Raw genomic sequence first — 51006 nt, forward strand, 5'->3', positions numbered from 1 at the left:
CGCAGCCCGTCGTTCACCACGCCGGACGGCGCATCGACGGAGGCGGCCGGCAGGTCGAGGTCCAGGATCACGCTGCCCTCGGCGAACTGCGGGGCGCGGGCGATCACTTCGCCGTCCTTGTCGACGACGATCGAGTCGCCGTCGAAGACCAGCTCGTCCTGGCCGCCGATCATCGCGAGGTACGCGGTGGTGCAGCCGGCCTCCTGCGCCCGCTTGCGGACCAGTTCGAGGCGGGTGTCGTCCTTGTCCCGCTCGTAGGGAGAGGCGTTGATCGACAGCAGCAGCCCCGCTCCGGCGGCGCGTGCGGCCGGCACCCGGCCCCCGTCCTGCCAGAGGTCCTCGCAGATCGCGAGCGCCACATCGACGCCGTGCACCCGCACGACGGGCATCGAGTCGCCCGGCACGAAGTACCGGAACTCGTCGAAGACCCCGTAGTTGGGCAGGTGGTGCTTGGCGAAGTTCAGCGCGATCTGCCCGCGGTGCAGCACCGCGGCGGCGTTCCGGGGGGACCCGGCGGGCTGGCCGTAGCGGGGCGCGGCGGACTCGGAACGGTCGAGGTAGCCGACGACGACCGGGAGTTCCCCGAAGCCCTCCGCGTCCAGGCGGGCGGCGAGCGCGCGCAGCGCGCCCCGCGACGCTTCGACGAAGGACGACCGCAGGGCCAGGTCCTCGACGGGGTAACCGGTCAGCACCATCTCGGGGAACGCCACCAGGTGGGCGCCCTGTTCGGCGGAGTGCCGGGTCCAGTGGAGGATCGACTCGGCGTTCCCGGCGAGATCGCCGACGGTCGAGTCGATCTGATTCAGTGCGAGGCGTAGTTGAGGCACGCCGCCCAGTGTAATCGTCTGACTGACGCAATGTCCTGGCGGGCCGTGCGGAAAGTGCCGCGGCCCGCCAGGGCGCCGGTCAGCGGCGGTAGCCGAGGACCGTCATCATGCCCGCCTCCGCGTGGTACAGGTTGTGGCAGTGGAGCATCCACAGGCCCGGGTTGTCCGCGTCGAAGTCAACGGTCAGGGTCTGCCGGGGGAGCACGATCGCGGTGTCCTTGCGGGCCCCGGACGCGCCGCCGGCCAGCGCGAAGGTGTGCCCGTGCAGATGGATGGGGTGCCACATCGCGGTCGCGTTCCGGAACTCCATCCGGACCCGCTCCCCGGCCCTCACAGGGTGCCGCTGGTCGGCGGTGTACGGCTTCCCGTCGAAGGCCCAGTCGTACGCCTCCATGGAACCCGTCAGCCGCATCCGCACGGTCCGGTCGGGCTTGCGGCCGGACAGCGCCACGGACGCGTCCGGGGCCAGCCGGCCGGCCGTCACCAGCTCGCCGTCCAGCTCCTTCGGCCGCACGGACGCGCCGGGCGCCGCGCCGCTCCCGGTCCGCAGCAGCGCCATCGCGGAGGCCTTCTTGCCCTCGGCCAGCGCGGTCAGCGGGAACACCCCGTCCCCGGCGGTGACCAGCACGTCGTACCGCTCGCCCATGCCGATCAGCAGGGCGTCCGCGGGGGTGTGCCGGACAGGGAAGCCGTCGGTGTGCGTCACCGTCATCCGGTGGCCGCCGAGCGCGACGCGGAAGGCGGTGTCGCCGCCCGCGTTGATGATCCGCAGCCGGATCCGGTCGCCGGGCCGTGCGGAGAAGGCGGACGGGTCCTCGGGCACACGGCCGTTGACCAGGTAGTACGGATAGCCGACGTCACCGGCGTCGCCGCCCAGCAGCTTGCTGGTGGCGCCCATGAGCATCCGCGAGGGCCCGCCGCCCTCTTCCGCCGCGGGCGTCCCCGGCATCGCGTGTCCGCTGTGGCCGCTGCCCCCGGTGAGTTCCTGGAGCACCGCGTCCGGGGTGGAGCCGTCCACTCCGTCGACCCAGTCGTCCAGGACGACGACCCACTCCTTGTCGTACGACAGGGGCTCCTTCGGGTCCTCCACGATCAGCGGTGCGTACAGCCCGCGGTCGAGCTGGACGCCCGAGTGGGGGTGGAGCCAGTACGTGCCGGGGTCGGGCACCGCGAACCGGTAGGTGAAGTCCGTACCCGCCCCGATGGCCCGCTGGGTCAGCCCGGGTACCCCGTCCATGTCGTTGCGCAGGGCGAGGCCGTGCCAGTGCAGCGAGGTGGCCTGCGGCAGGTGGTTGGCGAGGGTGAGGGCGAGCGTGTCGCCCGCGGTGACCCGGATCTCCTGCCCGGGGAGCCGGTCCCCGTAAGCCCATGAGCTGACGGTGTGCCCGCCGCCCAGGTCGAGCCGGGACGCGGTCGCGGTCAGGGCGGCCTTGCGCTCGGGGCCGGTGCCCCGCCGCTTCTCGGCCGCGGCGACCTCCGGGCCGTCGGGGGAGACGTAGCCGTCCGGGACCGCCGTGCCGGAGGGGGCCCCGTGGTTCATGGCGGAGTGGTCGGAGGCTCCGTCGCCGCCGGAACAGGCGGCGAGAACTCCCGTACCGGCAAGGGCGAGCGAGGCGCCGAGCACGGCGCGTCGGGTGTGCTGAGCGGGCATGACTGAGTGCACCTCAAGGATGTTGTCGGTGTGCTGGAGGACGGACGGGGGCGCGGGGCGCCTATATCCGGAGCACCGACAGTCCGGTGAGGACGGCATTGCGCGGCCGGGGCGGGGGAGGAGGGGGCCGGGGCGTCCTCGGCGACCGGGCCCGGCCCCGTCCCGGCCACCGGCCGGCGTACCGCCGTACCAACGACAGCACGATGAGCAGGGCGAGGCCCCAGGTGGCCGGCACGGCCAGGCAGACGGCCATCGGGTCCATGCCGTGCAGGGGTGAGGGGGATTCGTGCCGGACGGCCGCCGCGGGTCCGGGCGTCATGACGGATCCGGGTGGCGCCACGGCCGCGGCGGACCCGGCCGTCACATGCGGGGCGGCCCGTGTCATGAGTCCGGGGCCGCTGTGTTCCGACGGGTGCCCGACGGTGTGCATGGTGAAGATCCCGAAGAGCAGCGCGGCGAACAGCAGCAGCTGCCCGTATGTCGCACTCCTCGTTCCGGACATGCCGTCACACTACCCCCACCGGGTATATGAACGGCGATGGCCCGCCAGCCCGCGCGCCGCGGGAGGACGGGCCGTTCCGACCGCGCGGGCCGCGCACGGGTCAGCCGCTGGAGTAGACCTTCTCCGCCCAGCCGGCGATCTGGTCGTCGGAGAGGTGCTGGGCCAGATCGGCCTCGCTGATCATGCCGATCAGCTTCTTGTTCTCGATCACCGGCAGCCGGCGGATCCGGTGGTTCTGCATCTCCTCCAGCACCGCCTCGACACCGGCCTCCGCGTCGATCCACCGCGGCGTGCCCCGAGCGAGGTCACCGGCGGTCGTCCTGGACGGATCACGGCCCATGGCCACACAGCCGACCACGATGTCGCGGTCCGTGAGGATGCCGATCATCCGGTCCTGACCGCCGTTCTCGGAGATGGGCAGCGCGCCGACGTCGTGGTCGCGCATCATCTGGGCGGCTCGGTCGAGGGTCTCGTGCGCCGGGATCCAGGTGGCGCCGGTGTGCATGATGTCCTTGGCGGTGGTCATGAGGATTCCTCCTGCGTGCCGACGGGCACTTCCGTACGACCCCGAGCGAACCCATCGTCATGGGTCCGTTCGGAGTACGCGACCGCTATCACCCATTCGGGTGCATCTGCGGCGGAGGGGAACCTCGCGGGCGGGCAGGCCCGGACCGGCCCGGGGCGGGCGTCAGGCCCGCTGCGCTGTGGTGTGGTGCGGTCAGGGCCGGGGCGCGGCACCTCGTTCCGTCAGCATCCCTGCCATGGCTTCCAGCTCGGACTGCTGGCCCTCGACCATGCCCTGGGCCAGCCGCTTCTCCACCTTCACGGTGCACAGGTCCGCGCAGCCGCGGGCCATGTCGATTCCACCCTTGTGGTGGTCGGTCATCAGCTGGAGGTACAGGATCTCGGCCTGCCTGCCACTGGCCCTGCGGAGCTGTGCGAGCTCGGTGCGGGTCGCCATGCCGGGCATGAGGGACCCGTCGTGGGCCTCGTAACCGCCGCCCATGCCCGGCATCCCGGCCATGTCGTGGCCCGCGTGCTGTCCGGCGGCCATCCAGGCCATCGGCTCCTGCCCGGCGGCCGCCTTCGGCAGCTCCCACAGGTCCAGCCAGCCGAGCAGCATGCCTCGCTGGTTGGCCTGCGTGTTGGCGATGTCGTACGCGAAACGGCGCACGTCCTCGTCCCGGGTGCGGTCGCGCACGATGAAGGACATCTCAACGGCCTGCTGGTGGTGGACGGCCATGTCGCGGGCGAACCCGGCGTCCGCGGAACCGGATGCCGGGGCCTTCGCGGCGGGTGCGGCCGCGTGATGCCCGGACCCGTCGTCCCGCGCGGAGGCGACCGTCGCCGCCCCCGCGAACAGCAGCGCGAGCCCGACGGCGGAACCCGCCGCCCACCGGACGCGCCGGGTGCGATCGCGATCGGTCACCGTCACGGAGCCGCCAGTCCGCCGGTGCACGCCGCGCCCGGCTCGGGTGTCTGCGCGCCCTGCACGTACTTGGCGAAGAACTGCGCCACCCGGCGGTCATCGGCACCGTCCACCGTGACCTGCTTGCCCCAGGCGCTCAGCATGATGGCGCCGGCCTGGTCCTTGTACGGGCTCATCAGCGAGTACGGGGTCTTCCCGACCCGCTCGGCGAGCTTGTCCACGTCGGCGGCCGGGGCCTTGTCCGTGTACGTCACCCACACCGAACCGTGCTCCAGCGCGTGCACGGCGTTCATGTCGGGAATCGCCTTTTTGTATACGTCGCCGTCGCAGTTCATCCAGACGGGGCTGTGGTCCCCGCCGACCGGCGGCTTCATCGGGTACGAGACGGTCTTGGTGACGTGGTTGCGGGTCAGCTTCTTCGCGTCCCACGTCTTCTCGCCCTGGATCGGCCCTTCGGCCAGTTCCTTCTTCTCCGCCTCGGACTGCTCGGCGTTCTTGGCGTCCGCGGCCTTCTGGTCGGCCGAGGCCTCGGACTTGTCGAGCAGCGTGTAGGTGCCGAAGGTGACGAGACCAGCGACGACGACGGCGCTGAGGCTTATGACCAGCACGCGGGTGCGGCGGTCTCGCGCGCGGTCGGCCTTGCGCATCTGCTCTATGCGGGTCCTGCGGTCGAAGCTCATGTCGTAGGTCCTTCTGCGAAGGGGCGATGAGATGACGGGAACGGGTCCGGAACCGGTGCGCGCAGGGCAGTTGCGAGGCCGTCGCGCCCCATACACACCATGGCCGACGATCGTAGTGGGTGGCCGCGTGCTCCATCTCACGTCGGGTGCGTAATCTGGGTGAAATCCGGGGTCGTGATACTGGGCTTCCTCCCCTACCCCGGGCGGTGGTGCACGGACCGTCTGAACTGCAAGGATGTGGCTATGGACAAGCAGCAGGAATTCGTCCTCAGGACACTTGAGGAGCGCGACATCCGGTTCGTACGGCTGTGGTTCACCGACGTGCTCGGTTACCTCAAGTCGGTGGCCGTGGCCCCTGCCGAGCTGGAACAGGCGTTTGACGAGGGCATCGGCTTCGACGGCTCGGCCATCGAGGGCTTCGCCCGGGTGTACGAGTCGGACATGATCGCCAAGCCGGACCCGGGCACGTTCCAGATCCTGCCCTGGCGCGCGGAGGCCCCCGGCACGGCCCGGATGTTCTGCGACATCCTGATGCCCGACGGCTCGCCCTCCTTCGCCGACCCGCGCTACGTGCTCAAGCGCATCCTGGCCAAGACCTCGGACCTGGGCTTCACCTTCTACACCCACCCCGAGATCGAGTTCTTCCTGCTGAAGAACAAGCCGGTCGACGGCACCCGCCCCACCCCGGCGGACAGCTCCGGCTACTTCGACCACACCCCGCAGAACGTCGGCATGGACTTCCGCCGCCAGGCGATCACCATGCTCGAATCGATGGGCATCTCGGTCGAGTTCAGCCACCACGAGGGCGCCCCCGGCCAGCAGGAGATCGACCTGCGGTACGCGGACGCGCTGTCCACGGCCGACAACATCATGACGTTCCGCCTGGTCATGAAGCAGGTCGCGCTGGAGCAGGGCGTGCAGGCGACCTTCATGCCGAAGCCGTTCTCGGAGTACCCCGGCTCGGGCATGCACACCCACCTCTCCCTCTTCGAGGGCGACCGCAACGCGTTCTACGAGTCCGGCGCCGAGTACCAGCTCTCCAAGGTCGGCCGCTCCTTCATCGCCGGTCTGCTCAAGCACGCCGCGGAGATCTCCGCCGTGACCAACCAGTGGGTCAACTCCTACAAGCGCATCTGGGGCGGCTCCTCCCGCGCCGCGGGCGCCGGCGGCGAGGCCCCCTCGTACATCTGCTGGGGCCACAACAACCGCTCCGCGCTGATCCGCGTCCCGATGTACAAGCCCGGCAAGACCGGCTCGGCCCGCGTCGAGGTCCGCTCCATCGACTCCGGCGCCAACCCCTACCTGACGTACGCGGTGCTCCTCGCCGCGGGCCTCAAGGGCATCGAGGAGGGCTACGAACTCCCGGCCGGCGCCGACGACGACGTCTGGGCCCTGTCCGACGCGGAGCGCCGCGCGATGGGCATCGAGCCGCTGCCGCAGAACCTGGGCGAGGCGATCGCGCTGATGGAGAAGAGCGAACTGGTCGCCGAGACGCTCGGCGAGCACGTCTTCGACTTCTTCCTGCGCAACAAGAAGCAGGAGTGGGAGGAGTACCGCAGCGAGGTCACGGCCTTCGAGCTGAAGGCACTGCTGCCGGTGCTGTAATCGCAGGTCAGCGCCTTGCGGGTGCTTGTACGTGGCTTCGGGCCGACGGTTTCGTGCCGTCGGCCCGAAGCCGTATCGGGGGCCCGGTCCGCCCGCGTGCCGTCCGGCGCGCCCTCGACGGCGGGGCCGGGACGGCCCGCCCCGGTGCGGGCCCGAGGATCTGGATCGACCGGTACGGCGAAGCGGCATCCGGGTGTGCTCCCCGTCGCAAAACTACTGACTATTCGTCAGATCTCTGCGATGCTCCGCGCCATGGTGGATGGACCGGCAACGGAAGAACCGGCGGGAGAGGCGTCCCGCAGCGCCCCGGATGTGCTGGCGCCGGCCCGGCTCGGGCCGCTGAGGCTGCGTAACCGGGTCATCAAGGCCGCGACCTTCGAGGGCGCCACCCCCGACGCACTGGTCACCCAGGAGCTCATCGACTACCACCTGCGTCCCGCCGCCGGAGGGGTCGCCATGACCACCGTGGCCTACTGCGCCGTGGCGCCGGAGGGCCGTACCGAGCGCCGGCAGCTGTGGATGCGGCCCGAGGCGCTGCCGGGGCTGCGCAGGCTGACCGAGGCGGTGCACGACACCGGTGCCGCCGTCTCCGCCCAGCTGGGCCACGCGGGCCCGGTGGCCGACGGCCGGTCCAACGGTCTGGCCTCCCTCGCCCCGATGGCGGGATTCAACGCGCTGAGCATGCGCCGCAACAAGGCGGCCACCGCCGAGGACATCGACCGCGTCATCAAGGCCCACGCCGAGGCCGCCCTGCTGGCGGCCGAGGCCGGCTTCGACGCCGTGGAGATCCACCTCGGCCACAACTACCTGGCCAGCGCCTTCCTCAGCCCCCGGCTGAACCGCCGCACCGATGCCTTCGGCGGCTCGCTGCGCGCCCGCGCCGCCGTGGCGCTGGGTGTCACGCGTGCGGTACGCGACGCGTTGGGCGACCGGCTAGCCATCACCGCCAAACTGAACATGAAGGACGGTGCGCCGGGCGGGCTCACCGTGGACGACAGCCTCCAGGTTGCGCGCTGGCTGGAGGCGGACGGCAGCGTCGACGCACTCGAACTGACCGCGGGCAGTTCGCTGCTGAACCCGATGTACTTGTTCCGGGGCGGCGCCCCCGTGGCCGAGTTCGCGGCCAACTTCCCGCTCCCTCAGCGGCTTGCGATCCGGGCGGTGGGCCGCGGCGTGTTCCGTACGTATCCCTACCGACCCCTGTACCTGCTCGACTCGGCCCGGCGGTTCCGCGCCGAGCTGGAGCTGCCGTTGATCCTGCTCGGCGGTGTCACCGACCGGCAGGGCATGGACCGTGCCATGGCGGAGGGGTTCGAGTTCGTCGCGATGGCCCGCGCCCTGCTGCGCGAGCCCGACCTGCTGGACCGTATCGGCCGTGACGCCGCCACCCGCTCGCAGTGCATTCACTGCAACCGCTGCATGCCCACCATCTACACGGGGACCCACTGCCCGCTGATCGAGGAACAGCCCCGCTGATCCAAGGACGGGCGCGCTGGTCCGGGAACGGCCCCGCTGGTCCACGAGCGGGCCCGCTGAGCGGTTTCCGGGCGCGGGGGCGCGGAAGGCCGGGCCGGGGGCCGGCCCCCGGAAGGATGCGCCCCGGAGGCGTGGTGCGGCGAGTCGGCCGACGGTGGATCCATGACATCTGCTCCACCGCCGCGTCGCCGTCTCCGTACGGAGTGGATCGCCGCCGCAGTCGCCGTGCTGGCGCTGGTCGTGTCCGTCCTGAGCCTGATGCAGTCGCGTGACGCGAGCGAGAAGGCCCAGCGGCAGGCGGAACGTGAGCAGGCGGTCAAGGTCAGCTTCATCCGGCAGTCCAACGCCGACGGTACGGAGACCCTGAGCATCGCCAACCACGGGCACCTCCCCATCCACGACATCACGCTGACCTTTCCCCAGGGTGACTACATGGATGTGGGATCCATGGACGGGTGCACCGTCTGGTGGGTCACACCCCTGAGTCAGGTGACCACCGCCGGCGAGACGGTCAGTCTCGACGAGCCGAGCCGGCTCTACTTCACCGATGTCGCGAACCCGTCCAAGAGCTGGCTGATCGAGGACAAGGGGCCCAAGGAGCCCGATTCCCGGCAGAATCGGGAGCGGAACGTCAAGCCCACGTTCCTCGCCGGGATGCAGACCTCGCAGATCCAGCACTGCGGCTGAGGTGCCCCCCCGGAAGATCGCCCGAACAGCTGAAGGAGTGGTGTTTCCATGCGTGTCCTCTTGGTCGGAGCGGGAGGCGTCGGCACGGCGATCACGAGGATCGCGGCCCGCCGGCCTTTCTTCGAGCACATGACCGTCGCCGACTACGACCTCGGACGGGCGGAGAGCGCCGTCGCGGCCCTGAGGGAGAAGGGGGACCGGTTCGGCGCCGCCCGGCTGGACGCCTCGGACCGGGCAGCGGTGCGGCAAGCGCTCGGTGAGCACCGCTGCGACGTCCTGCTCAACGCCACGGACCCTCGTTTCGTGCTGCCGCTCTTCGAGTCCGCCCTCGCCCACGGCGCCCACTACCTCGACATGGCCATGTCCTTGTCCCGGCCGCACCCGACCCGTCCGTACGAGGAGTGCGGGGTCAAGCTCGGGGACGAGCAGTTCGAACGGGCCGCGGAGTGGGAGGCCGCAGGGCGACTCGCTCTCGTGGGCATGGGCGTGGAGCCCGGCCTGTCCGATGTGTTCGCCCGGTACGCCTCCGACGAGCTCTTCGACGAGATCGAGGAGATCGGGATCCGTGACGGAGCGAATCTGACGGTGGACGGCTATGACTTCGCGCCGTCGTTCAGCATCTGGACGACCATCGAGGAGTGTCTGAACCCGCCGGTCGTGTACGAGCAGGAGCGGGGCTGGTACACCACGGCCCCCTTCAGCGAGCCGGAGGTCTTCGACTTCCCCGAAGGCATCGGGCCCGTGGAGTGCGTCAACGTGGAGCACGAGGAGGTGCTGCTCGTCCCGCGGTGGCTGAAGGCCCGGAAGGTCACCTTCAAGTACGGGCTCGGCGACGAGTTCATCGGGGTGCTCCGCACCCTCCACATGCTCGGGCTCGACCGGACCGAACCCGTATCCGTGAAGAGCGGCTCGGGGCAGGCCGCGGTATCGCCCCGTGACGTCGTCGCCGCCTGCCTGCCCGACCCCGCCGGGCTCGGTGAGCGGATGCACGGCAAGACGTGCGCGGGAACCTGGGTGAAGGGCGTCAAGGACGGCCGGCCCCGGGAGGTCTACCTCTACCACGTCGTCGACAACCAGTGGTCGATGCGGGAGTACGGCTCCCAGGCGGTCGTCTGGCAGACCGCGATCAATCCCGTGGCCGCGCTCGAACTCCTCGCGGGCGGCGCGTGGGGCGGCAGCGGGGTGCTGGGGCCCGAGGCCCTGCCTCCGCGTCCGTTCCTCGATCTGCTGACCGAGTACGGCGCACCGTGGGGCATGCGCGAGCAGTGACCCGTGGTGCGTACATCCGCTGGACCGTGTGCGCGGCGGATGTGCGCACCCGGAACCGCCTCCATAGCATGAGAAACGGCCCATTCCGCTTCCTTCCGGGGCCCGTGACGTAGCGAGGGCACATGGCGAAGGACCTTGCCGGACCAGCGCGGCCGGCGACTCTGAAGGCCAACGCGATCGGCTTCGTCGACGCGCTCGTCATCGGGCTGAACGCCACCTCACCTGCCTACTCCGTGGCGGCCGTCATCGGGCCGATCGTCGCGCTCGTCGGCATCTACGCACCCGGAGTGCTCTTCGCCTCCTTCGTGCCGATGCTCTTCATCGCGTCGGCCTTCTACTACCTGAACAAGGTCGACCAGGACTGCGGGACGACGTTCTCCTGGGTGACCCGCGCGATGGGGCCGTGGACCGGGTGGCTGGGGGGATGGGCCATCACGATGACCGGTGTGCTCGTCGTGGGTTCCCTGGCCGACGTCGCCGTCAGTTTCGGCCTGCTGGCCGTCGGACTCGACAGCTGGGCCGACAACACCTTCGTGCGCCAACTGCTCACCGTGATCCTGATCCTGGTGATGACCGGCCTGTGCGTCATCGGTACCGAGCTGTCGGCCAAGGTGCAGAACGTGCTGATCCTGGCGCAGGTGGCCTTCCTCATCGTCTTCGTGATCGTCGCGCTGTACCGCGTCTACGCGGGCACGACGTCGTTCGACTCCATCCGTCCCTCGGCCGCGTGGCTCAACCCCTTCGGGGCGGGCGGCGCGGCCCTCACCAGCGGCCTGCTGCTGGGGGTGTTCATCTACTGGGGCTGGGAATCCGCGGTCAACCTCACCGAGGAGGTCGAGGACTCCGCGACCGCTCCCGGCAAGGCGGGTGTGTGGTCGACGATCATCCTGCTGGTGACGTACCTGTCCGTCGGCTTCGCGGTCGTCGCGTTCGCCGGAACGGCGTACCTGGCCGAGAACGCCGACGAGGAGGAGTTCATCTTCGCCCTGCTCGCCCGCGAGGTCATGGGCGGCTGGGACTGGGTCGTGCTGCTCGCCGTCGCGACGTCCGCCCTCGCCTCGACCCAGACCACCATCATTCCCGCCTCCCGCACCGCGCTGTCGATGGCCCGCCGGCATGCGCTGCCGGCGCACTTCGCCCGCATCAACCCGCGGTTCAGGACACCTGACGTGAGCACCTGGTGGGTGGCCGCCATCGCCATCGCCTGGTATCTCGTCGTCAACCAGATCAGCGAGAACGCCCTGTTCGACTCACTGACGGCGCTGTCCCTGCTGATCGCCTTCTACTACGCGCTGACCGGGGTGGCCTGCGCGGTCTACTACCGGCACCATCTGACCGAGAGCGTACGGAGCTTCCTGCTCATCGGCCTCGGTCCGCTGATCGGAGCAGGTCTGCTGACCTGGCTGCTCGTGCGGTCCGTCATCGACATGTCGGACCCGGCGAACTCCTACAGCGGCACCTCGTGGTTCGGTCTCGGTCCGCCGCTCGTCATCGGTATCTGCATCAGCCTGATCGGTGTGGTGCTCATGGTGGTGTGGCGGTTCCGGTCGTCCCTGTTCTGGGACGAGCGCCGCGGTGTGGTCGATCCCGAACTCGTGCACGGCAAGGAGCGCTGACATGTCCGTGGTCCTCGGCTACGACGAGTCACCCGGTGCCGCACGCGCCCTGCGCATCGCCATCGAGGTGGCCACCGCATACGACGAGCCGCTGGTCCTGGTCTACGGGGCGGCGCCGCCCGGCCCCACGGGCGAGGAGTACCGGGCGCACTACGAGGCTGTCCGCCAGGCCGGCCGTTCGGGCCTTGAGCACGCGCTCGCCGCGGCCGAAGAGGCGGGCGTGCCCGCCACCGTCGAGGTGATCGACCGGAGTCCGGCGCAGGCCCTGATCGAGGCCGCCGCACGGCACGAGGCCCGGGTCATCGTGGTGGGCAGCTGGGGCGAGAGCCCGATCCGCGGGGCACTGCTCGGCTCCACCCCGCACAAGCTCCTCCACCTGTCGACCGTGCCGGTGCTCTGCGTACCGACCGAGGTGTGAGCCCGGCGGACGGCGCCGCCCCGGCGGTTGCCCGGTCGCCCCGGTCGCCGGCTCAGCCGAAGCTGCGTCCCATCTCGTCCAGGATCTCGTCCATCACATCGATGGGCTCCCGGGCCAGGTCCTCCTCGATCCACATGCGCATCGCGATCCGCAGCGAGGAGAGGAACGCCGTGGCGAGGACCAGGGGGCGGACCGGCCCGGTCGAGTGGGCGGGCCGGCCGGCCACGGCCTCGGCCAAGTCCCGTTCCAGCGCCGCGTGGTTGGCGAGCTGACGGGCCAGGAGGGAGGGATGGTTCATGGCCAGGCGGGTGCGGACGGCCCATTCGCGTTCCGGAGGTGCGACGCGCTCGGCGAACCGTGCCACGGCCGCCCGCAGAGCCGTCCAGGCGTCCTCCTCGGCGGGGCGCTCGCGCACGGCCCTGACGAGCTCCCCGATCTGCTGCTCCTCGCCGTGGAGAAGGGCGTCCTCCTTGCCGGTGAAGTAGTTGGAGAACGTTCTGCGGGAGATGCCGGCCGCATCCGCCACGGCCTCCACCGTGAGCTGGTCGAAGCCGTGCTCGACGGTCAGCCGCAACGCAGCTTCGTGCACGGCCTGCCGGGTGGCTTCCTTCTTGCGTTCCCGTAGTCCCACAGAGCGCTCCATGGGCGTCATTATCCGTGGCCGCGGTGGGGACCGGATCGGAGCCGGGCTGCGGTAGTGTTTCGCATCCCCGCACGGGGACGTACCGAAGGAGGTGGGACCCATCACCGCTGCATCAGGCTGGGTGCTCGCCTCACATGATCGCGTGGTCGACCGGACGTAACCGGCCGCGGAGCACCCATCGGCGTTTTCCCGAAAGGCTCTCCGCTCCATGCCGGTCCCGCTGTCACCCCTCGCTCTTTCCTCTCTCGTCACCACCCTTCGCTCCGCCGGCTGCGTGTTCGCCGAGGACGAAGCGGATCTGATCGCCGCCACCGCGCCCGGTCCCGCCGAACTCGCCGCCATGGTGGAACGGCGCGTCACCGGTCACCCCCTGGAACACGTCCTCGGCTGGGCCGAGTTCAGCGGTCTGCGCATCGCGGTGGATCCCGGGGTCTTCGTCCCCCGCCGCCGCACCGAGTTCCTGATCCGCCAGGCCGCGGAACTGGCCCCGAACCCGGCCGTCGTGGTCGACCTCTGCTGCGGTTCGGGCGCGCTCGGTGCCGCACTCGCCGCCGTGCTGGACGACGTCGAGCTGCACGCCGCCGACGTCGAACCCGCCGCGGTGCGCTGCGCCCGGCGCAACGTCGGCGGCCTGGGCCGCGTCTACGAGGGCGACCTCTTCGAACCCCTGCCCGGCTCCCTGCGCGGGCGCGTCGACGTGCTCCTCGCCAATGTGCCGTACGTACCGACGGACGATGTCGCCCTGCTGCCCGCCGAGGCGCGTGTCCACGAACCGCTCGTCGCCCTCGACGGAGGCGGCGACGGCCTCGACGTGATGCGACGGGTGGCCGCCGAGGCACCGCAGTGGCTCGCCCCGGGCGGCAGCCTGCTGGTCGAGACCAGCGAACGGCAGGCGGCACGGGCCGAGGAGGCCGTGGGCAGCGCCGGGCTCGTCCCGCGTGTGGTCACCTCCGACGAGTGGTACGCCACCGTCGTCATCGGGACGCGCCCCTTTCCGGGGTGCGGGGTTCCGTCCTCAATCGCCGGACGGGCTTGATTTTGTGCGGGTGCTCCGCGTTGCGGGGTGCGCCCCTGCCCGGTGGGTGGGGGCGGGGGCCCTCCGGGGAGACTCCTCAGAAATGGCGTGTGCACCCGACGACGAACAGGTACCCGGGTCGTCGCCATTTTCTGCGGGGACTCCCCTGCACGCCCCCACCCGCTCTCGCCTGCGTCTGCACACCGGCGAGACGACTGCCGCAGACGCAAGGCGGCCGGGTCCGGGGCCGTGCAGGGGAGTCCCCGCAGGACGACGAACATCGACCCGGGTCCGCTGCGTACCGGCGGAACGTTCGTCGTCCGAGGAGACGCCCCGGAGGGGCCTCGGACCTCCACCCACCGGGTAAGGCGCGCCCCGCGGGGCACCCGCACAAAAGCCTGTCGAGGGGGTCCCCCCATGCCCTTAAGGCTATGGGGGAGATTGAGGACGGAACCCCGCGCCAAGGACCCGGGTCATGAAACGGGCCGGGCACTCCACGAGAACATCAGGGCCCGGCTAGGCTCGGAAGGCTGGAGGCTGATCGGGCGGCGAGCAGGAGCGCGGAATGACGACGTTGCCGGGGCGCAGGAGCAGTACGTTCACCCGACTGCTGCGGCACGGTTTCACCGATCCGTCCGCCGCCGAGCGGCTCCTCGACCTTCCCGACCTGTCCTCCGTACGCTCCGACCCCGTCCTCCTCGAAGCCCTCGGGGCGACCGCCGACCCCGATCTGGCGCTGCGCGGCCTCGTCCGGCTCGTCGAGGCCGAGGAGGCCGACGAGCGGCAGATCCTGCTGGACACCCTCGTCACCGCCAAACCCCTGCGGGACCGGCTTCTCGGGGTGCTCGGGGCGTCCGAGGCCCTCGGCGACCACCTGGCCCGGCACCCGCGCGACTGGCAGGCCCTCGTCACGTACGAGGCGGCCGATCTGCACCCCGGGGTCCCCGAGTTCGAACGTGAGCTGGCCGGGGCCGGCGACCCGGACTCGTTGCGCGCCGCCTACCGCCGGTGCCTCCTGTCGATAGCGGCACGTGACGTGTGCGGTACGACGGACGTCGCCGAGACCGCCGCCGAGCTGGCCGACCTGGCCACCGCGACGCTCCGGGCCGCGCTCGCCATCGCGCGTACGGCCACGCCCGCCGACGCCGCGCAGTGCCGGCTCGCCGTCATCGCGATGGGCAAGTGCGGCGGCCACGAACTGAACTACGTCTCCGACGTCGACGTCATCTTCGTGGCGGAGCCCGCCGACCACGCCGACGGCGCCGGGGAGAGCGCGGCCATGCAGGCCGCCACCCGCCTGGCCGCGCACATGATGCGGATCTGCTCCGACACGACCGTCGAGGGCACCATCTGGCCCGTCGACGCCAACCTCCGGCCCGAAGGCCGCAACGGGCCGCTGGTGCGCACGCTCAGCTCGCACCTCGCCTACTACCAGCGCTGGGCCAAGACCTGGGAGTTCCAGGCGCTTCTCAAGGCCCGGCCGGTGGCCGGTGACCCCGAGCTGGGCGCCGAGTACGTCGAGGCCGTCTCGCCCCTCGTCTGGCAGGCCGCCGACCGCGAGAACTTCGTGCCCGACGTGCAGAAGATGCGTCGCCGCGTCGTCGACACCATCCCCGCCGACCGGGTCGACCGCGAGATCAAGCTCGGCCCCGGCGGTCTGCGGGACGTCGAGTTCGCCGTCCAGCTGCTCCAGCTCGTGCACGGCCGCAGCGACCCCGCCCTGCGCAGCGGATCGACCCTGGAGGCGCTGGGCGCGCTCGCCGAGGGCGGATACGTGGGCCGGGTGGACGCCGCCCAGCTGGACGACGCCTACCGCTTCCTGCGCGCCATGGAGCACCGCATCCAGCTCTACCGGCTGCGCCGCACCCATCTGGTCCCGGTGGACGAGCCGGACCTGCGGCGGCTCGGACGCTCCCTCGGTATGCGCACCGACCCCATCGCCGAGCTGAACCAGGCCTGGAAGCGGCACGCGTCCGTGGTGCGGCGGCTGCACGAGAAGCTGTTCTACCGGCCGCTGCTCGACGCCGTCGCCCAGCTCGCGCCCGGCGAGTCCCGGCTCAGCGCGAAGGCCGCCGCGCACCGCCTCGAAGCCCTCGGATACGAGGACCCGGCGGCCGCCCTGCGGCACCTGGAGGCGTTGTCGTCCGGAGTCTCGCGCAAGGCCGCCATCCAGCGCACCCTGCTGCCGGTGCTGCTCGGCTGGTTCGCCGACTCCGCCGACCCGGACGCCGGACTCCTCGGCTTCCGCAAGGTGTCCGACGCGCTCGGCAAGACCCCGTGGTACCTGCGACTGCTCCGCGACGAGGGCGCCGCGGCGGAGAACCTCGCCCGGGTCCTGTCGGCCGGGCGCCTCGCCCCCGACCTGCTGCTGCGCGCCCCCGAGGCGGTGGCGATCCTCGGCGACCCGCAGGGGCTGAAGCCGCGCAGCCGGGAGGCTCTGGAGCAGGAGGTGCTGGCCGCGGTGGGGCGGGCCGAGGACGCCGAATCGGCGGTGGCGGTGGTGCGCGGGGTGCGCCGGCGCGAACTGTTCCGTACGACGTCCGCCGACCTCATCGGCTCCTACGGCACCGAGGACAGCCCCGCCGAACCCGACCCCGGGGCGCTCGTCGACCGGGTCGGCAGCGCCGTCACCGATCTGAACGCCGTCACGATCGCCGGGGCGCTGCGCGCCGCCGTCCGCGCGGAGTGGGGCGACACCCTGCCCACGCGGTTCGCGGTGATCGGCATGGGCCGCTTCGGCGGCCACGAGCTGGGATACGGCTCCGACGCGGACGTCCTGTTCGTGCACGCGCCCAGGGAGGGCGTCGACGACCAGGAGGCGAGCCGGGCCGCGAACCGGGTCGTCGCCGAGATGCGACGGCTCCTCCAGCTGCCCACCGCCGACCCGCCGCTGCTCATCGACGCGGATCTGCGCCCCGAGGGCAAGAGCGGGCCGCTGGTGCGCACCCTGAAGTCGTACGAGGCCTACTACCGGCGCTGGTCGCTGGTCTGGGAGAGCCAGGCACTGCTGCGCGCCCAGCCGATGGCCGGCGACATCGACCTGGGCCGTGACTTCATCGAGCTCATCGACCCGCTGCGGTATCCGGTGGAGGGACTGGGAGAGGACGCGGTCCGGGAGATCCGGCGGCTGAAGGCCCGGATGGAGTCCGAGCGGCTGCCGCGTGGCGCGGACTCGACCCTGCACACCAAGCTGGGCCGGGGCGGGCTGAGCGACGTGGAGTGGACGGTCCAGCTGATGCAGATGCAGCACGGCTGGGCGGAGCCGGGACTGCGCACCACCCGGACCAGGGAGGCGCTGGCCGCGGCGTGCGCGGCGGAGCTGATCTCCGGCGAGGACGCGCAGACGCTGGACGAGGCGTGGGTGCTGGCGACACGGGTCCGCAACGCGGTGATGCTGGTGCGCGGCCGGCCGGCCGACACGTTCCCGTCCGGGCCGCGGGAGCTGACCGCGGTGGGGCGGTATCTGGGGTACGAGCCCGGGCACGTCGGTGACATGTTGGACGACTACCGGCGGATCACGCGGCGGGCTCGGGCAGTGATGGAGGAGCGGTTCTACGGGGCTGCGTGAGGGGCCCTCGCGGGGCCCCTGCCGGGACGTTGCAGGGCGATGAGGCTGCGGTCGTGAGGGCGCGCGGTGTGCGTGCGTGGACGTGTGCCGGTGCGGGCGAGGTGCGTGTGCGCTGCGTGGGCGGGTGCGTCCGGGGTTCCGGGGCGCTGCCGCGCCCCCGCTCCTCAAGCGCCGAGGGGCTTGAGGAGCCCGGCCCGCTTGATCAGTTGCCGCCCGCCGCCGCCTTCTGGGCATGCGGGCGCTTCGTCACCGCCGCCAGGCGCGGGCGGCGGGTGGGTTTCGGCGGAATCAGCTTCGGCAGGTGGTGCGGCAGCGCTCCGTACCACGCGTACGACACCGCGTAACCGAAGGCCAGACACGCCATGCCGCCCACCGCGTCCAGCCAGAAGTGGTTCGCGGTCGCCACGATCACGATCAGGGTCACCGCCGGGTAGAGCAGGCCCAGGATGCGCGCCCACGGCGCGGAGGCCAGTGCGAAGACGGTCAGGCCGCACCACAGCGACCAGCCGATGTGCATCGACGGCATCGCCGCGTACTGGTTCGACATCTGCTTGAAGTTGCCCGAAGCCATCGAACCCCAGGTCTGGTGGACCATGACCGTGTCGATGAAGTTGCCGCCGTTCATCAGCCGGGGCGGAGCCAGCGGGTACAGGTAGTAGCCGAGCAGAGCCACCGCCGTGGTCGCGAACAGCGCCAGGCGGGCCGGTGCGTAGCGGCCCGGGTGGCGGCGGAACAGCCAGATGAGCACACCGATGGTGACGACGAAGTGCAGCGTCGCGTAGTAGTAGTTCATCGACACGATCAGCCATGTCACCGAGTTGACCGCGTGGTTGACCGACTGCTCCACGGCGATTCCCAGGAACCGCTCGACCGACCACAGCCAGTCGGCGTTGGAGAGGGCCGCCGTCTTCTGTTCCGGGACGGCGTTGCGCACCAGCGAGTACAGCCAGTAACTGACCGCGATCAGCAGGATTTCGAACCAGATGCGTGGTCGCCGTGGCGACCGTGGCGAGCGGAGTCCGGCCAGACCGCGGTCGAGCAGTCTGCTGATCCGGTTCGCTTCGCCGTTCTGCTTCGCATTCGCCTCGGGAGCCGCCTCGTTCACGATGGGTGACGGGGTGGCCTCCGTGCGGCCTTCCTGTGGTTTCACGCTCAATTCACCCATAGGCACAGAGTCTGCCAGATTTGCCCCCTCCGCCTGATGATCCTCCGGTCGGGAGCGGGTTGCACGTCCTGCGGGCTACGGGCGCGCGTGGGATCCTGGGACGGCCGGGGCGGCGGCGGCCGCGTCGGGACCGGGGCCCGCGGCGGTCGAGCCGCGCACGACCAGCTCCGGCATGAAGACGAACTCGCTGTGCGGGGCGGGCGTGCCGCCGATCTCCTCCAGGAGCGTGCGCACCGCGGCCTGTCCCATCGCCGTCACCGGCTGCCGGATCGTGGTCAGCGGCGGATCGGTGAACGCTATGAGCGGAGAGTCGTCGTAGCCGACCACCGAAAGGTCGCGCGGTACGTCCCTGGAGAGCCGGCGGGCGGCGCGGATCGCACCGAGCGCCATCATGTCGCTCGCGCACACCACCGCTGTGCAGCCCCGCTCCATCAGCGCCGAGGCGGCCGCCTGCCCGCCCTCCAGCGTGTACAGGGAGTGCTGGATCAGTTCCTCCACCTCGTCCGCGGTGAGGTTCAACTGTTCCTGCATCGTGGCGTGGAAGCCCTCGATCTTGCGGAGGACGGGCACGAAGCGCTTCGGGCCGACCGCCAGGCCGATCCGGGTGTGGCCCAGCGACACCAGGTGCGTGACCGCGAGTCGCATGGCGGCCCGGTCGTCCGGCGAGATGAACGGCGCCTGCACCTTGGGGGAGAAGCCGTTGACGAGGACGAAGGGGACGCCCTGGGCGCGCAGTTGTTCGTAGCGCTGCATGTCGGCCGAGGTGTCGGCGTGCAGTCCTGAGACGAAGATGATGCCCGAGACGCCCCGGTCGACCAGCATCTCCGTCAGCTCGTCCTCGGTGGAGCCGCCGGGCGTCTGGGTCGCCAGCACCGGGGTGTAACCCTGTCGCGTCAGTGCCTGGCCGATGACCTGGGCGAGCGCCGGGAAGATGGGGTTCTCCAGCTCGGGCGTGATCAGGCCGACGAGTCCCGCGCTGCGCCTGCGCAGACGTACGGGCCGTTCGTAGCCGAGGACGTCGAGCGCGGCAAGGACGGATTCGCGGGTGGCCGCAGCAACACCGGGCTTGCCGTTCAGTACACGGCTGACCGTCGCTTCGCTGACCCCCGCCTGAGTTGCGATATCGGCAAGCCGTGCGGTCATGGGACTGGACTGTACCGGGCGTGGGTCGGATTGCCCACCATGGACAGGAATCGTGCGACAGCTCCCGCGCGGGGGCTCGCGCGCACGGGCAGGAGTGGGCGCCCCCATGGCCCGGCAGCAACGTCTTGCAAGGTCTTGCGGCGCGGGAATGCGGGTCGCGGTCAGGTCGTCGCACTGCGGAATCAGGTGCGGGCACCCGCCACTGCCAGGGGTCAGGCACTCCCGTCAAGAGGCTTGACGGCAACCGTGAGGACACGCGAATGTAACGATCGCCGAAGCTTGCAGAAATCTTCCGCAAACTCTTTCGGCCGTCTTTCATCCTTGTTACGTTCACGTCGACCCGGCGCCGCGACGGAGCGGTACGGCAGTTGAAGGAGTTCAGATGCGACGTGGCATAACGGCCACCGCCCTGGTTGCGGGCCTGGCGCTCGCGGCGACCGCCTGCGGCAGCGATGACGACAGTTCCAACGGCACCTCCAAGAGCTCGGGCGAGCTCTCCGGCACCGTGACGTGGTGGGACACCTCCACCGCGGGCAGCGAGGACAAGGTCTTCAAGAAGATCGCCGAGGGCTTCGAGAAGGAGCACCCGAAGGTCGACGTCAAGTACGTCAACGTTCCCTTCGGTGACGCCCAGAACAAGTTCAAGAACGCGGCCCAGTCCGGCTCCGGCGCCCCCGACGTCATCCGCTCCGAGGTCGCCTGGACCCCCGAGTTCGCGGACCTCGACTACCTCGCCCCGCTGGACGGAACCCCGGCCCTGCAGAAGCCGGAGGACTTCCTGAAGCAGGCCGCGGCGTCCACCAAGTACGACGGCAAGACGTACGCGGTGCCGCAGGTCATCGACTCCATGGGCATCTTCTACAACAAGAAGATCTTCAAGGAGGCCGGCGTCGAGGTCCCGAAGTCGATCGACGAGCTGAAGTCCGTCTCGAAGAAGATCAAGGCCAAGACCGGCAAGACCGGCTTCTACCTGCGCGGCGACGACGCGTACTGGTTCCTGTCCTTCCTGTACGGCGAGGGCGGCGACATGGTCAACGCCGCCGACAAGTCCGTCACCATCGACAACGCGGCCGGCGTCAAGGCCATGAAGGTCGTCAAGGACCTCGTCGACTCCGGCGCCGCGAAGACCGACGCGACGGACGGCTGGGAGAACATGCAGTCGTCCTTCAAGGACGGCGATGTCGCGATGATGATCAACGGCCCGTGGGCCGTCGCCGACACGTACGCCGGCAAGGAGTTCAAGGACAAGGCGAACCTGGGCGTCGCCCCGGTCCCGGCCGGCTCCGCCGCGCAGGGTGCCCCGCAGGGTGGTCACAACCTGGCCGTCTACGCCGGTTCCAAGAACCTCGACGCCTCCTACGCCTTCGTCGACTACATGACCTCCGTCAAGACGCAGGCCCAGGTCACCAAGGAGCTCAACCTCCTGCCGACCCGCACCTCCGCCTACGCCGAGGAAGCCGTCGTCGACAACGAGATCGTCGGCTTCTTCAAGCCGGTCGTCGAGAGCGCCGTCGAGCGCCCCTGGATCCCGGAGACCGGCAGCCTCTTCGCGCCGCTCGTCACCGAGTACACCAAGGTCCTCACCGGCCAGACCTCCCCGGAGAAGGCCGTCAAGACGACCGGCGACTCCTACCGCAAGCTCCTCAAGGGCTGGAAGTAACTCAGGAAGGCAGGCCGACTGATGGCTGTCCACACCAGCCAGTCGGTGGCGAAGGCCGCGGGCGACGACGTCGCCCGCGGCCGGAGCCGCGGTACTGGTAACCCCCCGCCCCCGAGCAAGCTCCGGCGGGCTCTGTCGACGCACTGGTACGCCTGGACCATGGTCGCGCCCGTCGTGATCGTGATCGGCGTGATCATCGGGTATCCGCTGGTCCGCGGCATCTACCTGTCGCTGACCGACGCCAACGAGCGCAACGTCGCGCGGTCCATCGGTGTCAACCACAGCCCCGCCACGTACGAGTTCGTGGGGCTGGACAACTACGCCGACGCGCTCACCGGTGACCAGTTCCTCGGCACGCTCGGGTGGACCCTGGTGTGGACGGTCTCCTGTGTGGCCATCACCTTCGCCCTCGGCATGGCACTCGCGAACATCCTCAACCGCAGGATCGCCGGGCGCTCCGCCTACCGGATGGCGCTCATCCTGCCCTGGGCCATCCCCGGCTTCGTCTCCGTCTTCGCCTGGCGCTTCCTCTACAACGAGGACCGCGGGCTGCTCAACAAGGTCCTCTCCGGCGGCGGCTTCGACGGCATCGCCTGGCTCGACGACCCCACCTGGGCGAAGATCTCCGTCATCGCCGTCAACGTGTGGCTCGGTGTGCCGTTCATGATGGTCGCCCTCCTCGGCGGGCTCCAGTCCATCCCCAGCGAGCACTACGAGGCCGCCGAGATGGACGGCGCCACCGCCTGGCAGCGCTTCCGGCACATAACACTGCCCGGACTGCGGCCCGTCTCCACGACGGTGATCCTGCTCTCCACCATCTGGACCTTCAACATGTTCCCGGTGATCTTCCTGCTCACCCGCGGCGGACCCGGCGAGGCCACCCAGATCCTGGTCACCCAGGCGTACAAGTTCTCCTTCGAGGTCAGCCCGCGCGACTTCGCGCAGTCCTCCACCTGGGGCGTACTGATCCTCGTACTCCTGCTGCTCTTCGCCGCCGTGTACCGGCGAGTCCTCCGCACCCAGGGAGACGACTGGTGACCACCGCAACCACCTCCACCGCGCGGCACTCCGCGCCCAAGGTCCGGCTGCGGGGCGAGCGTTCACCGCTGGCCTCCACCGCACTGCACCTGACGCTGATCGTCGCGTCCGTGATCGCGGTCTTCCCCGTGCTCTGGGTCCTGCTCACCTCGCTGAAGCCCGCCGAATTCGCGACCACCACGGACTTCTTCAAAGAGACGACCTTCGAGAACTACACGAACCTGCTCCAGAACACGAAGTTCCTGACATGGTTCGGCAACTCGGTCGTCGTCGCGGGTCTCACCACACTCCTCGGAGTGATCGTCTCCGCCTCCACCGGCTACGCGGTCAGCCGCTTCCGCTTCCCCGGCAAGCGCGGACTGATGTGGACGCTGCTGATCACGCAGATGTTCCCCGTCGCCGTCCTCATCGTGCCGATCTACAACATCATGGCGGGCATGGGGCTGCTCAATAAGCCGGCCGGTCTGGTCATCACCTACCTCACCATCTCGGTGCCCTTCTGCGCCTGGATGATGAAGGGCTTCTTCGACACCATCCCGCGCGAGATCGACGAGTCGGGCCAGGTCGACGGCCTCACCCCGTTCGGCACGTTCTGGCGGCTCATCCTGCCGCTGGCCAAGCCCGGCCTCGCCGTCACCGCGTTCTACTCCTTCATCACCGCCTGGGGCGAGGTGGCGTACGCCTCCGCCTTCATGGTCGGCGAGGACAACCTCACGCTCGCCGGCGGACTCCAGCTGTTCGTCAACCAGTACGGAGCCCAGTGGGGCCCGATGACGGCCGCGTCCGTGCTGATCGCGATACCCGCGGCCCTGGTCTTCCTGTTCGCGCAGAAGCACCTCGTCACCGGCATGTCCGCCGGAGCCGTCAAGGGCTGACCCGGGAGGGTGCTGACGATCGCGCCGGGCGCCCGGCACGCGACACCGCTCGCCGGTCCGGCCGAGACCGTCAGCACCCTCCCCGCGGCAGCACGGCCGTACGACCCGCACGCACCAAGTCACGGTGGCGCCGGCATCCCGACCCGGTCCCGGCGCCACCCCCCACCCAGACACCCCAGGGACGACATGACCCAGCACCTCGCTGCCCCCTCCACCGGCACGTCCGACGACGCCCCGGGCCACCGCACCGGCTGGTGGCAGGACGCGGTGATCTACCAGGTCTATCCGCGCAGTTTCGCCGACGGCAACGGCGACGGCATGGGCGATCTCGCAGGCGTCACCGCCCGGCTCCCGTACCTCAGGGACCTCGGCGTCGACGCGGTGTGGCTCAGCCCCTTCTACGCCTCCCCGCAGGCCGACGCGGGCTACGACGTCGCCGACTACCGGGCCATCGACCCGATGTTCGGCACGCTGCTGGACGCCGACGCCCTGATCCGGGACGCCCACGACCTGGGCCTGCGGATCATCGTCGACCTGGTGCCCAACCACTCCTCCGACCAGCACGAGTGGTTCAAGCGCGCGCTCGCCGAGGGCCCCGGCTCCGCCCTGCGCGACCGCTACCACTTCCGCGCCGGCAAGGGCGCCGACGGCGAACTCCCGCCCAACGACTGGGAGTCCATCTTCGGTGGACCGGCCTGGACCCGGACCACCGACCCGGACGGCACACCCGGCGACTGGTACCTCCACCTCTTCGCTCCCGAGCAGCCCGACTTCAACTGGGAACACCCGGCCGTCGCCGACGAATTCCGCTCGATCCTGCGCTTCTGGCTCGACATGGGCGTCGACGGCTTCCGGGTCGACGTCGCACACGGCCTCGTCAAGGCCGAGGGACTGCCCGACCTGGGCGCGCACGACCAGCTGAAGCTGCTCGGAAACGATGTCATGCCGTTCTTCGACCAGGACGGTGTGCACGAGATCTACCGCAGCTGGCGCACCATCCTCGACGAGTACCCCGACACCATGGGGTCCGAAGCGCCTTCGCCGGAGGGGCGGCGGCAGGCGACGGGCGGGCGCATCGCGGTGGCCGAGGCCTGGACCCCGACCGTCGAGCGCACCGCCAACTACGTGCGCCCGGACGAGATGCACCAGGCCTTCAACTTCCAGTACCTGGCCACCGCCTGGGACGCGGCCGAGCTGCGCGCCGTCATCGACACCTCGCTGAACGCGATGGGTCCGGTCGGCGCGCCCACCACCTGGGTGCTCTCCAACCACGACGTCACCCGGCACGCGACCCGCTTCGCCAACCCGGCCGGCCTCGGCACCCAGATCCGCACCGCGGGCGACCGCGAGCTGGGCCTGCGCCGGGCCCGTGCGGCCAGCCTGCTGATGCTGGCGCTGCCCGGCTCCGCCTACGTCTACCAGGGCGAGGAGCTCGGCCTGCCCGACGTCACCGACCTGCCCGACGAGGCCCGCCAGGACCCGTCGTTCTTCCGGGCCGAGGGCCAGGACGGCTTCCGCGACGGCTGCCGCGTGCCGATCCCGTGGACCCGTGAGGGCAGCTCGTACGGCTTCGGCGAAGGCGGCAGCTGGCTGCCGCAGCCCGCGGGCTGGGGCGAGCTGAGCATCGAGGCCCAGGCCGGCGTGTCCGGCTCCACCCTGGAGCTGTACCGGGCCGCGATCGCCGCCCGCCGGGTGCACCCGGGGCTCGGCGCCGGAACGGCGGTGGAGTGGCTGGACGGCCCCGAGGGCGTACTGGTCTTCGCCCGCCCCGGCTTCGTCTGCACCGTGAACACGACGGGCACCCCGGTCCGCATCCCCGTGCGCGGCACCGTCCTGCTGTCCAGCACCCCGGTCGCCGCCGACGGCGCCGAGATCGAGCTGCCGGCGGACACCACGGTGTGGTGGACGGTGTGAGTGTTCCCCTGCCGCGAGGCCCCGGCACGGGCGGCGCGCTGAGACTGTCGGACATCGCCGGACAGGCGTCCGTCAGCGAGGCGACCGTCAGCCGGGTGCTCAACGGCAAGCCGGGCGTCGCGGACACCACGCGTCAGCGGGTGCTCGCGGCGCTCGACATCCTGGGCTACGAACGTCCTGTACGGCTGCGGCAGCGCAGCGCCGGCCTGATCGGACTGGTGACGCCCGAGCTCACCAACCCGATCTTCCCGGCGTTCGCGCAGTCCGTGGAGCAGGTCCTGGCGGGGCACGGCTACACGCCGGTGCTCTGCACCCAGCTGCCCGGCGGTGCCACGGAGGACGAGCTCGTCGAGCAGCTCGTCGAACGCGGCGTCGGGGGCATAGTGTTCCTCTCCGGACTGCACGCCGACACCTCGGCCGACCCGGCGCGCTACGCCGCGCTGACCGACCGCGGCGTGCCGTTCGTACTGATCAACGGCTACAACGAGCGGATCAGCGCCCCGTTCGTCTCGCCCGATGACAACGCTGCCGTGCGGATGGCCGTGGGGCATCTCGCCGAGCTCGGCCACCGCCGGGTCGGTCTGGCCATCGGACCGCAGCGCTATGTGCCCTCACGCCGCAAGCGGGACGGGTTCGTGGACGCCGCGGTCTCGTTGCTGGGCCTGGACCGCACCGACGCCGAAACCCTGGTCTGTTCCACGCTGTTCAGCGTCGAGGGCGGTCAGGTGGCGGCCGGTGCCCTGCTGGACCAGGGCTGCACGGGCATCGTCTGCGGCAGTGACCTGATGGCGCTGGGCGTGGTGCGTGCTGCCCGGGACCGAGGGCTCGACGTGCCGCGCGACGTGTCCGTGGTCGGGTTCGACGACTCGCAGCTCATCGCGTTCACCGACCCGCCGCTGACCACGGTGCGCCAGCCGGTACAGGCGATGGCGGCGGCCGCGGTGGGCGCGCTGCTGGAGGAGATAGGCGGAAGTCCCGTACAGCGCACGGAGTACGTGTTCCAGCCGGAGCTGGTGGTACGGGGGTCCACGGCGGCGCTGCGCAGCGCCTGAACGCGGGCGGAATCGGGGCCGGGTCCGGAGGGGGGACCCGGCCCCGACGCGCGTCCTCGGGCCGGCGCCGCGAGCGCGGAGCGCACGCGGGGCGGTGATTCCGGTGGGACGGCGGACGGCGGGCCCGGCGGGATCGGCGGTGACGTCCGCGACTGCCGCATCCCTCAGCCCTCCCCGTCGCCCTCCTTGAAAAGCCGTACCGTGCCGAGGATCTGACGGATCGTGGTGTCGGACACCTCGTCGGGCACCCCGTGCGCCCCGAAGTAGGTCCACGACACGAAGCCGCCCGCCGCGTTCTTGAAGGCGAACGTCATCGCCTTGCCGTCGGTGTCGCACTTGCCCTTCTTCGCCGATCCGGACGACGTGACGGTCACGAGGCTGCCCTCGACGCCCGTCTTCGTCCGGTACGACTCGGGCTCACCGATCGTGAGGCGGGTTCGGTCGGGCTGGGTGTAGGCGCCGTAGACCCAGGTCTTCGCGGTGTCCTCGGCGGCCTCGGCAGCGCTCTTCGAGCCCTTCTCCCCGGTGGTGCCCGTCGAGGCGAGCGGGGTGTCCTCCTCGGTGCCGTTCCTGTCGTCGTCGGACGTGCACCACTTCTCCTTGAGGACCGCCGGGGCCATCATCGCGACCAGCGGCTTCTCCTCGGGGTCGTCGTCCTCCGCGACGTAGCTGACCCAGCTCGCGGACTGCCGGGCCCAGGAGGCGGGCACGTCGAAGGTGATGCCGCGCTTGGCGTTGACCACCGTGTTCCAGCCGGGGACGAGCGGACCCGAGCCGCTCCCGGCCGCGGACCGGTCCGTGCCGTCGGGGCTCGCCGAGCCCGTCGCCGCGGGTTCGGTGCCGGCCTTCGCGTTGCCCTCGCCCCCGTCGTCGCGGAGCACCAGGAAGCCGGTCACGCCGCAGGCCACGACGACCGCCGCGGAAGCGGCCACGACGGCGGTCACGGTCCTGTTCCGGCGGCGGGGCCCGGTTGTACCCATGCCGAGTGTGGGTGCGGCGTGCCAGTCGGGGCCCGGCAGGCCGGACTGCGGGGGAGTCGAACCGGGGTACTCGGCCCGCGGGTCCGGCTGATCACGGGGCGACTGCTGTTCTGGCCACATGGGAGGCGAGTCTAGTGAGGCCTGCCGGGCCTGCCGCGGCGGTGCGGTTCCTGACGGACCGTCACCGTGCGCGAGTGGAACGGGACTGTGGGGTCACGCACAGGAGAGGCCCCGAGACCGGCCCGGATGGGCCGGCGGGGAAGCGGCCTCGGGGCCTTTCCGGTGGTGTGACCGGCCCGGCCGGCCGGGCGCGTGGGGCCCGTGGGTGACGGGACCCCCGGCCGACCGGACCGGAGTCGGGAGAAAGGTAACAGCGCTGCAATGTCTTGCGTAAGACCTTGCAGGAAGAAATCTGCAGTATTTCGCGGATGTGAGCAGGTCGTGTCCAAAGGGTTGACCGGAACCTGACGGACTCGTACGGTCTCCCCGCGGCAAGGTTTGCATTCTTGCAGCAAGAACATTCAGGAGCCTTGAGGGCAGGGCGCGTTGCCGTATGAGGCTGCGAGGCGCGGGTTGCCTCGGACCGGAGAGCGGACGTGGTCTGGTGCGTGCGATTCCAAGGCGGAGGAGGGAGCCGGCGCGGAGCGTCGGCGACCGACCGCAACGCCGGAAGCGTGTGCGCCAGGGCTTGGACGCCCGGTCGGAGGTAACGCGAAAGCCTCTGAACCGTCACCCGCATTTCCCCCACAGCAGGAGGAAAACATGGCCAGCAGACCCCTGTCTGCCGCGCTCGCTCTGATAGCGGGCGCCGCCGCCCTCGTGGTCCCCGCCACGAACGCACAGGCCTCCGCCCCGGGCACCAAGGACGTCACCGCCGTCCTCTTCGAGTGGAAGTTCGACTCCGTGGCCAAGGCGTGCACGGACTCCCTCGGCCCGGCCGGCTACGGCTACGTGCAGGTCTCGCCGCCCCAGGAGCACATCCAGGGCGGGCAGTGGTGGACCTCGTACCAGCCGGTCAGCTACAAGATCGCCGGACGGCTCGGCGACCGCACCTCGTTCGCCAACATGGTCAGCACCTGCCACAGCGCGGGCGTCAAGGTCGTGGCCGACTCGGTCATCAACCACATGTCGGCCGGTTCCGGCACGGGCACGGGCGGGTCCTCGTACAGCAAGTACGACTACCCCGGCCTGTACTCGGTCAACGACATGAACGACTGCCAGTCGCAGATCAACAACTACGGCGACCGGGCCAACGTCCAGAACTGCGAACTCGTCGGCCTGGCCGACCTGGACACCGGTGAGGACTACGTCCGCGGCAAGATCGCCGGATACCTCAACGACCTGCTCTCCCTGGGCGTCGACGGCTTCCGCATCGACGCGGCCAAGCACATCCCCGCCGGTGACCTCGCCAACATCAAGTCCCGGCTGAGCAACTCCGGCGTCTACTGGAAGCAGGAGGCGATCTACGGCGGCGGCGAGGCCGTATCGCCCGACGAGTACGCCGGCACCGGCGACGTCCAGGAGTTCCGCTACGCCCGCAGCCTCAAGCAGACCTTCAACAACGAGAACCTCGCCAACCTGAAGAACTTCGGCGAGGGCTGGGGCTTCATGTCCTCCTCGAAGGCCGCGGTGTTCGTCGACAACCACGACACCGAGCGCAACGGCGAGACGCTGAACTACAAGGACGGTGCGAACTACACCCTCGCCAGCGTGTTCATGCTGGCCTGGCCCTACGGCTCGCCCGACGTCCACTCCGGCTACGAGTGGTCCGACAAGGACGCCGGCCCGCCCAGCGGCGGCACGGTGAACGCCTGCTTCAGCGACGGCTGGAAGTGCCAGCACGCCTGGACCGAGATCTCCTCCATGGTCGGCTTCCGCAACACCGCACGCGGTGAGGCCGTCACCAACTGGTGGGACAACGGCGGCGACCAGATCGCCTTCGGCCGCGGCTCCAAGGCATACGTCGCGATCAACCACGAGGGCTCCTCGCTGACCCGTACGTTCCAGACCTCGCTGGCCGCCGGCGACTACTGCGACGTCCAGTCCGGCAAGGGCGTCACGGTCAACGGCTCCGGCCAGTTCACCGCCACGCTCGGCGCCAACACGGCACTCGCCCTCCAGACGGGTGCCCGCACCTGCACCGGCGGCGGCACCGACCCGACCGACCCGACGGACCCGACCGACCCCGGCACGGGAACGTCCGGTGCCTCCTTCGGCGTCAACGCCACCACCCAGCTCGGCCAGAACATCTACGTCACCGGCAACCAGTCCGCGCTCGGCAGCTGGAACCCCGCCGCCGCGCCGAAGCTGGACCCGGCCACGTACCCCGTCTGGAAACTCGACGTGAGCCTGCCCGCCGGCACGTCGTTCGAGTACAAGTACGTCCGCAAGGACGCGAGCGGCAACGTCACCTGGGAGAGCGGTGCCAACCGCACGGCCACGGTGCCGTCCTCCGGCAAGGTCACGCTGACCGCCGACGTCTGGCGCAGCTGACTCCCTTGCGCCTCACCTGCCGGACGGGCCCCACCGGCCCGTCCGGCCCTGCACCACCCGTACCCGTCGAGGAGAACCCGAGTGATACGTCCGTACCCGCGCGTGTCCGCGCGAAGAGCGGCGCCCGCCGCCGTCGTCGCGGCCGCCCTGTGCGCGGCCCTCGTGCCCGCGCTGCCCGCCGCCGCGGCCAGGCCGCCCGCCGCGCCGTCGGACGCCAGGATGGCGGCCCAGCCCGACCGCCACGACCTGACGCGTGAGCAGTTCTACTTCGTCATGCCCGACCGGTTCGCCAACGGCGACACCGGCAACGACCGGGGCGGGCTGACCGGTTCGCGGCTGGAGACCGGGTACGACCCCACCGACAAGGGCTTCTACCAGGGCGGCGACCTCAAGGGGATGACCAGCCGCCTCGACTACATCAAGGGGCTCGGCACCACCGCCATCTGGCTCGCCCCGATCTTCAAGAACCGCCCCGTCCAGGGCACGGGCAAGGACGCGTCAGCCGGCTACCACGGCTACTGGATCACCGACTTCACCCAGGTCGACCCGCACTTCGGCACCAACGCCGACCTGACGAAGCTGATCGAACAGGCCCACCGCAAGGGCATGAAGGTCTTCTTCGACGTCATCACCAACCACACCGCCGACACCGTCGACTACGCCGAGAAGACCTACGGCTACAAGCCCAAGGGCGCCTACCCCTACCTCGACCGCGACGGCCGGCCCTTCGACGACGCCGCGGGCATGGCCAAGACGGACGCCGACTCCTTCCCGTACAAGCCGGTCACCACCGGCGGCAAGACGCCGTCCTGGCTCAACGACCCCACGATGTACCACAACCGCGGCGACTCGACCTATGCCGGCGAGTCCACCACGTACGGCGACTTCTCCGGGCTCGACGACCTGTGGACCGAGCGGCCCGAGGTCGTCTCCGGCATGGAGAAGATCTACGAGAAGTGGGTCCGCGACTTCGACATCGACGGCTTCCGGATCGACACCGTCAAACACGTCGACCTGGACTTCTGGACCCAGTGGGCGACCGCGCTCGACACCTACGCGGCCAAGCACGGCCGCAAGGACTTCTTCATGTTCGGCGAGGTCTACTCCGCCGACACCGCGATCACGTCCCCCTACGTCACCCAGGGGCGGCTGGACGCGACGCTCGACTTCCCGTTCCAGGAAGCGGCCCGCCAGTACGCCTCGCAGGGCGCCCCGGCCTCGAAGCTCGCCGCCGTCTTCGCCGACGACTACCGGTACACCACCGACAAGGCCAACGCCTACGAGCAGGTGACCTTCCTCGGCAACCACGACATGGGCCGCATCGGCACCTTCCTCAAGCAGGACAACCCGAAGGCCGATGACGCCGAGCTGGTCAAGCGCGCCGAGCTCGCCAACGAGCTGATGTTCCTCAGCCGCGGCAACCCCGTCGTCTACTACGGCGACGAGCAGGGCTTCACGGGCGCCGGCGGCGACAAGGACGCCCGCCAGACGATGTTCGCCTCGAAGACCGCGGACTACCTCGACGACGACGAGCTGGGCACGGACCGTACGCACGCCTCCGACGCGTACGACACCACGCACCCGCTCTACCGGTCCATCGCCGCGCTCTCCGAGCTCACCGCGAAGAACCCGGCGCTGCGCGACGGCGTCCAGACCGAGAGGTACGCGGAGGGCTCCGTCTACGCCTTCTCCCGCACGGACCCCGAGCGCGCCAACGAGTACGTCGTCGCCACCAACAACGGCACCGCGGCGAAGACCGTCGAGTTGTCCACGGAGTCCGCCGGGATGGACTTCCGTACGCTGTACGGCGGTTCCGGCACGGTCCGCAGCGGCGCCGACAAGAAGATCACCGTCACCGTCCCGGCGCTGTCCAGCATCGTGCTCCGCGCCGCGAAGACCCTGAACGCCCCCGCGGCCAAGCCCTCGATCACGCTGAAGGCACCGGCAGCCGGCGCCACCGGCACCGTCGAGCTCACCGCCGACGTCGACGGCGGCTCCCTCAACCGGGTCGTCTTCGCCGCCCAGACCGGCAACGGCAAGTGGACCACCCTCGGCACCGCCGACCACGCCCCGTACAAGGTCACCCAGACCATCGGTGACACGACCGCGGCCGGAACGCCGCTGCGCTACAAGGCCGTTGTGGTCGACCGCAGCGGACGCACCGCGAGCGCGCTCGCCGCGTCGACCGCCGGACAGGCCCCCGTCCCGGCGAAGCCCGTCGCCGTCGAACGCGACTACGCCGTCATCCACTACAAGCGCGCCGACGGCGACTACGACGGCTGGCAGGCCAGGTCGGGCGAGGCCACCGCCGCCTTCGCCGGCCGGGACGCCTACGGCGCCTTCGCCTGGATCAAGGTGCCCGAGGGCGCCTCCGCGGTCCCGTACACCGTCGAGAAGGCCGGCACCGCCGACGGGGCCGAGCGCACCGTCGACCTCGCCAGGACCGGCCAGGTCTGGATCGAGCAGGGCAAGGACGGCCAGACCGACACCGCCCCCGACGGCGCCTACCCCGCACCGGACACCACCAAGGCGGTCCTGCACTACTACCGGGCCGACGGCGACTACGACGGCTGGGGACTGCACACCTGGACCGGCGCCAAGGAGCCCACCGACTGGTCCAAGCCGCTCCAGCCCGTGAAGAAGGACGCCTCGGGCCTCACCTACGAGGTTCCGCTCGCCGACGGGGCCACCTCGCTCAGCTACATCCTGCACCGCGGCGACGAGAAGGACCTGCCCAGCGACCAGTCGCTCGACATCGCGAGCTACGGCCACGAGGTCTGGATGCTCGGCGGTACGGCCGGCTATCTGCTGCCGCAGACCGGCGGTGTGCCCGCCCCCGACCTCACCAAGGCCGAGGCGCAGTGGATCGACTCCGACACCGTCGTGTGGAAGGTGAAGGCCACCGACGCCACCAGCCAGCAGCTCGTCTACGCATCGAGCGGCGGCATCTCCGTCGTCGACGGCGCACTCTCCGACGAGGGCCGGTGGCTGCGGCTCAGCCCGTCCGCACTGACCGACGCGCAGAAGGCGAAGTATCCGCACCTCAAGGACTACCCGGCCTTCACCGTCGACGCCCGTGACCGGGACAGGGTCCGCGAGGCCCTGCGCGGCCAGCTGATCGCCACCCAGCGCGCCGCCAACGGCGCCCTGCTCGCCGCCACCGGCGTCCAGAGCGCCGGCGTGCTCGACGACCTCTACGGGACGAAGGCGAGCAGCGCCTCGCTCGGCCCGGTCTTCCGGAACGGCACGCCCACCCTGTCGGTCTGGGCGCCCACCGCACGTACCGTCTCCCTCGAACTCGACGGGAAGACCGTCCCGATGCGGCGCGACGACCGCACCGGCGTCTGGTCCGTCACCGGGAAGCGGAGCTGGAACGGCAAGCCCTACCGGTACGCCGTGAACGTCTGGGCACCCACCGTCCAGAAGCTCGTCACCAACAAGGTCACCGACCCCTACTCCACCGCGCTGACCACCGACTCCGCCCGGAGCCTCGTGGTCGACCTCCAGGACGCCAGGCTCGCGCCGAAGGGCTGGAGCGGGCTGGCCAAGCCCGCAGCCGTGCCGCTGCGCGACGCCCAGATCCAGGAACTCCAGATCCGCGACTTCTCGATCGCGGACCCCACGTCCAAGCACCCCGGCGAGTACCTCGCCTTCACCGACACCCGCTCGGACGGGATGAAGCACCTCAAGGAACTCGCCGGCTCCGGCACCAACTACGTCCACCTGCTGCCCGCCTTCGACATCGGCACCATCCCCGAGAAGAAGAAGGACCAGCAGAAGCCGGCCTGCGACCTGTCCGTCTACGCCCCCGACTCCGAGGAGCAGCAGGCCTGCGTGGCGAAGGCCGCCGCCAAGGACGCCTTCAACTGGGGCTACGACCCGCTGCACTACACCGTCCCCGAGGGCAGCTACGCCTCCGACCCCGACGGCACCCGGCGCACCGTCGAGTTCCGCCGGATGGTGCAGGGCCTCAACGGCGCCGGTCTGCGGACCGTCATGGACGTCGTCTACAACCACACCCTCGCCTCCGGCCAGGACGACAAGTCCGTCCTCGACCGGATCGTGCCCGGCTACTACCAGCGGCTCCTGGAGGACGGCACCGTCGCCACCTCCACCTGCTGCGCCAACACCGCGCCCGAGAACACCATGATGGGCAAGCTCGTCGTCGACTCGGTCGTCACCTGGGCCAGGGAGTACAAGGTCGACGGCTTCCGCTTCGACCTGATGGGCCACCACCCCAAGGCCAACATCCTGGCCGTGCGCAAGGCGCTCGACGCGCTGACGATCGCCAAGGACGGCGTCGACGGCAAGAAGATCATCCTGTACGGGGAGGGCTGGAACTTCGGCGAGATCGCCGACGACGCCCGCTTCGTCCAGGCCACCCAGAAGAACATGGCCGGCACCGGCATCGCCACCTTCTCCGACCGGGCCCGCGACGCCGTACGCGGCGGCTCCCCGTTCGACGAGGACCCCGGCGTGCAGGGCTTCGCCACCGGCCTCTACACCGACCCCAACACCTCCACCCACAACGGCACCGAGGCCGAGCAGAAGGCCCGGCTGCTCCACTACCAGGACCTGATCAAGGTCGGACTCACCGGCAACCTCGCCGACTACACCTTCACCGACACCACCGGCACCACGGTCAAGGGCTCGGGCGTCGACTACAACGGAGCCCCGGCCGGATACGCCGCGGTCCCCGGCGACGCGCTCGCCTACTCCGACGCCCACGACAACGAGACGCTGTACGACGCCCTCGCCTTCAAGCTCCCGGCGGGTACCTCGGCAGCCGACCGGGCCCGCATGCAGGTCCTGGCCATGGCGACGGCCACCCTCTCGCAGGGCCCCTCGCTCTCCCAGGCCGGCACGGACCTGCTGCGCTCCAAGTCGCTGGACCGCAACTCCTTCGACAGCGGCGACTGGTTCAACGCCCTGCACTGGGACTGCCGCGCAGGCAACGGCTTCGGCCGCGGACTGCCGCCGGCCGCCGACAACCAGGCGAAGTGGTCCTACGCCGGGCCGCTGCTGAGCAACACGGCGATCAGCCCCGGCTGCGCGCAGATCAACGGCGCCTCGGCCGCGTACCAGGACCTGCTCACCATCCGGTCCTCGGAGAAGGACTTCGGTCTCTCCACCGCCGGACAGGTGCAGTCCACGCTCTCCTTCCCGCTCTCCGGCAAGGACGAGACGCCGGGTGTGATCACCATGCGGCTCGGCAAGCTGGTCGTCGTCCTCAACGCCGCCCCCGGCGCGACCACCCAGAAGGTCGCCGCCCTGGCCGGGAAGAACTACGCACTGCACCCCGTCCAGGCGGCGGGCGCGGATCTTACCGTCAAGAAGTCCACGTACGAGAGGAGTTCGGGAAGCTTCACCGTTCCGGGACGCACGGTGGCGGTGTTCTCCCTGCGCTGACCCGCAACGGGACTACCGTATGGGCAGCCGCCGGGGAGAGCCGCAGCACCACACTCCCGGGCGCGCCCTCCGACTCCACCCGGCCGGTCCCGGCCCCTCTCCCGTACGCACCGGCGTCGATCGCCTGCCGGTGCGTACGGGGCGCGGGGGCCGGGACCGGCCGCTCCACCCGGTCAGCGACGGTGACGATGGCGAGCAACATCCCCGAGGAGACCACGAGTTTCGTCGGACGCGAGGCAGAACTCGACCGGATCGAACACTCCCTCGCCACCGGCCGGCTGACCACCCTCACCGGTACCGGCGGCGTCGGCAAGACCCGGCTGGCCGTCCGCGCGGCCGGGCGCGCGGAATCCGCGTACCGCGACGGAGTCCGGTGGGCCGATCTCGCCCCGCTCCACGACCACGAACTGCTCCTGGCCACCGTCTCCGACGCGGTCGGACTCAGCGACCACACCCTGCGGATGCCCATCGACGTGCTGTGCGAATGGCTCGCCGACAAGCAGCTCCTGCTCGTCCTGGACTCCTGTGAACACCTGCGCCCCGCCTGCGCGCACCTCCTCGGCGAGATCCTCACCACCTCGCCGGGACTCACCGTCCTCGCCACCAGCAGACAGCCCCTGAACATGAAGGGCGAGCAGACCGTCGACGTCGAGCCGCTGCCCGTCGACGGTACGGCCGACGCCCTCACCCTGTTCCGGCAGCGGGCGGCCGCCGCCGCCCCCGGCACGCCCCTGGACGAACCAGGCACCGCCGCGGCCGTCGCCGAGATCTGCCGGCGCCTCGACGGAATCCCCCTCGCCGTCGAACTCGCCGCCGCGGGCCTCGGGCGCCAGAGCGCCCAGGAGATCGCAGGCCGGCTCGCCTCCCGCCTCGACGTGTTCGCCGATGCCACGCTCAGACCGCTGCGCCACCGCACCCTGCGCACCACCATCGGCTGGTCCCACGAGCTGTGCACCCCGCTGGAACGGCTGCTCTGGGCCCGGCTCGCCGTACTGCGCGGCGACTTCGACGAGTCCACGGCCGTCACCGTCTGTGCCGGTGGACCGCTCACCGCGGACGCGATCCCGAAGACCCTGCGCGCCCTGGTCGCCAAGTCCGTCGTCGCCCGCGACGGCGGACGCCACCGCATGCTGGACACCCTGCGTGAGTACGGCCGGATGTGGCTCGCCGAACTCGGGGAGGAACGCGCGGCGGCCGACCGGCACGCCGCGTGCTTCCTCCAACTGGCCCGCGGCGCCCATGCGGGCTGGACCGGCGACGACCAGATCCACTGGTACCACCGCATCGCCGACGCGCACGCCGACCTGTGCGCGGCCCTCGACCACCTCTTGGCCCACGACCCGGCCGCCGCCCAGGAGATGGCCGGCCGGATCGGCTTCTTCTGGTGCTGCTGCGGCCACCTCGCGCAGAACCGGGGCTATGCCCAGCGCGCCCTGGACGCCGGCCCCGCCACCGGCCCCCACCGCACCCGCGTCCTGTGGGTGCTCGGCATCTGCGTCCTTCTCCAGGGCGACTACCCGGCCGCCGAGCGCATCGGCGAGGAGTGCGTACGGGCGGCGGCGGACGACGGCACCGACGAGGGGGTCCTCGCCGCCGCCTATCTGCGCGGCCTCACCCATCTGATGACCGGCGAACCGGAGAAGGGACTGCGCGAGGCCGACCGGGTCCTGCGCACCACCCTGGCCGGCACCCCGCTCGAAACCGCCTACCGGCTGCGCTGCCACCTGATCACCGTCTTCGCCCTGACCGGCCTCCGCCGCCTGGACGAGGCGGCCGAGGCCGCCGTCGTCCTGCGCGCTGCCTGCGAGGCCAGGGACGAGTGCTGGACCCTGAGCTATGTCGACTACCAACTCGCCCTGATCGCCCTGCTCCAGGGCCGCGCCCCCGAGGCCGCCGCGCACGCCAGGTCCATGCTCGCGGGCAAGCACCGGCTCCGCGACCGCTTCGGCATCGCGCTCGGCCTCGACATCCTGGCCGCCGCGATCGCCGCCCAGGGCGAAGGCGCCGAAGCCGCCCGGGTGTACGGCACCGGGCAGGTCTACTGGCGGATGGTCGGCCATCCCCAGCGCGGCACCCCGGAACTGGGACCGCTGCGAGAGGCCTGCGAACGCCAGGCCCGCGCCGCCGTGGGCGACGCCGCCTACCGGCGCGCCTTCGAACGGGGCCGCTCCGACAGTGCGGAGGCGGGCCTGGCCCAAGCGCTCCACGGCGAACTGCTCACATAGTGAATTCTGCTTGTGCGCCTTCCCCGAACGAGGGGAGGGTAGAGGTGATCACCGTCCGCGCCCGCCGCCCGCGCCCCGCCAGGAGACCTTCATGCCGCAGATCACCGTCGACTACTCCGCCGAGCTCGACGACACCTTCGACCGCTCCGGCTTCGCGGGTGCGCTGCACCCGCTGATCGCCGAGAAGGTCACCACGAAGATCGCCGCCTGCAAGACCCGGTTCCGCCGGATCGAGGAGACCGTGGTCGCCGACGCACCCGGCGGCGACGCGCTCGTGCACGTCGACATCTCCCTGCTGCCCGGCCGCACCCCCGAGATCAGGGCCGGGCTCACGGAAGCGGTACTGGAACTGCTGGCAGGGCACATCCGGCCGGCCGCCGGGCTGACCCTCCACCTCTCGGCCGAGACGCGCGACCTCGACCCCTCCTACCGCAAGAACTGAACTCCGGGAGGTCTCGCTACCGCAGCCGCTGCGGAGGCACGGCCGGCACGGCGGGCGTCAGTGAGGAGAGCCGCACCAGCAGGTCTCCGAACGGCCCGTCGGCCGGCTCCTGCGCGAGAACGCGCAGCACGACGCCCGCCATCTCCTCGTTGTACGCGGCACTCACCGCGGCCAGCGCGGCGAAGTCGTGCACCAGCTGCAACTCCAGCTCCGCACGCGGAATCTGCCGCCCGTCCAGCCAGATCAGGGCCGTCGACTCGGCGAGCGAAACCCAGGACCGTACGACCAGCTTCAGCCGGGCCGGGGGATCCTCGACGCCCAGATGGGCCAGGATCTGCTGGCAGGCCGCCTGACGCACCCCGTCGATCATCGCGTTGGCCGTCGAGGAACCCACCGCCGGCCCGCCCCGCATCAGCGCCGCGAAGCCGGCACCGTGGTCGTCGACGAAGTCGAAGAACCGCCCCATCACCCGCAACAGCCGTGCGCCCAGGGGGCCGTCGCGCGGTTCCAGGAACCGGGCGGCCAGTTCGTCGGCCGCCCGCCGCAGCGCCGCCTCGTACAGGCTCTGCTTGCCCGGGAAGTAGTGGTAGACCAGCGGCCGGGAGATCCCGGCCGCAGCGGCGATCTCGTCGATCGACACCTCGTCCGGGGGCCGGTGACTGAACAACTCCAGCGCGACACCGATCAACTGCTGTCTGCGCTCCTCGACGCCCATCCTGCGCCGTACCCCGGTCGTCATGAGGAACAGGGTACCGACCGGCGGACCGGGCGTCCGTCTAGAGGTCCAGGACCAGGCGCTCTCCCCGGCACCGCGACACGCAGATCAGCATCGAATCGCGCCGCTCCGAGTCCGTCAGCAGATCGTCCCGGTGCTCGATGTCGCCCTCCAGGACGCGCTGTTGGCACGTTCCGCAGAAGCCCTGCTCGCAGGAGTACGAGACATGCGGCAGCTCGGCCCGCACGGCGTCGAGCACCGACTGGCCCGCCGCGACCGGCACGGTGCGGCCCGTACGGCGCAACTCCACCTCGAACGGGGCCGACCCGGCGGCCTCCGCGCCCGACGCGGAGAACCGCTCCAGGTGCAGCGTGCAGCCCGGCGGGAGCGCGGCAGCTACGGCGTCCATCAAGGGCTCGGGACCGCAGCAGTGGACCGCCGTGCCCTCGGCCGCGTCCGCGAGGACCGCCGCGACGTCCGGGTGGCCCGCCTCGTCCTGCGGGACGACGGTGACCCGGCCGCCGTCCTCGCCCAGCTTCTCGATCTCCGCCAGGAACGGCATCGTCGCCCGGCTGCGCCCCCCGTACAGCAGCCGCCAGTCGGCACCCGAAGCCGCGACAGCGCGCAGCATCGGCAGGACCGGAGTGATGCCGATGCCGCCGACGACGAAGAGGTACGAGGGGGCATCCGCCAGCGGGAAGCGGTTGCGGGGGCCGCGGACCTCGATCTCCTGGCCCTCGTGGAGCAGGGCGTGCACCTCGCGGGAGCCGCCGTGGCCGTCCTCGGCCAGCCGGATCGCCACGGTGTACGTGCCGTGCTCGGCCGGGTCGCCGCACAGCGAGTACTGACGGACCGGGCCGGAGGGCAGCACCAGGTCCAGATGCGCGCCGGGCTGCCAGGGCGGCAGGTCCGTGCCCTCCAGACGGAGCTGCACGACGCCGTCCGCGGGCACGGTCCGCTCGGTGATCAGCAGCCGCCGGCCCGTGGTCGAACGGCGCTGCGCCCGGCCGGACACCGGTTCCTCCAGTGCGGGCAGTGGCCACAACGGGGACTTCTCGATGCGCCGGCGCATCGCCCGCTTGGCGAGCAGGGCCGCGCAGGCCACCACGACGACGGCACGCAGACGGGGGAGGGGGAGGGGCATCGTCAGCCGGCTTCCGTCGTGCGGGCCTCGGCCGCGACCGCGGCGGGCGACTGGGCGAGATAGGCGACGGCCTGTGCGGTGCTGCCCTCCTGCGAGGGGTGGTAAGCACGGCTCAGATAGCGCGGGATGGAACGCAGCATCGCGGGTGTGCTGGGCAGGGTGCCCCGGCGGCCGCTGCGGTAGAACTGACCGAACGAGGCCTTGCCGTCCAGCAGGCTCGGGTCGTTCTCCATGAAGAACCGGGCGCCGCGCTGCCAGAGGAAGGCCAGCGCGGAGAACGCCGTCGCCCAGGTCCGCACCCGCCGCCGGTAACTGCCGTCGACATGCATGAACACGTCGAACGCGACCGAGCGGTGCTCGACCTCCTCCGCGCCGTGCCAGCGCAGCAGGTCCAGCATCGTGGGATCGGCGCCGCGCCGCTCCAGCTCGTCGGCGTTGAGAATCCAGTCGCCGAGGAACGCGGTGTAGTGCTCGATCGCCGCGATCGTAGCCACCCGCTCCATCAGCCACCACTTGCGCGCCCGGCCCGGCGGCAGCGTCCGGTCGCCGAGCATCTTCTCGAAGAGCCAGTCGACCTGGGCGGTGTACGGGGTCGGGTCGAGACCGAGCCCCTTCAGATGGGGGAGCACGTCGTCATGGGCCTGGGAGTGCATCGACTCCTGGCCGATGAACCCGATGACATCCTGGCGCAGTTGCTCGTCGTGGATGTACGGGAGCACCTGGCGGTAGACGTGGATGAACCAGCGCTCCCCGGCCGGAAGCAGCAGATGGAGCACGTTCATGGTGTGCGTGGAGAACGGGTCGCCCGGCAACCAGTGCAGGGGAGTCCTGTCCCAGGCGAAGGAGACTCGGCGGGCCTTGAGCGGTGTCCGCTCCGACGCTACCGCCGCCGGCTGCGTGTTAGACATGGTGTCAATGTACTGAGGGGTAAGCCCTGGGAACAGGGGCATGCCACGAATTCCTGAGCCGGCATCGGGCCGCCGCCCCGGCGCGCTCAGCGCAGCACCCCGACGTGGCTGCCGTCGGTGAGCCGCCCGGTGAGCCGCGCCCGGTCACCGGCCCCGGCCGGCACCGCGAGCAGCCGACCCCGCGCACGGCCGGTCACCCCGCCGGACGTGGTCAGCGACGCGAACTGCGCGCTGCCCGCCGCGAGTACGTACCACCGGCCGCCGCGCGACTTCCACAGCACGCCCGCCAGCACCCGCGGGGAGCGCGTCCCGCAGTCGGGTGAATCCTCGGCACGTGCCGCGACCACCCCCGGGGGCCTGCTCCCCGGTGGCCGCCCGGACGGGGCCTGGAACTGGGCCAGGACCCTGTCCCCGGTGCCCCGCCAGGTCTCCGCCCGGGTGCACAGCCACTCGGCCGTGCCGTTCCTCTCGGGCAGCGACTGCGTCGCGTACACCCATGAGTTCACCGCGCGCACCCCGTGCGAGCGCACGGCCGACAGCAGGCAGGCGGTCCGCGCCCAGCTCGCGTACTCCGCGCGCCCCGATACGTCGTGCGGTCTCGTCGGCGGGCCCGAGGTCAGCCGGGCCGGGGCGAGTTCACCGAGATCCGCCACCAGCCGCACCGCCGCGTCGTCGGCCAGCTCGACGGCGTACCAGGACCGGCAGCCGGGTGCGGTCGCCGGGCTGGTCAGCGGATCGGTCACCCCGTCGGCGGTGCGGTGCAGCGCGCGCGGGGGCCGGCCCGGGGCGAGCAGATCCCGGATCCGAACCTGCCGCACCCAGGGCGCCGTCAGATAGCGGACCGCGCCCCCCGCCCTGCCCACGACCAGGGCGCCCGCCGACGTCACGTCCGCCCCGTCGACCCGCGCGAAGTCGAGCGCCGCGCCCTCGGACGGATCGGCGTCACGGGGCTCCGCGTACCGCACGACCCGCAGCCCGTCGTAGAACAGTACGACCGCGGACGCGCCCACCTCGCCCGCGTACAGCAGCTGCGGTGCCCCCATCGGCGGCCCCTCCGGCGTCCGCGGCGTCGCCGACGTCCGCACGCCGCCGCCCGGCCGCGCCCACACGCGCAGCGCCCGCCGCAGCAGCCGACTGTCCTCGGTGCGGTCGCCGCGGGTGGGCCAGGCGGTGAAGTCGGTACGCGGTGAGCGCTGCCAGAACATCGCCGGCACCCTGTGCAACGCCCCCGGATCCAGGGCCTCTTCGGCAGCAGGGTTGCGCGCGTACAGGGGCGCGGACAAGTCGCCGCGCCCCCAGCCTTCGCCCGGCAGGCCCCACAGCGTCCCGCACACCAGCAGGGCGACGACGCCGGCCAGCGCCGCCCGGAAGTATCTGCGGCGGCGCGGCAGATCCGGCGGCCGGGCCCGGAGCGAACAGGGGTCGAACCCGGACGACGTCAGCAGTGCGTAAGTGGCCGGCACCCCGTCCGCCTCCATCAGCGCCGCATGCGGATCGGTCGCCCCCGAGTCGGCCAGCACCCGCCGGATCTCACCGTCCGCCAGCCCCTCCAGACCGCGCAGGACGAACGCGGCCCGCGCCGCATCGCTCACCGCCGACAGCTGCTCTTCCAGGGCCAGTTCATCGGCGCCGCCGGAGTGGGGGAGCAGCCGGAGGCCCCAGACCAGCGGCAGGAAGGGCGGAAACTGGGCGCGACGCGGCCGCCGCCGCAGGCGCAACGGCCTCCCCGCCGCCAGCGCGCCCCGCAACACCTGCCGCCGGAGATACGCGTATCCCGGATCGGCAGGCTCCGTACGGCCGGTACGGCGCGGCAGCGGAACGGCGCCGCCGGCCACCGGTCCGGCTCCGCGTGCCGCCTGCAGCGACCGCTGGGCCAGTGCGTGGGCCGTGAGAACGCGCCGGCCGCGGCTCAGTGAGTGCGGCAGGACGAGATATCCGAGCCGGGTCAGCCGCGGGTAGTGCTCGACGAGCGCGGCCTCGGACCGCCCCGCATCGAACCCGGCGGCTGACGGTACCTCTGGCAGTGGGCGCACGTTCAGCAGAACGAGCGAATGGTGCGATGGTCACTCCGGGTGAGGCGAGGGGCTCCGCCCCGCACGGCTTCCCGCTCCCGGGGGCCTTCTCGCGTTCCGCTGCCAGGACCCGCCCGAAGCGGCACGATGGCCGGATGACGAAGCGGCGCGGGGCGCGAGGGGTGCGGGACGCGTGGCGCTCGGCCGCCGTCGTGGCCGGCTGCGTGGGCCTGGCCCTGCTCACGGCATGCGACGGTGGCGGTGACGGGACCGCGGTCCCGCCGACCGCCACCGGCACACTGGAGGAACTCGCCGCACAGGCGCACTGCGTGCCGAAGCTGCAGACCGAAGCGCAGGAGCTGCGGCAGGCCGACTGCGCCACGGAAGACGGGCGTTATGTGCTGGCCACCTTCGCCACCGACCGCGGCCAGCGGGAGTGGATCAACGAGGCCAACGACTACGGCGGTTCGTATCTGGTCGGCCGCAGGTGGGTCGCCGTCTCGGACGCCGCGGTGATCGCAGCACTGCGCGGCCGGCTCGGGGGGACGGTGGAGACTGCGTCGCCGCACCACTCGGCAAGTGGCGGCAGTGGGGCCGGTCCTGGGGCAGGACACTCCGGTCACCGCGGGAGGTGACCACGCGGATCCGCGGGGTGTTCGCCGCGGAGGGCCCTCAGCGGCACTTGCGCCCGTCGTTGATGCAGCTCACCACCTTCCGCATCAGCCTGGTGTCGAAGATGTTGATGAAGTCGCCGTGATCGGTGACGGGCTTGTGCAGCTGTTCCGGGAAGGAGTCGACGGCGAACCCGGGCCCCGGAGGCACGTCGTACACGATCCGCTGGACCAGTTGCGGAATGGCCCGGAAGCCGTTCGGGCACCTGCCGTCGTCCCGCGCGAAGGCCACATGGGTGCGGTGGTTCGCGCTGTCGGTGTTCCGGCCGTCCCAGCAGCTCTGGAAGGCGAAGGAACGGACGACCTGGCTGCCCTCCGGGCAGATCGGGTACTTGTCCTTGAGCTGCCGGTCCTCGAACCCGGTGCAGCTCCAGGAGGCGTTGGCATTGGCGTCGCCGTTGGTGAACGCCTTGGCGTCGCCCGTGATGATGCGCAGGAAGCGCGGCATGGCTGTGACCTTCCCGATGGGATTCCCGACGAACCTCAGCGTGACCTGCGACGGGGTCCGGATCTCGCCGGTGTTCTGGTCCCTGCCCCCGCCGTCGGCGTCGGCGTCGTTCTCCGCCGCACCGTTCTGCAGGCGGAGCACGGGCCAGTAGTACGTGGACCGGTCACCCTGGTTGCGGCAGGTGGTCTCCCCGGCTGCCAGCTCGTCGTCGCCCGAGAAGGCGTCCGTGGCCTGGTTGCCGACGTAGTCGTGCATGTGGTGGGCGCCGTTGCCGACACCGGGGGCGGCGATGACGTTGTCCGGGTTGAACTTACCGTTCCGGTTGCGCCCGCACTCGGTGGTGAAGGTGCCGCGCGAGGCGCCGCGGAGCCGGGCGGGCCTGCCGGCGTCGGGCCGGACGGACCGGATGTCGACGAAGTCCGAGTCCTCGGGGCCGTTGCCGTCCCGGCCCTGTTCCTGTTCCTGTTCCTGGCCGTCTCCATCCCCGGTTCCGGCGTCGCCGGAACCGTCGTCCGTGGGCTCGCCCGTGGGGCCGTCCGCTTCGTCGCTCCCTCCGTCGCTCCCTTCGTCATCCGCACGCAGACTGCACGGGGCCAGTGAGCCGAGCCCCTCCGGGCGCTGCGCGTTGCGCCCGATGGCGGTCGCGATGCGGTCGATGCTGGCGGCCCGCCGGGCCTTCAGCGGGTCGAGCACGGCGTTCCGGGCCAGTTGCGGGTCCCTGGCCATCCTGTCCCTGCGGTCGGCGAACTCCCGGTAGGCATCGGTTATCTGGGTGTCCATGGCGGCCAGTTCGCGGTCGACCTCCGGCCGGGCCGGTTCGGGCACCTCGGGGATCCGGTCGACCACTTCGGGGCAGTCGATGGTGGACGCCTGGCGGACCGGCTGCCGGTTCCGGCCGTGAGACGAGGCGGACGAGCCCTCGCCCGCAGAGGCGTATACGTTGACCACGGCCAGCCCACCCCCGCCCAGGATCAGTGCGGCCGAGGCGATGATCGCCCGGTTGGCCGGGGTGGAGCGTTTCTTGCGCGATGTGCGTCCCATGGAACTCCTCGGACTCCTCAGGCTTCGCGGGGGAGAAGCGTGACGTTCCATACGGCGCCGGTGCGCGGTGCGTTCAACGGGAGGTGGAACGCGTGTGCGTCAAGTGCCGCGTGTGCGAGCCCGGTTGGGGTTGGCCGCAGCAGCTGCCGGCTTGGACTTTTCCGCATGAGAGATAGGACGTATGTAGCGCGCACCCTTCCCGGGGGCCACTTCTTGCGGCAACATGCACGCGTCGGCACCCGAGAGATCCGACCACTCGTGGTCGTGAATGGGAGGGAACCATGGCACGACGCACCCATGCACTCAGCGCGATCGCACTGGCGGCCGCCGCCGCGCTCGTCCCCGTACAGGCCACGGCGCAGCAGTCCGCGCCCCGGCCGTCCGTGTCGCCCGCCGTCTCGTGCGATGTGCCCGTGAGACCCGCCTCGCAGATGGCGGTCGAGGCGTGCGACAGCCCCGAGCGGATCATCGAGAAGGCGGCGAACATCGTCCCCACGACGGGACAACTGGCCTGGCAACAGCGGGAGGTCACCGCCTTCACGCACTTCGGGATGAACACCTTCACCGACCGTGAATGGGGTTCGGGCACGGAGGACGAGAAGCTCTTCGCACCGAAGAGCATCGACGCCGACCAGTGGATGCGCGCCTACAAGGCGGCCGGCGTCGAGCAGGTCATGCTGACCGTCAAGCACCACGACGGCTTCGTCCTCTACCCGAGCCGCTACACCGACCACTCGGTCGCCCTCAGCCCGGGCAGCCCCGATGTCGTGGCCGCCTATGTGAAGGCCGCCCGCAAGGCGGGCCTGAAGGTCGGCCTCTACCTCTCGCCCTCCGACGGCGCCGAGCTTCCGCACGCCTGGCACGCCGAGTGGGTCGAGAAGATCCGCGCCAAGCAGGCCGAGGGCAAGCCGCTGAGCCTGCCCGAGCGGATGGCGCTGGCGGACGGCGACCGAGCCCCCGCCGGCCAGGGCCGCTTCGGCAACGGCAGCGCCGTCACCGAGCGCACGATCCCCACGCTCGTCCCCGGCGACGACCGTGCCGCACGGGTGAGGAGCGGCAAGCTGCCCACCTTCGAGGTGCGGGCCGACGACTACGACGCTTACTACCTCAACCAGCTCTACGAGATCTTCACCCAGTACGGTCCGGTCGAGGAGCTCTGGCTCGACGGCGCCAACCCTTGGTCGGGCTCCGGCATCACGCAGAAGTACGACGTCAAGCAGTGGTTCGACATGGTCAAGGCCCTCTCGCCGAACACCGTCGTCTTCCAGGGCCCGCAGGGCGTCCGCTGGGTCGGCAACGAGAACGGCACCGCCCGGGAGACCGAGTGGAGCGTCACCCCGCACACCACCGACCCGTGGACGGGGCTCGGCAGCCTCCCCAACGACTCGACCGACGCCGACATCGGCTCACGCGCCAAGCTCCTCGGCCCGGACGTCAACCACCTCCAGTGGTACCCGGCCGAGGCGGACGTCTCCAACCGGCCGGGCTGGTTCTACCACGAGAACGAACAGCCCAAGAGCGCGGCGCAGTTGCTGAACCTGTACGAGAAGAGCGTCGGCCGCAACGCCTCGCTCCTGCTCAACGTCCCGCCCGCTCCGGACGGCCGGATCGCCGACGCGGACGTCGCGTCACTGACCGCCTTCGGTGACGACGTGCGCAGGATCTACGGCTCCGACGTACGCACGCAGGGCCCGGGCCCGTACACCTTCGACCGGGTGGCGGTCCGTGAGGACATCCGGCACGGACAGCGGGTCGAGAAGTTCGCCGTGGAGGCCAGGACCGACGGCGTCTGGCAGCGGATCGCCGAGGGCACCACCATCGGCCACGAGCGCATCCTGCCGCTCCCCGCCGCCGTCACCGCGTCGGCGGTCCGCGTCAAGGTGCTGGAATCCAGGGCGAAGCCGTACCTCGGAGCGACGACGCTGCACCTCACCACCGCGGCGGCCAGGCCCTAACCCCGGTCCAGATACGCGAGTACCGCAAGAACGCGGCGGTTGTCGTCGTCGGAGGGCGGCAGGCCGAGCTTCCCGAAGATGTTCGAGGTGTGCTTGGCCACCGCCCGCTCCGTGACCACCATCTGTGAGGCGATCGCCGCGTTCGAACGGCCCTGGGCCATCAGCTCCATGACCTCCCGCTCCCGCGGTGTCAGCCCGCCCATCGGCTTGTCCTGCGCGCGCCGTGACAGCAACTGCGAGATCACCTGGGGGTCCATCGCCGTGCCACCCGCCGCGACCCGGCGCACCGCGTCGATGAACTGGTCGGCGTCGAACACCCGGTCCTTCAGCAGATAGCCGATCGCCCCGTCGCCGTCCGCCAGCAGCTCGCGCGCGTACAACTGCTCGACGTGCTGGGAGAGTACGAGCACCGGCAGCCCCGGCCTGGCCCGCCGGGCCGCCAGAGCGCACTGGAGCCCTTCGTCCGTGTGGGACGGCGGAAGCCGGACGTCGACGACGGCGACGTCCGGCTCCAGCTCGGCCAGTGCTTCGGTGAGTTCGGGCCCGGTCTCGACGGCGGCCGCGATCTCGAAACCGTACGCCTCCAGCATACGCACCAGGCCGTCGCGCAACAGGAAGAGATCTTCGGCTAGGACAACTCGCAAGGGATCTCCATGGTCACCATGGTGGGACCGCCCGCGGGGCTGCTGACGGCCATGATGCCGTCGAATGTACCGAGTCGGCGTTCGATGCCGCTCAGGCCCGAGCCCCCGCCGGCCACTGCGCCCCCCTTGCCGTTGTCCGTGACCGAGATCCTCAGCATTCCGCCGGCATGCTGCAGGTCCACCCAGATCCGGTCCGCCCCCGAATGCTTCGCCGCGTTCGTCAGGGCCTCGCTGACCGCGAAGTACGCCGCCGACTCGACCGGGGCATCGGCCCGGCCGTCCAGCTCCACGTCCACCTCCGACGGGATCGGCAGCCGCAGCGCCAGGGCCCTGACCGCGTCCCCGAGCCCCCGCTCGGCGAGGACCGGCGGGTGGATGCCCCGCACGAGGTCGCGCAGCTCCGTCAGCGCCTCGGCGGAGGACGCCCGCGCCGTCGCCAGCAGCTTCTTCGCCTGCTCCGGGTCCTTCTCGATCAGCGCCTCGATGGTGCCCAGATTCATGCCCATGGCGACCAGCCGGGCCTGCGCCCCGTCATGCAGATCCCGCTCGATGCGCCGCAGCTCCGACGCGGCGGTGTCGACCGCCTCGTGCCGGGTCTCGGTCAGCCGGTCGATGCGCAGGGCCAGTTCCCGCTCATGGGTGGGGGCCAGCACCGAGCGGGCGATCACGAAGTGTGCCCGCAGCAGCCGCTCGCTCAGTGCCACACCGGTGGCGAAGAGCGCCACACCCAGCGCGGCGGCGGCGAGCCCCGTCGCCTGGCTGTCGACGGGAACGAACGCGTACCAGTACCGGTCGTCCGTGAAGACCCGCCACAGCCCCGCCGCCAGGACGAACCCCTCCACCGGGTAGATCATCAGCGCCGCCGCCAGGACCGCCACGACATAGCCGGCCGTCATGTCGACCAGCATCCACTGGATGTCCCGCCAGGTCGCCGGGTCCTTCAGCATCAGCGTGGTCCGCTCCACCTGCCCGGTGAACCCGCTGCGCACGTCCTTCGGAAGCGGCCGGTACGGGACCGGGATACGGACGTCGGACCAGGTGATGGCCAGCAGCCGGCGCTGATTGGCGTGCTTGCGGACCGCCTCCAGCACCTGGGGGGTGGTGACCAGGCCGATGCCCAGCGGGATGAAGGCGATGGAGAGCACCGTCAGTACGAAGAGCGTGATCGACCCCACCGTCGCGGCGATCGACAGCACCAGCCCGCGCCCCGCGGCCAGCAACGCCGCTCTGATCCGTCCCTGCTTCGCGTCCATGCTGGTCCCTCTTCCCTCGTCTCGCGCGGCGGGCCGCCGTGCCGGCCCGCCCCGCTCCGCACACAGTCTGGCCCGTCGGGCGCCATGGGCGTCAGCCGTCCTGCCACCGGGCGGGGGTGTACCTGGCACCACCCCCGCGACCTCGCCCTACGTCCCGCCGAGTGGGGGCCTCGACGGCTGGGGCGGCAGGCCCGGAATTCCTAGATTCGTGGTGTCCGGTCCGACGTCTACATCAGGGGGCGAACAACGCCATGAGGCGTAATCTCGCGGCACGTATCGGTGTGTGGAGCGCGCACCATCGCAAGACGGCCGTTCTCGGCTGGCTGCTCTTCGTCGTACTCGCCGCGGGCATCGGCGGTGCGTCGGGCATGGTCGAGATGACGAACGCGGAGAACGGGGCCGGCGACTCGGCCCGGGCCGAGCAGATCCTCTCCGACGCCGGCCTCGGCCACCGGGCCGGCGAGATGGTCATGGTGTCGTCGGCCGAGCCCGACGGCTGGCGGAAGGCGGCGGCGGAGCTGTCCACGGCCCTCGGGAGGACGGGTGAGGTGACGGGCCTCGCCGAGCCGGTCGTCTCCGAGGACGGCAGGGACGCACTGATCACCTTCGAGATGAAGGGCGACGCGGCCACCTCCGCCGACCGGGTGCAGCCCGTCCTGGACGCCGTGTCCGGGGTCCAGGAGGACCGGGCGGACGTGACGGTCCGCCAGTTCGGCGAGGCCAGTGCCGGGAAGTGGCTCGGCGATCTGCTCTCCGAGGACTTCAAGAAGGCCGAGTTCACCGCCGTACCCCTGGCGCTCGGCATCCTGCTCGTCGCCTTCGGCGCGGTGGTCGCTGCCCTGCTGCCCGTGGGCCTCGCACTGACCGCGTGCCTGGCGGCCTTCGGCCTCCTCTCGCTCGCCAGCCACCAGCTGCACCTCTTCCAGACCACGTACTCCGTGATGTTCCTGATGGGCTTCGCCGTCGGCGTCGACTACTGCCTCTTCTACCTGCGGCGTGAGCGTGACGAGCGGGCCGCCGGGCGCGACGCCGAGACGGCGCTGCGCATCGCCGCGGCGACCAGCGGCCGGTCCGTGCTCGTGTCGGGGCTGACCGTCATGGTCGCGATGGCCGGCATGTTCCTGTCCGGGCTCCTGCTGTTCAAGGGCTTCGCCCTGGCCACGATCATCGTGGTCTTCATCGCCATGATGGGCTCCGTGACCGTCCTGCCCGCACTGCTCTCCTGGCTGGGCGACCGGATCGACGCCGGACGGGTGCCGCTGCTGAACCGCCGCGACAAGCGCGGCAAGAAGGAGAGCGGCAGGATCGCAGGCAAGCTGCTGCGGCCCGTCCTGGCCAAGCCGAAGTTCTTCGCCGCCGCCTCCGTCGTCGTGCTGCTGGTGCTCGCCGCGCCGGCCCTCGGCATGAAGACCGAGTCGCTGGGCCTGGAGAAGCAGTTCGGGTCGGACTCCCCGCTGTCGGTCGCCTACCGGCACATCAGTGAGACGTTCCCCGGCGGTCCCGCCCCCGCACAGGTCGTCGTCGAGGCGGACGACATCGAGGCACCGGCCGTACGCAAGGCGCTCGCCGGCTTCGACAAGGTGACCGTCCACCCGGCGCAGAACGTCGCCGAGATCGAGGTACCGCTGCCCGGCGGCGAGGCCGGTCTGTCCGAACTGCGGGAGGACCGGCTGCCGGCCGCGTTCGACGGCACGGGTGCCCGGGCCCATGTCACCGGTGAGGTGGCCGGGTCGGTGGACTTCAACGACCAGCTGAAGCGCGGCATCGCGCCCGTCTTCCTCTTCATCACCGCGGTGACCTTCCTGCTGATGCTGTTCTGCTTCCGCAGCTACGTCATCGCCGTGACCTCGATCCTGCTCAACCTGCTCTCGGTCGCCGCCGCCTACGGCGTGATGACCGCCGTGTTCCAGCACGGCTGGGGCGCCTCGCTGATCGGTTCGGAGGGGGTCGGCGCGATCGAGTCCTGGATGCCGCTGTTCGTCCTCGTGGTCCTGTTCGGACTCTCGATGGACTACCACGTCTTCGTGGTCTCCCGGATCCGCGAGGCCCATGGCCGCGGTCTCTCGACCCGGGCCGCGATCGACGAGGGCATCCGGCGCACGGCCGGCGCGGTGACCGGTGCGGCCGTGATCATGGTGGCGGTGTTCTCGGTCTTCGGGACGCTGTCGATGCAGGACATGCAGCAGATGGGCGTGGGCCTGGCCGTCGCGGTGCTGCTGGACGCCACGATCGTGCGGATGGTCCTGCTGCCCTCCGTGATGGCGCTGCTGGGCGAGCGGAACTGGCGCACACCGCGCGCCCTGACCCGCCTGCCCGACCTGGACCACAGCGAGCCGGAGCCGGAGCGTGCTCCCGCGGCGGCCCCGGTGATGCACGGCTGATCCCGGACGGACGAACGGGGTGGGCCCCGGCGGGGGGGCGGTCCGCGGCCCG

Annotated in this window: 37 protein-coding genes (1 of these 37 only partly in view); 20 read left to right on the top strand and 17 right to left on the bottom strand. The window is 71.0% G+C overall.

All coding sequences use genetic code 11. The features are described from left to right. From ABT025_RS15170 to ABT025_RS15195, 6 genes are all read right to left on the bottom strand, one after another. Positions 1 to 827: the beginning of an NAD+ synthase gene (locus tag ABT025_RS15170; protein ID WP_350993973.1), read on the bottom strand. It extends 928 nt beyond the left edge of the window; only the first 827 of its 1755 coding nucleotides appear in the window; the start codon lies at positions 825 to 827; its stop codon lies beyond the left edge, outside the window. Between the two features lie 79 nt (positions 828 to 906). Beyond that, on the bottom strand, positions 907 to 2478 hold the full coding sequence (locus ABT025_RS15175; protein ID WP_350993975.1) for a multicopper oxidase family protein: 1572 nt from the start codon (positions 2476 to 2478) through the stop codon (positions 907 to 909). 61 nt (positions 2479 to 2539) lie between these two features. Further along, the gene (locus ABT025_RS15180) at positions 2540 to 2980 is read right to left on the bottom strand and encodes a hypothetical protein (protein WP_350993977.1); all 441 of its coding nucleotides are present in this window, start codon (positions 2978 to 2980) and stop codon (positions 2540 to 2542) included. Positions 2981 to 3080: 100 nt separating this feature from the next. Continuing rightward, entirely contained in the window at positions 3081 to 3506 is a 426-nt protein-coding gene (locus ABT025_RS15185; protein ID WP_350993979.1) for a CBS domain-containing protein, read from the bottom strand. A 192-nt stretch (positions 3507 to 3698) separates the two neighbouring features. Beyond that, positions 3699 to 4409, bottom strand: coding sequence for a DUF305 domain-containing protein (locus ABT025_RS15190; protein ID WP_350993981.1), 711 nt, complete (start codon positions 4407 to 4409; stop codon positions 3699 to 3701). A 2-nt stretch (positions 4410 to 4411) separates the two neighbouring features. Then, the gene (locus ABT025_RS15195; protein WP_350993983.1) at positions 4412 to 5089 is read right to left on the bottom strand and encodes a thioredoxin-like domain-containing protein; all 678 of its coding nucleotides are present in this window, start codon (positions 5087 to 5089) and stop codon (positions 4412 to 4414) included. A 243-nt stretch (positions 5090 to 5332) separates the two neighbouring features. Between ABT025_RS15195 and glnA2 the strand changes: the two genes are divergently transcribed. The 6 genes from glnA2 (at position 5333) to ABT025_RS15225 (ending at position 12160) form a co-directional block, all read left to right on the top strand. Beyond that, positions 5333 to 6694: a gamma-glutamylpolyamine synthetase GlnA2 gene (glnA2, locus tag ABT025_RS15200; protein ID WP_136324925.1), complete on the top strand. Its 1362-nt coding sequence runs from the start codon at positions 5333 to 5335 to the stop codon at positions 6692 to 6694. Between the two features lie 252 nt (positions 6695 to 6946). Continuing rightward, a complete protein-coding gene (locus tag ABT025_RS15205; protein ID WP_350993986.1) occupies positions 6947 to 8170 on the top strand; it encodes an NADH:flavin oxidoreductase in 1224 nt (407 codons plus the stop codon). Positions 8171 to 8332: 162 nt separating this feature from the next. Next, positions 8333 to 8857, top strand: coding sequence for a hypothetical protein (locus tag ABT025_RS15210; protein ID WP_350993988.1), 525 nt, complete (start codon positions 8333 to 8335; stop codon positions 8855 to 8857). 48 nt (positions 8858 to 8905) lie between these two features. Next, a complete protein-coding gene (locus ABT025_RS15215; RefSeq protein ID WP_350993990.1) occupies positions 8906 to 10126 on the top strand; it encodes a saccharopine dehydrogenase family protein in 1221 nt (406 codons plus the stop codon). 122 nt (positions 10127 to 10248) lie between these two features. Beyond that, positions 10249 to 11742: an APC family permease gene (locus ABT025_RS15220; RefSeq protein WP_350993992.1), complete on the top strand. Its 1494-nt coding sequence runs from the start codon at positions 10249 to 10251 to the stop codon at positions 11740 to 11742. A 1-nt stretch (position 11743) separates the two neighbouring features. After that, entirely contained in the window at positions 11744 to 12160 is a 417-nt protein-coding gene (locus tag ABT025_RS15225; protein WP_350993994.1) for a universal stress protein, read from the top strand. 52 nt (positions 12161 to 12212) lie between these two features. Here ABT025_RS15225 and ABT025_RS15230 read toward each other — a convergent pair whose 3' ends face one another. Further along, positions 12213 to 12803, bottom strand: a complete 591-nt coding sequence (locus ABT025_RS15230; protein ID WP_350993996.1) for an acyl-CoA-like ligand-binding transcription factor — start codon at positions 12801 to 12803, stop codon at positions 12213 to 12215. A gap of 208 nt (positions 12804 to 13011) precedes the next feature. On the opposite strand from ABT025_RS15230, the gene ABT025_RS15235 reads away from it, so the two are divergent. Together ABT025_RS15235 and ABT025_RS15240 are read left to right on the top strand one after the other, a co-directional pair. Beyond that, complete coding sequence (locus tag ABT025_RS15235; RefSeq protein ID WP_350993998.1) at positions 13012 to 13839, top strand: putative protein N(5)-glutamine methyltransferase; 828 nt, start codon at positions 13012 to 13014, stop codon at positions 13837 to 13839. A 544-nt stretch (positions 13840 to 14383) separates the two neighbouring features. Beyond that, positions 14384 to 17386 (top strand): bifunctional [glutamine synthetase] adenylyltransferase/[glutamine synthetase]-adenylyl-L-tyrosine phosphorylase, encoded by a 3003-nt coding sequence (locus ABT025_RS15240; protein ID WP_350994000.1) that lies wholly within the window; start codon positions 14384 to 14386, stop codon positions 17384 to 17386. Between the two features lie 202 nt (positions 17387 to 17588). Here ABT025_RS15240 and ABT025_RS15245 read toward each other — a convergent pair whose 3' ends face one another. Then, a complete protein-coding gene (locus tag ABT025_RS15245) occupies positions 17589 to 18491 on the bottom strand; it encodes a phosphatase PAP2 family protein (RefSeq protein ID WP_350994048.1) in 903 nt (300 codons plus the stop codon). A gap of 135 nt (positions 18492 to 18626) precedes the next feature. Next, the gene (locus tag ABT025_RS15250) at positions 18627 to 19694 is read right to left on the bottom strand and encodes a LacI family DNA-binding transcriptional regulator (protein WP_350994002.1); all 1068 of its coding nucleotides are present in this window, start codon (positions 19692 to 19694) and stop codon (positions 18627 to 18629) included. Between the two features lie 382 nt (positions 19695 to 20076). Here ABT025_RS15250 and ABT025_RS15255 point away from each other — a divergent pair, with 382 nt between their 5' ends. The 5 genes from ABT025_RS15255 to ABT025_RS15275 all read left to right on the top strand — a co-directional run bounded on the left by ABT025_RS15255 (position 20077) and on the right by ABT025_RS15275 (position 26233). Continuing rightward, on the top strand, positions 20077 to 21354 hold the full coding sequence (locus ABT025_RS15255) for an extracellular solute-binding protein (RefSeq protein WP_350994004.1): 1278 nt from the start codon (positions 20077 to 20079) through the stop codon (positions 21352 to 21354). Between the two features lie 21 nt (positions 21355 to 21375). Further along, positions 21376 to 22392, top strand: a complete 1017-nt coding sequence (locus ABT025_RS15260) for a carbohydrate ABC transporter permease (RefSeq protein WP_350994006.1) — start codon at positions 21376 to 21378, stop codon at positions 22390 to 22392. Then, entirely contained in the window at positions 22389 to 23267 is an 879-nt protein-coding gene (locus ABT025_RS15265; protein ID WP_350994008.1) for a sugar ABC transporter permease, read from the top strand. The genes ABT025_RS15260 and ABT025_RS15265 overlap by 4 nt, the downstream gene beginning before the upstream one ends. A 186-nt stretch (positions 23268 to 23453) precedes the next feature. After that, complete coding sequence (locus tag ABT025_RS15270; RefSeq protein WP_350994010.1) at positions 23454 to 25181, top strand: glycoside hydrolase family 13 protein; 1728 nt, start codon at positions 23454 to 23456, stop codon at positions 25179 to 25181. Continuing rightward, complete coding sequence (locus ABT025_RS15275) at positions 25166 to 26233, top strand: LacI family DNA-binding transcriptional regulator (RefSeq protein ID WP_350994013.1); 1068 nt, start codon at positions 25166 to 25168, stop codon at positions 26231 to 26233. The genes ABT025_RS15270 and ABT025_RS15275 overlap by 16 nt, the downstream gene beginning before the upstream one ends. A 164-nt stretch (positions 26234 to 26397) precedes the next feature. Here ABT025_RS15275 and ABT025_RS15280 read toward each other — a convergent pair whose 3' ends face one another. Further along, positions 26398 to 27213, bottom strand: a complete 816-nt coding sequence (locus ABT025_RS15280; RefSeq protein ID WP_350994050.1) for a DUF8017 domain-containing protein — start codon at positions 27211 to 27213, stop codon at positions 26398 to 26400. Positions 27214 to 27975: 762 nt separating this feature from the next. Between ABT025_RS15280 and ABT025_RS15285 the strand changes: the two genes are divergently transcribed. From ABT025_RS15285 to ABT025_RS15300, 4 genes are all read left to right on the top strand, one after another. Further along, entirely contained in the window at positions 27976 to 29706 is a 1731-nt protein-coding gene (locus tag ABT025_RS15285) for a carbohydrate-binding module family 20 domain-containing protein (protein ID WP_350994016.1), read from the top strand. An 81-nt stretch (positions 29707 to 29787) separates the two neighbouring features. Further along, on the top strand, positions 29788 to 35115 hold the full coding sequence (gene pulA, locus ABT025_RS15290) for a pullulanase-type alpha-1,6-glucosidase (protein WP_350994018.1): 5328 nt from the start codon (positions 29788 to 29790) through the stop codon (positions 35113 to 35115). A 188-nt stretch (positions 35116 to 35303) separates the two neighbouring features. Next, on the top strand, positions 35304 to 37340 hold the full coding sequence (locus ABT025_RS15295) for an ATP-binding protein (protein WP_350994020.1): 2037 nt from the start codon (positions 35304 to 35306) through the stop codon (positions 37338 to 37340). A 91-nt stretch (positions 37341 to 37431) separates the two neighbouring features. Continuing rightward, positions 37432 to 37782 carry a 5-carboxymethyl-2-hydroxymuconate Delta-isomerase gene (locus ABT025_RS15300; protein ID WP_350994022.1) on the top strand — a complete coding sequence of 117 codons (351 nt, stop codon included), beginning with the start codon at positions 37432 to 37434 and terminating at the stop codon, positions 37780 to 37782. Positions 37783 to 37798: 16 nt separating this feature from the next. Here the strand turns inward: ABT025_RS15300 and ABT025_RS15305 are convergent, their stop codons facing one another. The 4 genes from ABT025_RS15305 to ABT025_RS15320 form a co-directional block, all read right to left on the bottom strand. Then, positions 37799 to 38521, bottom strand: a complete 723-nt coding sequence (locus ABT025_RS15305) for a TetR/AcrR family transcriptional regulator (protein ID WP_350994024.1) — start codon at positions 38519 to 38521, stop codon at positions 37799 to 37801. A 37-nt stretch (positions 38522 to 38558) separates the two neighbouring features. After that, positions 38559 to 39641 carry a PDR/VanB family oxidoreductase gene (locus tag ABT025_RS15310; protein WP_350994026.1) on the bottom strand — a complete coding sequence of 361 codons (1083 nt, stop codon included), beginning with the start codon at positions 39639 to 39641 and terminating at the stop codon, positions 38559 to 38561. Between the two features lie 2 nt (positions 39642 to 39643). Further along, positions 39644 to 40549: a metal-dependent hydrolase gene (locus tag ABT025_RS15315; protein WP_350994028.1), complete on the bottom strand. Its 906-nt coding sequence runs from the start codon at positions 40547 to 40549 to the stop codon at positions 39644 to 39646. Positions 40550 to 40635: 86 nt separating this feature from the next. Then, entirely contained in the window at positions 40636 to 42582 is a 1947-nt protein-coding gene (locus ABT025_RS15320; protein WP_350994030.1) for a hypothetical protein, read from the bottom strand. Between the two features lie 134 nt (positions 42583 to 42716). Here ABT025_RS15320 and ABT025_RS15325 point away from each other — a divergent pair, with 134 nt between their 5' ends. Next, complete coding sequence (locus tag ABT025_RS15325) at positions 42717 to 43196, top strand: hypothetical protein (RefSeq protein ID WP_350994032.1); 480 nt, start codon at positions 42717 to 42719, stop codon at positions 43194 to 43196. Between the two features lie 37 nt (positions 43197 to 43233). Here the strand turns inward: ABT025_RS15325 and ABT025_RS15330 are convergent, their stop codons facing one another. After that, on the bottom strand, positions 43234 to 44721 hold the full coding sequence (locus ABT025_RS15330; protein WP_350994034.1) for a DUF1996 domain-containing protein: 1488 nt from the start codon (positions 44719 to 44721) through the stop codon (positions 43234 to 43236). A 281-nt stretch (positions 44722 to 45002) separates the two neighbouring features. Here ABT025_RS15330 and ABT025_RS15335 point away from each other — a divergent pair, with 281 nt between their 5' ends. After that, on the top strand, positions 45003 to 46676 hold the full coding sequence (locus ABT025_RS15335; protein WP_350994036.1) for an alpha-L-fucosidase: 1674 nt from the start codon (positions 45003 to 45005) through the stop codon (positions 46674 to 46676). Here ABT025_RS15335 and ABT025_RS15340 read toward each other — a convergent pair. Beyond that, positions 46673 to 47320 carry a LuxR C-terminal-related transcriptional regulator gene (locus ABT025_RS15340; RefSeq protein WP_350994038.1) on the bottom strand — a complete coding sequence of 216 codons (648 nt, stop codon included), beginning with the start codon at positions 47318 to 47320 and terminating at the stop codon, positions 46673 to 46675. The two genes, ABT025_RS15335 and ABT025_RS15340, sit on opposite strands and share 4 nt — an antisense overlap. Further along, positions 47305 to 48573, bottom strand: coding sequence for a sensor histidine kinase (locus tag ABT025_RS15345; RefSeq protein WP_350994040.1), 1269 nt, complete (start codon positions 48571 to 48573; stop codon positions 47305 to 47307). The genes ABT025_RS15340 and ABT025_RS15345 overlap by 16 nt, the downstream gene beginning before the upstream one ends. Positions 48574 to 48824: 251 nt before the next feature. Here ABT025_RS15345 and ABT025_RS15350 point away from each other — a divergent pair, with 251 nt between their 5' ends. Further along, positions 48825 to 50954 carry an MMPL family transporter gene (locus ABT025_RS15350; RefSeq protein ID WP_350994042.1) on the top strand — a complete coding sequence of 710 codons (2130 nt, stop codon included), beginning with the start codon at positions 48825 to 48827 and terminating at the stop codon, positions 50952 to 50954. The last annotated feature ends 52 nt before the right edge of the window (positions 50955 to 51006 follow it).

It is taken from the genome of Streptomyces sp. NPDC002809 (genome assembly GCF_040295435.1).
Lineage (GTDB): Bacteria > Actinomycetota > Actinomycetes > Streptomycetales > Streptomycetaceae > Streptomyces.

What these genes read in the sequence shown, in the direction of transcription:
- ABT025_RS15270 (WP_350994010.1), top strand. Translation starts at nt 23,454, where the DNA reads ATGACCCAGCACCTCGCTGCCCCCTCCACCGGCACGTCCGACGACGCC.
- ABT025_RS15185 (WP_350993979.1), bottom strand. Translation starts at nt 3,506, where the DNA reads ATGACCACCGCCAAGGACATCATGCACACCGGCGCCACCTGGATCCCG.
- ABT025_RS15330 (WP_350994034.1), bottom strand. Translation starts at nt 44,721, where the DNA reads ATGGGACGCACATCGCGCAAGAAACGCTCCACCCCGGCCAACCGGGCG.
- ABT025_RS15210 (WP_350993988.1), top strand. Translation starts at nt 8,333, where the DNA reads ATGACATCTGCTCCACCGCCGCGTCGCCGTCTCCGTACGGAGTGGATC.
- ABT025_RS15240 (WP_350994000.1), top strand. Translation starts at nt 14,384, where the DNA reads ATGACGACGTTGCCGGGGCGCAGGAGCAGTACGTTCACCCGACTGCTG.
- ABT025_RS15215 (WP_350993990.1), top strand. Translation starts at nt 8,906, where the DNA reads ATGCGTGTCCTCTTGGTCGGAGCGGGAGGCGTCGGCACGGCGATCACG.
- ABT025_RS15345 (WP_350994040.1), bottom strand. Translation starts at nt 48,573, where the DNA reads ATGGACGCGAAGCAGGGACGGATCAGAGCGGCGTTGCTGGCCGCGGGG.
- ABT025_RS15285 (WP_350994016.1), top strand. Translation starts at nt 27,976, where the DNA reads ATGGCCAGCAGACCCCTGTCTGCCGCGCTCGCTCTGATAGCGGGCGCC.
- ABT025_RS15195 (WP_350993983.1), bottom strand. Translation starts at nt 5,089, where the DNA reads ATGAGCTTCGACCGCAGGACCCGCATAGAGCAGATGCGCAAGGCCGAC.
- ABT025_RS15250 (WP_350994002.1), bottom strand. Translation starts at nt 19,694, where the DNA reads ATGACCGCACGGCTTGCCGATATCGCAACTCAGGCGGGGGTCAGCGAA.
- ABT025_RS15310 (WP_350994026.1), bottom strand. Translation starts at nt 39,641, where the DNA reads ATGCCCCTCCCCCTCCCCCGTCTGCGTGCCGTCGTCGTGGTGGCCTGC.
- glnA2 (WP_136324925.1), top strand. Translation starts at nt 5,333, where the DNA reads ATGGACAAGCAGCAGGAATTCGTCCTCAGGACACTTGAGGAGCGCGAC.
- ABT025_RS15305 (WP_350994024.1), bottom strand. Translation starts at nt 38,521, where the DNA reads ATGACGACCGGGGTACGGCGCAGGATGGGCGTCGAGGAGCGCAGACAG.
- ABT025_RS15300 (WP_350994022.1), top strand. Translation starts at nt 37,432, where the DNA reads ATGCCGCAGATCACCGTCGACTACTCCGCCGAGCTCGACGACACCTTC.
- ABT025_RS15220 (WP_350993992.1), top strand. Translation starts at nt 10,249, where the DNA reads ATGGCGAAGGACCTTGCCGGACCAGCGCGGCCGGCGACTCTGAAGGCC.
- ABT025_RS15255 (WP_350994004.1), top strand. Translation starts at nt 20,077, where the DNA reads ATGCGACGTGGCATAACGGCCACCGCCCTGGTTGCGGGCCTGGCGCTC.
- ABT025_RS15295 (WP_350994020.1), top strand. Translation starts at nt 35,304, where the DNA reads ATGGCGAGCAACATCCCCGAGGAGACCACGAGTTTCGTCGGACGCGAG.
- ABT025_RS15175 (WP_350993975.1), bottom strand. Translation starts at nt 2,478, where the DNA reads ATGCCCGCTCAGCACACCCGACGCGCCGTGCTCGGCGCCTCGCTCGCC.
- ABT025_RS15205 (WP_350993986.1), top strand. Translation starts at nt 6,947, where the DNA reads ATGGTGGATGGACCGGCAACGGAAGAACCGGCGGGAGAGGCGTCCCGC.
- ABT025_RS15230 (WP_350993996.1), bottom strand. Translation starts at nt 12,803, where the DNA reads ATGGAGCGCTCTGTGGGACTACGGGAACGCAAGAAGGAAGCCACCCGG.
- ABT025_RS15350 (WP_350994042.1), top strand. Translation starts at nt 48,825, where the DNA reads ATGAGGCGTAATCTCGCGGCACGTATCGGTGTGTGGAGCGCGCACCAT.
- ABT025_RS15260 (WP_350994006.1), top strand. Translation starts at nt 21,376, where the DNA reads ATGGCTGTCCACACCAGCCAGTCGGTGGCGAAGGCCGCGGGCGACGAC.
- ABT025_RS15315 (WP_350994028.1), bottom strand. Translation starts at nt 40,549, where the DNA reads ATGTCTAACACGCAGCCGGCGGCGGTAGCGTCGGAGCGGACACCGCTC.
- ABT025_RS15225 (WP_350993994.1), top strand. Translation starts at nt 11,744, where the DNA reads ATGTCCGTGGTCCTCGGCTACGACGAGTCACCCGGTGCCGCACGCGCC.
- ABT025_RS15335 (WP_350994036.1), top strand. Translation starts at nt 45,003, where the DNA reads ATGGCACGACGCACCCATGCACTCAGCGCGATCGCACTGGCGGCCGCC.
- ABT025_RS15325 (WP_350994032.1), top strand. Translation starts at nt 42,717, where the DNA reads ATGACGAAGCGGCGCGGGGCGCGAGGGGTGCGGGACGCGTGGCGCTCG.
- ABT025_RS15235 (WP_350993998.1), top strand. Translation starts at nt 13,012, where the DNA reads ATGCCGGTCCCGCTGTCACCCCTCGCTCTTTCCTCTCTCGTCACCACC.
- ABT025_RS15280 (WP_350994050.1), bottom strand. Translation starts at nt 27,213, where the DNA reads ATGGGTACAACCGGGCCCCGCCGCCGGAACAGGACCGTGACCGCCGTC.
- ABT025_RS15180 (WP_350993977.1), bottom strand. Translation starts at nt 2,980, where the DNA reads ATGTCCGGAACGAGGAGTGCGACATACGGGCAGCTGCTGCTGTTCGCC.